44 protein-coding genes and 1 tRNA gene (1 of these 45 cut by a window edge) are annotated in these 46,302 nt (G+C 65.8%); 34 read left to right on the forward strand and 11 right to left on the reverse strand.

From position 1 onward, the window contains the following. Together A5779_RS27075 and ppnP are read left to right on the forward strand one after the other, a co-directional pair. A protein-coding gene (locus tag A5779_RS27075; RefSeq protein ID WP_064886794.1) for a CobW family GTP-binding protein crosses the window boundary here: on the forward strand, nt 1-905 show its 3' portion. The gene continues 40 nt to the left of window position 1, outside the view; only the last 905 of its 945 coding nucleotides appear in the window; its start codon lies beyond the left edge, outside the window; the stop codon is at nt 903-905. Nucleotides 906-966: 61 nt separating this feature from the next. Continuing rightward, nucleotides 967-1,248 (forward strand): pyrimidine/purine nucleoside phosphorylase, encoded by a 282-nt coding sequence (gene ppnP, locus A5779_RS27080; RefSeq protein WP_055110342.1) that lies wholly within the window; start codon nt 967-969, stop codon nt 1,246-1,248. A 19-nt stretch (nt 1,249-1,267) separates the two neighbouring features. Here the strand turns inward: ppnP and A5779_RS27085 are convergent, their stop codons facing one another. Continuing rightward, a complete protein-coding gene (locus A5779_RS27085) occupies nt 1,268-1,594 on the reverse strand; it encodes a hypothetical protein (protein ID WP_064886795.1) in 327 nt (108 codons plus the stop codon). Between the two features lie 368 nt (nt 1,595-1,962). Here A5779_RS27085 and A5779_RS27090 point away from each other — a divergent pair, with 368 nt between their 5' ends. Beyond that, nucleotides 1,963-2,445: a TspO/MBR family protein gene (locus A5779_RS27090; protein ID WP_064886840.1), complete on the forward strand. Its 483-nt coding sequence runs from the start codon at nt 1,963-1,965 to the stop codon at nt 2,443-2,445. Nucleotides 2,446-2,451: 6 nt separating this feature from the next. Here A5779_RS27090 and menJ read toward each other — a convergent pair whose 3' ends face one another. After that, nucleotides 2,452-3,708 carry a menaquinone reductase MenJ gene (gene menJ / locus A5779_RS27095; RefSeq protein ID WP_064886796.1) on the reverse strand — a complete coding sequence of 419 codons (1,257 nt, stop codon included), beginning with the start codon at nt 3,706-3,708 and terminating at the stop codon, nt 2,452-2,454. A gap of 21 nt (nt 3,709-3,729) precedes the next feature. Here menJ and grcC1 point away from each other — a divergent pair, with 21 nt between their 5' ends. Together grcC1 and htpX are read left to right on the forward strand one after the other, a co-directional pair. Beyond that, the gene (gene grcC1, locus A5779_RS27100; RefSeq protein WP_082941874.1) at nt 3,730-4,737 is read left to right on the forward strand and encodes a nonaprenyl/(2E,6E)-farnesyl/geranylgeranyl diphosphat synthase; all 1,008 of its coding nucleotides are present in this window, start codon (nt 3,730-3,732) and stop codon (nt 4,735-4,737) included. A gap of 74 nt (nt 4,738-4,811) precedes the next feature. After that, nucleotides 4,812-5,696, forward strand: a complete 885-nt coding sequence (htpX, locus tag A5779_RS27105; protein ID WP_064886798.1) for a zinc metalloprotease HtpX — start codon at nt 4,812-4,814, stop codon at nt 5,694-5,696. A 24-nt stretch (nt 5,697-5,720) separates the two neighbouring features. On the opposite strand, the gene A5779_RS27110 is transcribed toward htpX, so the two are convergent. Both A5779_RS27110 and A5779_RS27115 read right to left on the reverse strand, forming a co-directional pair. Further along, nucleotides 5,721-6,524: a HEAT repeat domain-containing protein gene (locus A5779_RS27110; protein ID WP_236734899.1), complete on the reverse strand. Its 804-nt coding sequence runs from the start codon at nt 6,522-6,524 to the stop codon at nt 5,721-5,723. 101 nt (nt 6,525-6,625) lie between these two features. Beyond that, nucleotides 6,626-8,791, reverse strand: a complete 2,166-nt coding sequence (locus A5779_RS27115) for a SulP family inorganic anion transporter (protein ID WP_064886843.1) — start codon at nt 8,789-8,791, stop codon at nt 6,626-6,628. Nucleotides 8,792-9,266: 475 nt separating this feature from the next. Here A5779_RS27115 and A5779_RS27120 point away from each other — a divergent pair, with 475 nt between their 5' ends. From A5779_RS27120 to A5779_RS27135, 4 genes are all read left to right on the forward strand, one after another. Then, nucleotides 9,267-10,040, forward strand: a complete 774-nt coding sequence (locus tag A5779_RS27120) for a response regulator transcription factor (RefSeq protein WP_003883610.1) — start codon at nt 9,267-9,269, stop codon at nt 10,038-10,040. A 7-nt stretch (nt 10,041-10,047) separates the two neighbouring features. Then, nucleotides 10,048-11,562: a sensor histidine kinase gene (locus A5779_RS27125; protein WP_064886799.1), complete on the forward strand. Its 1,515-nt coding sequence runs from the start codon at nt 10,048-10,050 to the stop codon at nt 11,560-11,562. A 122-nt stretch (nt 11,563-11,684) separates the two neighbouring features. After that, complete coding sequence (locus A5779_RS27130; RefSeq protein ID WP_064886800.1) at nt 11,685-11,999, forward strand: hypothetical protein; 315 nt, start codon at nt 11,685-11,687, stop codon at nt 11,997-11,999. A gap of 53 nt (nt 12,000-12,052) precedes the next feature. After that, entirely contained in the window at nt 12,053-12,568 is a 516-nt protein-coding gene (locus tag A5779_RS27135) for a hypothetical protein (protein WP_064886801.1), read from the forward strand. 3 nt (nt 12,569-12,571) lie between these two features. Here A5779_RS27135 and A5779_RS27140 read toward each other — a convergent pair whose 3' ends face one another. Continuing rightward, nucleotides 12,572-14,011: an APC family permease gene (locus A5779_RS27140; RefSeq protein ID WP_064886802.1), complete on the reverse strand. Its 1,440-nt coding sequence runs from the start codon at nt 14,009-14,011 to the stop codon at nt 12,572-12,574. An 18-nt stretch (nt 14,012-14,029) separates the two neighbouring features. Next, the gene (locus A5779_RS27145; protein WP_110777775.1) at nt 14,030-15,175 is read right to left on the reverse strand and encodes a zinc-binding dehydrogenase; all 1,146 of its coding nucleotides are present in this window, start codon (nt 15,173-15,175) and stop codon (nt 14,030-14,032) included. Nucleotides 15,176-15,291: 116 nt separating this feature from the next. Between A5779_RS27145 and A5779_RS27150 the strand changes: the two genes are divergently transcribed. Further along, nucleotides 15,292-15,921 carry a helix-turn-helix domain-containing protein gene (locus A5779_RS27150; RefSeq protein WP_236734900.1) on the forward strand — a complete coding sequence of 210 codons (630 nt, stop codon included), beginning with the start codon at nt 15,292-15,294 and terminating at the stop codon, nt 15,919-15,921. A 54-nt stretch (nt 15,922-15,975) separates the two neighbouring features. Here A5779_RS27150 and A5779_RS27155 read toward each other — a convergent pair whose 3' ends face one another. Both A5779_RS27155 and A5779_RS27160 read right to left on the reverse strand, forming a co-directional pair. Next, nucleotides 15,976-17,001 (reverse strand): NAD(P)H-dependent glycerol-3-phosphate dehydrogenase, encoded by a 1,026-nt coding sequence (locus tag A5779_RS27155; protein ID WP_064886803.1) that lies wholly within the window; start codon nt 16,999-17,001, stop codon nt 15,976-15,978. A 54-nt stretch (nt 17,002-17,055) separates the two neighbouring features. Beyond that, complete coding sequence (locus tag A5779_RS27160) at nt 17,056-18,276, reverse strand: MFS transporter (RefSeq protein ID WP_064886804.1); 1,221 nt, start codon at nt 18,274-18,276, stop codon at nt 17,056-17,058. 97 nt (nt 18,277-18,373) lie between these two features. Between A5779_RS27160 and A5779_RS27165 the strand changes: the two genes are divergently transcribed. The 16 genes from A5779_RS27165 (at nt 18,374) to A5779_RS27240 (ending at nt 35,156) form a co-directional block, all read left to right on the forward strand. Beyond that, on the forward strand, nt 18,374-18,742 hold the full coding sequence (locus A5779_RS27165) for an ArsR/SmtB family transcription factor (RefSeq protein ID WP_064886805.1): 369 nt from the start codon (nt 18,374-18,376) through the stop codon (nt 18,740-18,742). Between the two features lie 477 nt (nt 18,743-19,219). Beyond that, on the forward strand, nt 19,220-20,089 hold the full coding sequence (locus A5779_RS27170; protein WP_064886806.1) for an MlaE family ABC transporter permease: 870 nt from the start codon (nt 19,220-19,222) through the stop codon (nt 20,087-20,089). 1 nt (nt 20,090) lies between these two features. Further along, nucleotides 20,091-20,948 (forward strand): ABC transporter permease, encoded by an 858-nt coding sequence (locus tag A5779_RS27175; RefSeq protein ID WP_064886807.1) that lies wholly within the window; start codon nt 20,091-20,093, stop codon nt 20,946-20,948. Further along, on the forward strand, nt 20,949-22,466 hold the full coding sequence (locus tag A5779_RS27180; RefSeq protein ID WP_064886808.1) for an MlaD family protein: 1,518 nt from the start codon (nt 20,949-20,951) through the stop codon (nt 22,464-22,466). It abuts the gene before it with no gap. Then, the gene (locus tag A5779_RS27185) at nt 22,463-23,518 is read left to right on the forward strand and encodes an MlaD family protein (protein ID WP_064886809.1); all 1,056 of its coding nucleotides are present in this window, start codon (nt 22,463-22,465) and stop codon (nt 23,516-23,518) included. Before A5779_RS27180 ends, A5779_RS27185 begins: the two co-directional genes overlap by 4 nt. Beyond that, entirely contained in the window at nt 23,511-24,584 is a 1,074-nt protein-coding gene (locus tag A5779_RS27190; protein ID WP_064886810.1) for an MCE family protein, read from the forward strand. The genes A5779_RS27185 and A5779_RS27190 overlap by 8 nt, the downstream gene beginning before the upstream one ends. Then, complete coding sequence (locus tag A5779_RS27195) at nt 24,581-25,699, forward strand: MCE family protein (RefSeq protein WP_064886811.1); 1,119 nt, start codon at nt 24,581-24,583, stop codon at nt 25,697-25,699. The genes A5779_RS27190 and A5779_RS27195 overlap by 4 nt, the downstream gene beginning before the upstream one ends. Further along, complete coding sequence (locus tag A5779_RS27200; protein ID WP_064886812.1) at nt 25,696-26,961, forward strand: MCE family protein; 1,266 nt, start codon at nt 25,696-25,698, stop codon at nt 26,959-26,961. The genes A5779_RS27195 and A5779_RS27200 overlap by 4 nt, the downstream gene beginning before the upstream one ends. Further along, complete coding sequence (locus tag A5779_RS27205; RefSeq protein WP_064886813.1) at nt 26,958-28,208, forward strand: MlaD family protein; 1,251 nt, start codon at nt 26,958-26,960, stop codon at nt 28,206-28,208. Before A5779_RS27200 ends, A5779_RS27205 begins: the two co-directional genes overlap by 4 nt. A gap of 24 nt (nt 28,209-28,232) precedes the next feature. After that, nucleotides 28,233-28,913 carry an Rv1363c family protein gene (locus A5779_RS27210; protein WP_064886814.1) on the forward strand — a complete coding sequence of 227 codons (681 nt, stop codon included), beginning with the start codon at nt 28,233-28,235 and terminating at the stop codon, nt 28,911-28,913. Nucleotides 28,914-28,922: 9 nt separating this feature from the next. After that, nucleotides 28,923-29,735 carry a mannan-binding lectin gene (locus A5779_RS27215; protein ID WP_110777777.1) on the forward strand — a complete coding sequence of 271 codons (813 nt, stop codon included), beginning with the start codon at nt 28,923-28,925 and terminating at the stop codon, nt 29,733-29,735. 213 nt (nt 29,736-29,948) lie between these two features. Next, a complete protein-coding gene (locus A5779_RS27220; protein WP_413784943.1) occupies nt 29,949-30,980 on the forward strand; it encodes an ABC transporter substrate-binding protein in 1,032 nt (343 codons plus the stop codon). Next, a complete protein-coding gene (locus A5779_RS27225; RefSeq protein WP_064886816.1) occupies nt 30,977-31,780 on the forward strand; it encodes an ABC transporter ATP-binding protein in 804 nt (267 codons plus the stop codon). The genes A5779_RS27220 and A5779_RS27225 overlap by 4 nt, the downstream gene beginning before the upstream one ends. After that, the gene (locus A5779_RS27230; protein WP_064886817.1) at nt 31,773-32,630 is read left to right on the forward strand and encodes an ABC transporter permease; all 858 of its coding nucleotides are present in this window, start codon (nt 31,773-31,775) and stop codon (nt 32,628-32,630) included. Before A5779_RS27225 ends, A5779_RS27230 begins: the two co-directional genes overlap by 8 nt. 13 nt (nt 32,631-32,643) lie before the next feature. Beyond that, the gene (locus tag A5779_RS27235) at nt 32,644-33,981 is read left to right on the forward strand and encodes an LLM class flavin-dependent oxidoreductase (RefSeq protein WP_064886818.1); all 1,338 of its coding nucleotides are present in this window, start codon (nt 32,644-32,646) and stop codon (nt 33,979-33,981) included. Further along, the gene (locus A5779_RS27240; RefSeq protein WP_064886819.1) at nt 33,978-35,156 is read left to right on the forward strand and encodes an MFS transporter; all 1,179 of its coding nucleotides are present in this window, start codon (nt 33,978-33,980) and stop codon (nt 35,154-35,156) included. The genes A5779_RS27235 and A5779_RS27240 overlap by 4 nt, the downstream gene beginning before the upstream one ends. A gap of 73 nt (nt 35,157-35,229) precedes the next feature. On the opposite strand, the gene A5779_RS27245 is transcribed toward A5779_RS27240, so the two are convergent. Beyond that, complete coding sequence (locus A5779_RS27245) at nt 35,230-35,721, reverse strand: YajQ family cyclic di-GMP-binding protein (protein ID WP_064886820.1); 492 nt, start codon at nt 35,719-35,721, stop codon at nt 35,230-35,232. A gap of 271 nt (nt 35,722-35,992) precedes the next feature. On the opposite strand from A5779_RS27245, the gene A5779_RS27250 reads away from it, so the two are divergent. After that, nucleotides 35,993-36,075: transfer RNA gene (locus tag A5779_RS27250), tRNA-Tyr, on the forward strand. A gap of 66 nt (nt 36,076-36,141) precedes the next feature. Here A5779_RS27250 and A5779_RS34145 read toward each other — a convergent pair. Beyond that, complete coding sequence (locus A5779_RS34145; RefSeq protein WP_165609838.1) at nt 36,142-36,318, reverse strand: hypothetical protein; 177 nt, start codon at nt 36,316-36,318, stop codon at nt 36,142-36,144. A gap of 327 nt (nt 36,319-36,645) precedes the next feature. Here A5779_RS34145 and A5779_RS27260 point away from each other — a divergent pair, with 327 nt between their 5' ends. Then, the gene (locus A5779_RS27260; RefSeq protein ID WP_064886822.1) at nt 36,646-37,854 is read left to right on the forward strand and encodes an RtcB family protein; all 1,209 of its coding nucleotides are present in this window, start codon (nt 36,646-36,648) and stop codon (nt 37,852-37,854) included. A 13-nt stretch (nt 37,855-37,867) separates the two neighbouring features. On the opposite strand, the gene A5779_RS27265 is transcribed toward A5779_RS27260, so the two are convergent. After that, nucleotides 37,868-39,010: a PucR family transcriptional regulator gene (locus A5779_RS27265; protein ID WP_236734901.1), complete on the reverse strand. Its 1,143-nt coding sequence runs from the start codon at nt 39,008-39,010 to the stop codon at nt 37,868-37,870. Nucleotides 39,011-39,218: 208 nt separating this feature from the next. Here A5779_RS27265 and hydA point away from each other — a divergent pair, with 208 nt between their 5' ends. From hydA to A5779_RS27295, 6 genes are all read left to right on the forward strand, one after another. Next, complete coding sequence (gene hydA, locus A5779_RS27270; RefSeq protein WP_064886823.1) at nt 39,219-40,637, forward strand: dihydropyrimidinase; 1,419 nt, start codon at nt 39,219-39,221, stop codon at nt 40,635-40,637. A gap of 68 nt (nt 40,638-40,705) precedes the next feature. Then, nucleotides 40,706-42,028: a M20 family metallo-hydrolase gene (locus A5779_RS27275; RefSeq protein ID WP_064886824.1), complete on the forward strand. Its 1,323-nt coding sequence runs from the start codon at nt 40,706-40,708 to the stop codon at nt 42,026-42,028. A gap of 32 nt (nt 42,029-42,060) precedes the next feature. Further along, a complete protein-coding gene (locus A5779_RS27280) occupies nt 42,061-42,849 on the forward strand; it encodes an SDR family oxidoreductase (RefSeq protein ID WP_064886825.1) in 789 nt (262 codons plus the stop codon). Then, nucleotides 42,839-43,621, forward strand: a complete 783-nt coding sequence (locus tag A5779_RS27285) for a maleate cis-trans isomerase family protein (protein ID WP_236734902.1) — start codon at nt 42,839-42,841, stop codon at nt 43,619-43,621. The genes A5779_RS27280 and A5779_RS27285 overlap by 11 nt, the downstream gene beginning before the upstream one ends. After that, nucleotides 43,599-44,738, forward strand: a complete 1,140-nt coding sequence (locus A5779_RS27290; protein ID WP_082941876.1) for a PucR family transcriptional regulator — start codon at nt 43,599-43,601, stop codon at nt 44,736-44,738. Before A5779_RS27285 ends, A5779_RS27290 begins: the two co-directional genes overlap by 23 nt. A 130-nt stretch (nt 44,739-44,868) precedes the next feature. Next, nucleotides 44,869-46,254, forward strand: coding sequence for an MFS transporter (locus A5779_RS27295; protein ID WP_064886826.1), 1,386 nt, complete (start codon nt 44,869-44,871; stop codon nt 46,252-46,254). The last annotated feature ends 48 nt before the right edge of the window (nt 46,255-46,302 follow it).

Consider the following 46,302-nt stretch of genomic DNA (forward strand, 5'->3'; position numbering starts at 1 on the left):
CCGGGCATCTCGGCTCGGGCAAGACCACGCTGCTCAACCATCTGCTGCGCAACAGCCGCGGCGTCCGGATCGGTGCGCTGGTCAACGACTTCGGCGCGGTCAACATCGACGCCATGCTGGTGGCGGGGCAGGTCGATGCGATGGCGTCGCTGTCCAACGGTTGTATCTGCTGTGCGGTCGACGGCGAGGAAGTCGGCGAGATGCTGGGCAAGCTCGCGGCGGTCAAACCGCGGCTGGATCTCATCGTCGTGGAGGCCAGCGGGGTTGCCGAACCGGCTTCACTGGCCCGCACCATCGTCACCGTCGACGATCCCCGCTTCCATTACGCCGGCCTGGTTCTGGTCCTCGACGGCCTGCAACCCGACCTGAGTCACGGGCTGCCGGTCGCCGATCTGGTGGTGCTCAACAAGGCGTCCTCATGCACCGACGTCGACGGCCTGCTCGCACAGATCCGCCAGTTCAGTCCCCGGGTTCCGGTGCTGCCCACCGACTTCGCCCGCATCGACCCCGAGCTGCTGATCGACCCGCCGGAGCGGACGCCGCAGGCTCAGCTGTCCTTCGACGAGCTGTTGCACGACGAGCACGATCACTACCATCCTGAATATCAGAGCGTCGATTTCCGCACCGATGCCGCGGTCAACCCACGCCTGTTCATGGAGTTTCTGCGGGACCGCCCCGCTGGTCTCTACCGCGTCAAGGGCTTCGTCGACTTCGGCGTCCAGCGCTTCCTGCTGCAGCTGGTCGGCAGCTCGCTGCGTTTCGAGAAGCGGCGGGCGAGCGGCACCGAGTTGGTGCTGATCGGCACCGGGATGGACCCGTCGGCGCTGCGGGCCGGCCTCGAGCGGTGCACCAGCGAGCCGGCCGACGAGAACGCGATGCTCGGGGTGCTCAAGTACGTGGTGTAGCCGGCGGCGGCGGTTGTCCGTCCGGTTATCCTGGCCGCTCACCCGAATTCAAGGAGCCGCATTGTTCAAGGTCAACGAGTACTTCGGCGGCGACGTCGCATCGATCGCCTTCACCACGCCGGAGGGAAACGCGACCGTGGGCGTCATGGCCGTCGGCGAGTACGAGTTCGGCACTTCCCAGCTCGAGATCATGAAGGTGGTTTCTGGCGCGCTGACCGTCAAGTTGCCCGGCAGCGAGCAGTGGGAAACCTTCGCGGCCGGAACACAATTCACCGTGCCCGCCGACAGCAAGTTCCAGGTCCGCGTCGAGGCGGAGACCGCCTACCTGTGTGAGTACCGCTGACGCGGATTCACTCGGCCGCTCATCCGGTGCGGCCGCGGAATCTGCTGTGCAGCCTCTGCTTTGATACGCCGAGGACCCTGCCGATCTGTGCCCACGACAATCCGGCCCGGCGGCCGGCAAGGATCGCCCGTTCATAGCGAGCCTGGGCCCGGGCGAGATCGTCGCGGGCAAGTCCCAGTGCGTGCACGCGTGTCCCGATCGACAGGTCCCAGACAGCTTCGGCTGGGTTGTCGGGTGCAACGGGTTTGTGTGCGGCCATCTCCCGCTCAAGCTGCTCCTGCGAGCGTCGGAAGTACTCCTTCAGCTCAGGATCGTTCGCCCACCACGGCTCGCTCGTGTCTCCCATGGCCGGAGTATGCCGAGCAGTGGGGACATCTTTCCCGCCCGTGCGAACGTCAAGTTTTTTGACGATCGTGGTGGGCACTACGTGTGGAGGGGGAGGCCCGGCTGTGGTTGCTTCTCCGGCCGACACGTCTAGAGCAACTTCGTCAAATTTTTTGACGTTCTTGGTGGGCACCATGTGTGGAGGGGGAGGCCCGGCTGTGGTTGCTTCTCCGGCCGACACGTCTAGAGCAACTTCGTCAAACTTTTTGACGATCTTGGCGGGCACCATGTGGAGGGGGAGGCCCCGCTGTGGTTGCTTCTCCGGCCCACACGTCTAAAGCAACTTCGTCAAACTTTTTGACGGCGGGCAATCCGGGTATGTACTCGCCCATGCGACCGATCACTCTGGCCAAGACGGCCACCGCGGCATTGACCACTGCGCTCGTCGGCGGCCTGGCCAGTCGGCCCGCCCAGTCGAATTGGTACGAGCAGCTGCGCAAGCCGTCCTTTCAACCTCCGCGGCAAGCCTTTCCGATCGTCTGGCCGATCCTGTACACGGGAATCGCGGTGGTGTCGGCCCGCACGATCGACCGGTTGCGCACCGAGGGCCGCCAGGACGAGGCACGCGACTACACGGTGGCGCTGGCCGGCAATCTCGCCGTCAATGCCGCATGGTCGTGGGTGTTCTTCTCCCAGCGCAAGCTCGGCGCCGCGGCCGTCACCGCCGCGGCACTGACTGCCAGCAGCGCCGATCTGACCCGTCGTGCAGTGCAGGCCCAGGGTGCGCCCGGCGCCATCCTCACGCCCTATCCACTGTGGTGTGCCTTCGCCACCGCGTTGTCCACGAGGATCTGGATGCTCAACCGCAAGTGAGCGCGATCAGCTGAACGGCTTGCGCTGATCCAGGCGCCGCGACGCCAGGCCCGCACCCCGCCACACCCGCGCGACCCAGTCGTCGTCCTCTTCGGTGACCAGGTTGCCCATCACCCGAACGGCGATGTTCATCAGGAACGACGAGCGCACCGCGAGCGGTCCGGACGCCGGCAGGAACCGGGGCAACGTGAGCAGCAGGGCCAGCCGTCGGGCGATTGAGAAGCCTTGGGCGTAGTGGTCCTGCAACAGTGCGGGCCAGGCATGTGAATAGTCGCCGGAGCCCAGCAGTTCGGCCGCCAACCGGCCGGTTTCCAGCCCGTAGTCGATGCCCTCGCCGTTGAGCGGGTTGATGCACGCTGCCGCGTCGCCGACGAGCATCCAGTTGGGCCCGGCCACCCCGGACACCGCGCCGCCCATCGGCAGGAGCGCCGACAGCGCGGCCCGCGGCTCCCCGGAGAATCCCCATTCCTCGCGGCGCAGCTCGGTGTAATACGACAGCAGCGGTCGCAGGGCCGCGTGGGCGGGACGCTTGGCGGTCGCCAGGGCTCCCACACCGATGTTCACCTCACCGTTGCCCAGCGGGAAGATCCAGCCGTAACCCGGGAGCACCTGGCCTTCAGGGGAGCGCAGCTCCAGATGCGAGGTGATCCACGGCTCGTCGGCGCGCGGCGTGGCGATGTAGCCGCGGATAGCCGTGCCGTACACGGTTTCCTTGTGCCAGGTGCGGCCGAGCACGCGGCCCAGCGTCGAACGCGCGCCGTCGGCCACGATCAGATGGTTGCAGCCGATCGTAGCGCCGTCGTCGAGCTGGACGGATTCGACGTGCCCACGTGAGTCATGGCTCACACCAACGACTTTGGCGCCCAGACGCATCTTGGCGCCGTCGTCGGCGGCGACCGATCGGATCCGGTCGTCGAGTTCGGTGCGCGGGACCGCACTTCCGGTGGACGGGAACGACGGCCCGGGCCACCGCACTTCGACGTCGGCGCCGAATCCTGACATCCGCAGGCCGTGGTGCCGGATCCGGGTGTCGAGCCACGGCCCCATGCCGAGCCGTTCCAGTTCGGCAACCGCGCGCGGCGTCAGTCCGTCGCCGCAGGACTTGTCCCGCGGGAACTGCGCCGCGTCGATGACCAGCACGTCACGACCGGCTCGAGCCGCCCACGCGGCGGCCGCCGACCCGGCCGGTCCCGCGCCGACGACGACCACGTCTGCCTGTGTAAATCCCCGGGTCGCTGCGCTCCTGCCCGCCGGTGCATCCATGTCCCCCAGTATGTTGGACGAATGAGGACACCAGCGACTGTGGTGGCAGGCGTTGATTTCGGGGACGCGGCGTTCGCCGCCGACGTCCGGGACAGCGTCGCCAGGATCGAACAACTGATGTCTGACGAGCTGGGCAAAGCCGACGAGCTCATGGCAGAGGCGGTCCAGCATCTGTTCCAGGCCGGCGGCAAGCGGTTCCGTCCGCTGTTCACCGTGCTCTCGGCGTCGCTGGGCCCCCGGCCCGACGATCCGGACGTCGCAATCGCCGGTGCGGTGATCGAGCTGGTGCACCTGGCGACGCTGTATCACGACGACGTCATGGACGAGGCCCAGATGCGGCGCGGGGCACCGAGTGCCAACGCCCGGTGGGGCAACAACATCGCGATCCTGGCGGGTGACTATCTGTTCGCCACGGCCTCGCGGCTGGTTTCCCGGCTGGGACCGGACGCGGTGCGTGTGATTGCTGACACATTCGCCCAGTTGGTGACGGGCCAGATGCGTGAGACCCGCGGTGCGGCCGAGCATGCCGACTCCGTCGACCATTACCTCAAGGTGGTCTACGAGAAGACCGCCTGCCTGATCGCCGCCTCGGGGCGGTTCGGCGCGACGTTCTCGGGCGCCGATGCCGAGCAGGTCGAGCGGCTGCACCGGCTGGGCGGGATCGTGGGCACCGCGTTCCAGATCTCCGACGACATCATCGACATCGACAGCGATCCGGATGAATCGGGCAAGGTTCCGGGCACTGACCTGCGCGAAGGGGTGCACACCCTGCCGGTGCTGTACGCGCTGCGTGAGTCGGGTCCGGATTCCGACCGGCTGCGCGAATTGCTGGCCACACCCGTCGAGCGGGAAGAGGACGTGGCCGAGGCGCTGACCCTGCTGCGCCGGTCGACCGGGATGGCGCGCGCGAAGGAGACGGTGGCCGAGTACGCGGCGCAGGCCCGTGACGAGCTGGCCAGCCTTCCGGCCGGGCCCGGGCGTGACGCATTGGCCACCCTCGTGGACTACACGGTCAACCGTCACGGCTGATTCCGGAACCACGGACGGTAACTGAGCGTTTAATCAGCGATGGTTGCCGAGTAGTTGCCTAGGAGGAAACTGCGATGACGTGGAACCCGCACGCAAACCGAATCAAGACATTCCTGTTGCTGGTCGGTTTTTCGGCGCTGATCGTGTTCGTCGGTTCGTTGTTCGGCCGCAACGTGATGTACCTGGCGGTGCTGTTCGCCGTCGGCATGAACGTCTACGTGTACTTCAACAGCGACAAGATGGCGCTGCGCGCGATGCACGCGCAGCCGATCACCGAGGTGCAGGCGCCCGAGATCTACCGGATCGTCCGGGAGTTGGCCACCACGGCGCATCAGCCGATGCCGCGCCTGTACATCTCCGACACCGCCAACCCCAACGCATTCGCCACCGGCCGCAACCCGCGCAACGCCGCGGTGTGCTGTACCACCGGCATTCTGCAGCTCCTCAACGAGCGTGAGCTGCGCGCGGTTCTCGGCCATGAGCTCTCCCACGTCTACAACCGCGACATCCTGATCTCGTGCGTGGCAGGCGCGATGGCGTCGGTGATCACCGCCCTGGCCAATATGGCCATGTTCGCGGGGATGTTCGGCGGCAACCGTGAGGGTACGAATCCGCTGGCGATGCTGCTGGTTTCACTGCTGGGCCCGATCGCGGCCACCGTGGTGCGGATGGCGGTATCCCGCCAGCGCGAGTACCAGGCCGACCAGTCCGGTGCTGAATTGACCGGTGATCCACTGGCATTGGCGTCAGCGCTGCGCAAGATCTCCGGTGGCGTCGAAGCGGCACCGCTGCCTCCGCAGCCCCAACTGGCCGATCAGGCGCATCTGATGATCGCCAGCCCGTTCCGGGCCGGTGAGCGTATCGGCAAGCTGTTCTCGACCCACCCGCCGATCGACGACCGCATCCGTCGCCTGGAGGACATGGCCGGCTATGGCGGGTCAACTCCGGGCCGCTTCTAGTCCTTCGCCGTTGAGCGCCTGAAGCTAGGCGAGCCGCTCCATCGCTCGCCGTGCGTACTTGCGGACCTCTGCATGCTGGGAGCCGACATACGGTGCGACGAGGTCTCGGACTCCGGCGGCTTTCATCTGGATCAGGGCTTTGAGGGCGAATGCCGTGTACGGGCTGTCCAGATAACCGACCGCCAGAGCGCGAGCCTCATCGGTTTTCACCTTTCCCAGATAGCTCACCAGCCAGCTCCGGCCGGCCATGTCGATGGGTTCGGCCAGCAGTTCGACGATCTGGGCGAAATGCCTTGCCGTGGCGACGAATGACAACGTCGACAGCGCAGCATCCTGTGCCCCGCGGGTAAGCGGAGGTTGGTGGCGGATCTGGGTCAGCATCAAGTCGACGATGTGCTGCTTGCCCTGGGCGGCGCGGTCATGCAGGTTCCAGATCAGCCCGATCCGGATGATGTTGCGGTGATGGGTTTCCTCACCCGGGATCCGGGCTTCCAGATGGGTGAGCCAGTCAACGAAGACCGGAATGGCGGACGGCGCGGTGGTCGCCTTGAAGTGCCCGATTGTGTAGCAGCGGACGCCGACTGCGGCCAGGTCTTCCATCAGCCTGTGGTCAAATCCGTGCTGCCCGTCGACGTATCGGGCAGGCAGGTGGTCTCGCCAGTCGTCGCCGTCTGGAACATCCCACCCCTTGAGGACGGCGGGGGTCGCGCGTGGCGGTGTCGGCTGGGGGCGCGGTGGCAGCGTCGGTGGTCGACCTTCGCTCTTGGACTCGACCGCGCCGATGGCGTCGCGCAGCTGCGCGATGATGGCCTGCCGATCCGCCCCCATGAAGTCACGATAGCCAAGTCCGCAAACGCAACGAGCGTGCGCGAACTGCTGGTCGAACAGCAGACGCGCACGCTCGTTGCGCAAGCCGGAGAGAACGCCCCTTATGCGGCGTCGGCGAGGGTCTCGATGTGGGTGGGCGTCACCCGCAACACGCCGGCGCTGGCGATGTCGTAGAACAGGCCGATGACGTTGACGCGACGGGCCAGCGGGTGAGCTTGCAGCGTCTGCACCTGCACGGCGATGTTGACCATCGACAGCTGATCGACCATGCCGAAGCCTGCCTCTGCCGCTGACTGCGCCACCGGGTGGCGGCCGTCGTCAAACGCCTCGATCGACGGATTGCCATGGGCCAGCCACGATTCCAGATGCTTGTCGCCCGCGTCGGTCTTGCCGAGCATCGCGGTCATGGCACCGCAGCTGGAGTGTCCGCACACCACGATCGAGCTGACCTCGAGCTTGTCGACGGCGAAGGCGATGGCCGCCTCGATCGACGCGTCGGCTTGGCCGGCCGGGATCATGTTGCCGACGTTGCGCACGGTGAACAGATCACCCGGCCCGCTGCTGGTGATGACGTTGGGCACCACCCGCGAATCGGCGCAGGTGAGGAACAGCGTCTCGGGCCGCTGCGCGTGCACCAGCTCCTGCATGTGCGGGCGCAGCACCGGGGCGGTGCGACGGTGGTAGGCGGCCAGGCCGTGCAGGACTGAGGACACCTCCTCGCGCTGCCACGAGCTCCACGGCACCACGCCGGAACGCTTGTCGAACGGCGTGAAGCCGCGCATCGGCGGCCCGGCCACCGCGCTGGCCATCTCGACGGCGCCGACATCGTGGATGTCGACCGTGCCGCCAGTGGCCACGTGCTGGCGCTGCCACTCTTCGATCGTCTCGTGCGCGGCGTGGTCGATGAAGTCGACCGACAGTTCCACGGTCACCGACGAGCCGGTCGGCACCTTGCCCAGTGCGCTGGTGAGCGTCGGAAGGGACAGGAAGGTGCACGAGCCTTCGATGGCGACGCGCCAGGTGTTCTCGCCGGTGGATTCGGACACGATGTTGGTGCGCACCACCCGCCACACGGTCAGTGCGACCGCCAGCGCCAGGCCGATCAGCACACCTTCGAGCAGGTTGAGGAACACCACACCCGCTGCCGTGACGGCGTACACCGCGAGGTCGCCTGTGCGCCTGGCGGTTTCGATGTGAGCACGCTTGACCAGCTGGCAGCCGATGACGATCAGGAGGCCGGCGAGTGCGGCGGTCGGGATCATCTGGGCCAAACCGGCGAACGGCACCGCGAAGATCAGGATCCAGACGCCGTGCAGGATGGCCGAGGCGCGGGTGCGGGCGCCGGCGGCGACGTTGGTCGAGCTGCGCACGATCACGCCGGTGACGGGCAGGCCGCCGATGGCGCCCGAGACCATGTTGGCCGTGCCCTGGCCGATCATCTCGCGGTCGAAGTTGGTGCGCGGTCCGGTGTGCATGCGATCGACCGACACGGCCGACAGCAGGCTCTCGACGCTGGCGATCAACGCGATGGTGAGGACGCCTGCGGCGAACGCGCCCCAGTTGCCGTCGGGCAGGCTGGGCAGGGCCAGCGCATCCAGCAGGGAGCCGTTGATCTGGATGCGGGTGACGTCACCGAACGTCGGCAGCAACGACAGTGCGGTGACGCCGACGATGGCCACCAGCGGACCGGGAACCTTCTTGATCGGGGCGGGCACCCAGCGCCACCCCACCAGAATCGCGATCACCAGTGCGCCCAGGATGACGCCGTGGCCGTGGGCGTTCATCAGCTGACCTGGCAGTTCGGTGACATTGGCCCAGGCGGAGCTGTTGGAGCTGCCGCCGAGCAGCACGTGGATCTGCTGCAGGGCGATGGTGATGCCGATGCCGGCCAGCATCGCGTGCACCACGACGGGGGAGATGGCCAGTGCGGCGCGTGCCACCCGGCTCAGTCCGAAGAGGATCTGGAGCACGCCGGCGCACAGGGTGATGGCGCAGGTGACGGCCCAGCCGAACTGCGAGATGAGCCCGGCGACCACCACGGTGAGGCCGGCCGCGGGGCCGCTGACCTGCAGCGGGGACCCGCCGAGGGCGCCGGCGAGGATGCCGCCGACGATCGCGGCGATGATCCCGGCGAGTACCGGGGCGCCGGAGGCCACAGCGATGCCCAGGGACAACGGCAGGGCGACCAGGAACACCACCAGCGAGGCGGGTAGGTCGTATCGCAGAACGGCCCGGGCCCGTTCTGCGAAATCAGTCGTTTGCTGCATTGCACTCCTCCGTGTGGAGATGGTCATGCGCGGACCCGCCGCGTTGCAGGTCCGCGCAAAGTTATTGACGCCGTTGTCGGTGAACAACTTCGAAAGGTGTTGGAGCACAGCGCGACACAAGCCGGCTGAGTTCAGATGTAGCTCGGCAACACCCAATTGCTATGGGCGAGAGTATTTATCGCTGTAAGCAGGCGCAAGGAAGTTTGTGCCATGCATAGAGAACCCAAATGTTTCATAGGTGTGTCATTCGGTGAATATGACTGGTGTGCAGGGAAAACCGTTTGACGCATGAGGGGTGCGGCACCGATTGTTCACCAAATTGTTTCGAAAAGATATGTATTGCACCGAATCTCGGCTGGATCACGATTTCATATGAAGGTGATGTGAGTCATAGGGGTCGGTGGGTGAACGGCATTCCCTTAGAACTCCATATGAACTCCGTGACAACGGTCTGTGTACTCCGCACAATGGAAACATGACGACGATGTCCGTTTCCCCCCGTGCCCAGCAACCGCGCCAGGCCATCCTCGGACAGTTGCCGAAGATCCATCGCGCCGACGGATCTGCGATTCGCGTACTGCTGGTCGACGATGAGCCGGCGCTGACCAACCTGGTGAAGATGGCCCTGCACTACGAGGGCTGGGAGGTCGACGTGGCCCACAACGGCCATGATGCCGTAGCCAAGTTCGACGAGATCGAACCTGACGTCGTGGTCCTCGACATCATGCTGCCCGATATCGACGGGTTGCAGATTCTGCAGCGGGTCCGTGAGGCCGACGGCTACACGCCCACGTTGTTCCTGACCGCCAGGGATTCGGTGCTTGACCGGGTATCCGGCCTCACCGCGGGCGCCGACGACTACATGACCAAACCGTTCAGCCTCGAGGAGCTGGTGGCCCGGCTGCGCGGGTTGCTGCGCCGCTCCAGCCACACCACACCGCCTGCCGACGAGACCCTCAAGGTCGGCGACATGGTGCTCGACGGGGCCAGCCGAGAGGTCACCCGCGGCGGTGAGCCGATCAACCTCACCGTGACGGAGTTCGAGCTGCTGCGCTACCTGATGCGGAATCCGCGCCGTGCGCTGAGCCGTGCCGAGATCCTCGACCGGGTGTGGAACTACGGGTTCGGCGGAAAGTCCAGCATCGTCGACCTCTACATCTCCTACCTGCGCAAAAAGGTCGATACCGACCGCGAACCGATGATCCACACCGTGCGTGGCGTCGGCTACATGCTGCGCCCGGCCTCGTGACCCACTGATGCCGCCCAGGCGTTGGGGGCCGCGCTCACTGCGCCGGCAATTGGTACTGGGCGTCAGTGCGCTCGTCACCGTGGTGCTGTTCGCCGTCGGCGCGTTGTCCGTGTACAGCTTGCACACCTATGTGACGACGATGAGCGATACCGAGGTGTCGCGGTCGTTGGCGGCGTTCAGCCATTCCCTTGAGAAATGGCGGGAGAGCCGTACCGATCACGAGCTCGCGTCAGACACCGAGGCGCTCACGGCGTTCGTCGGACAGGCTCCGGGCAACCTGATCGCGGTGCTGCACGACGGCGAGGTGATCCAGTCGGCGGTGTTCTCCGACGGTGAGCCGCACCCCGCGCCGGCAGCGGTGACCGCCGCACTCGACCAGTACGACTGGACCGACGAGCAGCCGCGCACGGTGAAGCTTCCGGTGTTGGGCTCCTATCGATTGGCCAGTCAGCCTGCAGGGAACGGCGACATGCTGGTCTCCGGGGTGTCGCTGGACAGCGCCAACATGGTGATCGCCCGCAAGACGGTGACCGTCGGGGTGATGATCGTCATCGCCCTGATCGTCACCGCGTTGGGCACGGTCGCGGTGGTGCGCTATGCACTGCGGCCGTTGAGCCGGGTGGCGGCCACTGCGGCCAAGGTGGCGAAATTGCCGTTGGACGGTGGCGATCACCGCATCACGACACGGGTACGGGACAAGGACACCGATCCGGACACTGAGGTCGGCCTGGTGGGGGACACGCTCAACCAGCTGCTGGCCAATGTCGACAGCGCGCTGGCCGCGCTGGCCGAGTCCGACCGGCGCACCCGGCAGTTCCTCACCGATGCCAGCCACGAGCTGCGCACGCCACTGGCGGCGATCCAGGGCTATGCCGAGCTCACCCGGCAGGACAGCGCGAACCTACCGCCGACCACCGAATACGCCCTGGCCCGCATCGAGGCCGAGGCGCGACGGATGACCGGGCTGGTCAGCGACCTGCTGCTGTTGTCGCGGTTGAGTGAAGGACAGGAACTGGAGACCGACGACATCGACCTGAGCGATCTGGTGGTGGACGCCATCAACGACGTGGCGGTGGGCGCACCCGAGCATCACTGGGTGGCCGAGCTGCCCGACGATCCGCTCTGGGTGCGCGGGGACCTCGCCCGGCTGCACCAGGTGATCAGCAATCTGTTGACGAATGCCCGGATACACACGCCGCCTGGTGTGACGGTCGCCATTGCGTTGACCGAGGCCGGAGAATTCGCAGAATTGACGGTCACCGATGACGGCCCCGGAATTGATGCCGAATTGTTGCCGAATCTATTTGGCCGGTTTGTCAGGGCGGATAAATCGCGGTCGCGGGAATTGGGTAGCACCGGGTTGGGGCTGGCTATCGTGGCCTCGATCGTCGAGGCGCACCAGGGGACCGTTGCTGTCGCCTCAAAGCCTGGTCGCACGGTGTTTACTGTGCGGATCCCCCTCGCTACCGACGTCGCCCCGGAGACGGTCGCCGCCCATGCGAAAAATATGAATCGGGCCTGAATATTCTTTGACGGCCGAGCTGTATGCGGTAATTCGTATGTGTTCAATATGAGTTGATGGACCCTGGTGAAATGGCTCTTTAGGCTGGAACTACCTCAGCAAGAGAAAGGCCAGGTAATTCAATGGTGAACATCTGGAAAACTGTTGCCATCGCCTCCGTGGGAGCCGGTCTGGCATTGGGCGCGCTGGCAGCCCCGGCCGCCGCGGCGCCCGGCGGCACAGGGTCGGCGCAGCAGACGATCAAGCAACTGGAGGACGAGGGCTACCGCGTCATCCTGTCCCGCGTCGGCAGCGGGTCGATCAATGACTGCAACGTCAAGGCGGTCCGTCCCGGCCGCGACATCACCGAACTGAAGGCCGCGCCGCGGGGCAACACCGAGGAGCGTGTCCGCTACACCACGGTCTACGTCGACCTCGCCTGCGGTCAGGACAAGTAGCCCCCAGCCCCGGAGCGGTGGACCGTTCTATCGCCCCGGGTTAGGGTGGCGGCGTGCTGAGCAGAGTGGTGATTGGCCTGGTGAGCGCCGCGGGAGCGGCAGTGATGAGCGTGCCCGGTGCCGCACTCGCGGAGCCCGATCCCGCGCCTGCCGCCCCCAATGTCAACGCGTACGCACCGGTCAAGACCTCCGAATACGCGGTGATGGACAAGACCTGGTACGCGTTCAGCGTCCCTGAGGGCATCACCTGCGTGATTCAGCGCAACGGCAGCTACGGCTGCAGCGGACCGATCCCCGCCGCGCCCAACGGGGCCAACCTGGTCAGCGGCGGGCCGGGAGTACCCGGGTTCGCCAGTTCGCCGGCCCCCGTCTTCGCAGTCGTCGAGAACCCCAAGCCGTTGCCGCCCAATTCGCGGCTCAGCTATCAGACGGTGAGCTGCGGCACCGACGGGGTGACCACCTCATGCATCGACGGGCGCAATCAGGCGGGCTTCGTGATCAGCCCGGCGGGCAGCTTCGTCATCGGTGAGCAGGAGTCGGACTTCAAGCCCACCTTCCAGATCGGCTGAGGCTCAGCCGATTCCTTCGAGCGTTTCCATGTCGCTGGTGCCGATCTTCGCGATCACTTCCGGTGACCGTCGGCTCAGAATCCAGTACCAGGCCAGTGCGGCGGCAACGGTCGCCAGGAACAACCACGGGATCACGTTGAGCGGGTAGGCCGGCACCGGATACACGTTGGCGTAGAACACATATGCCATTGATCCGATGGCGAGCGCGGCGGCGGGCCACACCAGCGGAACACGGACCTTGATGCTGCGCAGGAACACCACGGCTGCGATCGCAGCTGCGGCGTAGGCCACCATGTAACCGTAGGTCCCGTAGGTGTCCACCCAGGTCACGACGTCCATCGCGTCGACGCCTGCCAGGTACAGGACCACCGGCACCGCGATCACCAGGGGGCTGACTGAGATCAGCGCACGGTGCGGGGTCAGGTGCGTCGGGTGGGTCCGGCCGATCGCCGACGGAACCACACCCTCCTTACCCATCACGTACAAGATGCGGCCGATGACGTTCATCGGAGCGACCACCACGGCGAAAAACGATGCGGCGATACCGAAGTTGAGGATCGGGTTGAACCAGCCCGGCATACCGACCAGGGTCGCGAGATCGTTGAGCGGTTGGGCGGATTCGCCGAGCTCGGGTCCCAGCGCGGCCACCTGGGTGTAGGCGGCGAAGACGTACAGCACACCCACGCCTGCGGCACTCCACATGATGGCCCGCGGCACCGCGCGGTAGGGATCCCTGGCTTCGCGGGCCAGGGCGTCAGCGCTGGAGAACCCGACGAATCCCAGGATCGCCAACACCATGCCCACCGCGATACCCGACGGTTTGGCGCCGGTCAGGTCGAACTGATCGGCATCGAAAGCGCTCGCCCCCAGGTGCACCAGGGTGAAGATCAGCAGCAGGATGATGATGGACACCGAAACCAGTTCCAGCACAAGCGAAACCCGCGCCGAGAGCCGGATGCCGCGGATGGTGAACAAGGTGGCCAGCGCACCCAGAACGGCGGCCAGCACGATCTGCGCGGCCACTCCGTGGATCGGAATGCCGAGTTGGTTGAGCAGGGTGGCGGTGTAAGCCACCGAGCCGCTCAGGGAACCCGCGGCGATGCCGAAGCATCCGATGATCAGGCTGACGCCGGTCAGGTAGGCGCCGAACGGTCCCAGTGCGGTCGCGGCGTAGCTGTACAGCGAACCCGCGCTCGAACGGCGCTTGGCGAACTGCGAGATGCAGTAGCCCACCGAGAGAATCACGACGGTGGCCAGGGCGAACGAGACCCAGGTGCCGTTACTGGCGGTGGTGTAGATGGCGGCGGCGGTGAATGCGATGACGGCGCTGGGCGCGATGTTGGCGATGGCCTGCGCGGCCAGTTCGCCACCGCCCATCACCCCGCGGCGCAGGCCCGCATCCCCGGTCGGGGTCTCGGCCCGGGTCTGAAGATCTTCAGTCACTTGGGATCTCGATTCTTCTCAGGCGTTCGGGACGAGGAGTTGGCGCAATGCGTGGCCGGCGGCCAGATCGTCGAGAGCGTCCGCGGCTTCGGCCAGGGGGCGCCGGGCGGAGATCATCGAGGCCAGGTCGAGGTTGCCCGCCATCACCTCGTCGACCAGCTGCGGGATGTCGCGCTCGGGAACCGCCGAGCCGTAGTTTGAGCCCAGGATCCGTTGATCGGCTTCGGCCAGTGCGAGCGGGTCGAAGCTGGCCCGCTCACCGGCAGGCGGGAGCCCGACGATGACGGCGGCCCCGCCGAGGCCCAGTGCCGCGATGGCCTGCTCGGTGGTGGCGATCTTGCCGATGGCGTCGAAGATGTAGTCGTATCCGTCGGGCAGCACCTCGCGCAGGGCTACCACGACGTCCTCGACCCCCGAGGCATCGACGGTATCGGTGGCGCCGAGTTTTCTTGCCAGGGAGAGCTTTTCGGCGACGACGTCGACCGCCACGATGCGTGACGCGCCGGCCAGTCGGGCGCCCTGGACGCAGGCCAGACCCACCCCGCCGCAGCCGATCACCGCGACGGTCGAATCGGGTTGCACGTCGGCGGTATTGCGCACCGCGCCCACTCCGGTGGCGATCGCACAACCCACGATCGCGATGTCTTCCAGTGGCGCATCCTTGCGGACCTTGATCGCGCCGCTGCGGGGGACCACGACCTGCTCGGCGTAGGAGGACACCCCGAGGTAGTGGTGGATCTGGCCGCGCTCGTTGGACAGCCGGGTGGTTCCGTCGTACAGGGTGCCGCCGGTGGACACGACCGACGCCACCAGCGCGCACTGGGCCGGCCGGCCGGCCTGGCAGGCGCGGCATTCACCGCAGCCCGGCACCCAGCTGAGCACCACATGATCGCCGGGTTCGAGGTCGTCGACGCCGGGGCCGACCGAGGTGACCACGCCGGATCCCTCGTGTCCCAGCACCACCGGCGCCGGGACATCCCAGGCGCCGGTGGTGACGTGCAGGTCGGAGTGGCAGACGCCGGCGGCCGCGATCCGGACCCGCACCTCGCCGGGGCCGGGGGCAGCGAGGTCGACGTGCTCGATGCTGATGGTTCCGTTGCCGTCAAGGACAGCGGCCTGAATCCGCGTCGACTCGCTGGTGGGTTCGGTTGCAGGTGCAGACACCGCGTGCCTTTCTGTGCTTTGGGGGCACCGCCCACGTGTAGGGTTCAATGCCATAAAACAATGGCTGTGTTTTACACCACTAAACGAACGGGCGTCAACAGGAAGGGGGAGCCTCAGTGGCGGACGGGGGCCAGACCGGCACGGAGACCGGTATGGGGCGGGCCGGGGCACGGCTGCGTGAGTTCCGCGGTCAGCGCGGATTGAGCCTGACCGAGGTGGCCGCCCGGGCCGAGGTGACCAAGGGCTTCTTGAGTCTGGCCGAGCGGGGGATGACCAACGTGTCGGTCCCGGTGCTGATGCGCATCTGCGATGCCTTGGAGATCGGCATCGGTGATCTGTTCGAGTACCCCTCGGCGCCCGTGGTGCGCAGCGGAGCCGGTGCGCCGCTGGAGATGGGCGGACACGGGGTCAGGGAAGAGTTGCTGACCCCGAAGACCGAACACCATGTGCAGGTGATGCACACCATCATGCGGCCGGGCGGTGGTTCGGGAGGGGCCTATCGGCTCGATGCCGCAACGATTTTCGTCTACGTGCTCAAGGGTGGACTCAGCATCACCGTCGAGGGCCAGACCACGTTGCTCGACATCGGCGACAGCATGACCTTCGGTGCGACCCAACTGCATGACTGGCACAACCCGACCGACGACGAGGCCGAGGTGCTCTGGACCATCGCCCCGCCGGTCGGGGCCGAGGACTTCCGCGCAGCGGTGCGCGGCGTCGAGCCGGGTTCCGCGAAAGTGACGTAGAGGTCGAAGGCAAGCGACCGAGAGCGACCACAGCGTCACTCTCGGTGAGGAAAATCAGAACCCCGACCCGTGCACCTCGTGGCCGGGCTTCTCGATCATCAAGCCGTAGTAGGCGTCCTCGACCTTCGCGCCGTGGTTGATCACCGCGTCGACCTCGCGGGCGATCGGCATGTTGAGCCCGTACTTGTCGGCGAACTCCATGATCACGCTGGCGGCCTTGACGCCCTCGGCGACCTGATTCATCGACGCGATGATCTCGTCGATGGACTTGCCCGATCCCAGTTGTTCGCCGACATGGCGGTTGCGACTGCGCTGGCTGGTGCAGGTGACGATGAGGTCTCCCATGCCGGCCAGACCGGCGAACGTGTCGCGCTGGCCGCCGACTGCCTCGCCCAGTTTGGCCATCTCCCGCACCGCGCGGGCCATCACCATCGCGCGGGTGTTCTCTCCGATGCCCAGTGAGTAGCCCATGCCGACGGCGATCGCGTAGACGTTCTTGAGCGCGCCGGCCATCTCCACGCCCACCACGTCGTCGGTGGTGTAGGTGCGAAAACGTTTGGTGCGGAACAACTGTGCCAGGTTCGCTGCCAGATGTTGGTCGGGCATGGCCAGCACTGCGGCCGCCGCATAGCCTTCGGCCACCTCGCGGGCGATGTTCGGCCCGGCCAGGATGCCGGCCGGATGCCCGGGCAGCACCTCGTCGACGATCTCGCTCATCCGCATGTTGGTGCCCTGTTCCAGGCCTTTGACCAGGGAGACCACCGGCACCCACGGGCGCAGTTCACGGGCCAGTTCGGTGAGAACTCCGCGGAAGCCGTGGGACGGCACACCCATCACGATCACGTCGGCGCAGTTGGCCGCCTCGTTGAAATCGTTGGTGGCCTTGAGGCTTTCGGGCAACACCACCTCGTTGCCCAGGTAGCGCGAGTTGCGGTGGTTGTCGTTGATGTCCTCGGCAGTCTCCGCCGAGCGCACCCACTGCAGCGTCGGCCCGCGCCGGGCACAGATGGAGGCGACGGTGGTGCCCCAGGATCCGCCGCCGAGGACGACGACGTTCGGTTCGCGTTGCGCTGGTGCCATGGCGATCAGCGTATTGCCGAGACGCGGTTGCTGAGCGCAACTTGTCGAACTGGGTCAGCCGGTGGCGGTTCTGCGTCGGCTCAGTGCGCCGATGACCGCGGCCGCCAGGCATGCCGTCGACACCGCGCCGGCGAACCACGGGAAGACGGTGGCCAGATCCCAACGGGTGGCGGCCCAGCCGGCCAGCAGGGTCGGGACGGCCATGGCGGTGTAGGCCAGCAGGTAGAACGCAGACATGGTCTCGCCGCGCTGGTCGGCCGGGACGACATGGGACAGGTGCCGCAGCGATCCGCCGAACCCGAGCCCGAACGTCGCACCGAGCATTGCTGCCGCGACGAACACCAGGGGCCAAGAGTGGGTGAGCAACACCGGAATGGTCAGTATCAGGGTGATCGCCATGCCGATGTCACCGACGATTGCGGAACGGTGTGCCGGGATGCGGGTGGCAGCCAGTTGGGCCATGGCCGCGGAGAACGCGGTGATGGCCACGACCCCGCCGCCGAACACCAGGTTCTCGATGTGGGTCTGGTGGGCAGCCAGTGACGGATACAGCGACAGCAGTACGCCCAGGACCGACCACGACGCCATGGCGCCGAGTGCGGCGAACCAGAAGTCTGATCGAATTTCCTTGGCCACAGCGGGTTTCGAGATACGGATCGGGCCGGGGGAGCGGGTGGTGTGGGTTTCGCGCAGCGCCAGTACGCCGACGCCGACAAGTACGCAGATCACCGCGACGACGGCGTAAGGGGTGCGCAGCGGGTGCGGGGCGTACTGCGCGAGGACGGCGGAGCCGATGATCGCCACCGTCATGCCGATGTTGAAGGCGACACCGCTGAGTTGTCCCGACCGCACACCGCGGTGCGGGCGCAGGTCCAGCAGTGCGGCGGCGGCGACCACCACGATCGATCCGATGGCCGCGCCGTGGATGGTGCGGGCCAGCAGGAGCAGGGCCATGTTGTCGGCGACCAGGAACACGCCGAGCCCGATGAGCATGGCGATCAGGGCGCCGACGAGTACGGGCTTGCGGCCGATCACGTCGGAGATGCGGCCGGAGATGAGGACGGCGGCCAGCGCGGCCAGCGCGTACACCGCGAAGATGACCGTGGTGGCCAGCGGCGTGAGATGCCAGGCTGTTTCGTAGATTCCGTACAGCGGCGCGGGCAGGCCCGAGACTCCCAGCGCCACCCCGCTGAAGATGAGCAGCAGCGGATAGGCCCAGCGTTGGCCGTGCTCGACTTCGCGCCCGAGGGCGGTCTCCGCCGAAATCTGCGCCATCGCCACTCCCTGTCCGGTAGGTTCGATGCTCATCGAACCTGGCCGAGCCTACGCTGGGTTTGACGTTCATCAAACTTGTTTCTGGCGGGGGACACGCATGGCAGATGCTCCGACGGTCGAGGTGCCGTGTCCGGTGGGCACGTTGCCTCAATTGCTGGCTGCTCTGCAGGACCCTGTGCGGCTCGAGATGGTGCGTCGTCTATACGACGCCGGTGAGCCGGTGAAATGTGCGGGGCTCTATGACGGCATCAACAAGTCGACGGCCACCCACCACTTCAACATCCTGCGCGACGCCGGCCTCACCGAGCGGGTGATCAGTGAGGGTCACGTTTATCAGCGGTTGCGCGCGCATGATGTGGACGCCGCCATGCCCGGTCTGCTGTCCGCGATCGTGGCGCAGGCGAACCGGGAATCCGGCACGGCCGAGATGTTGCGAAACCCGACTGACATCGCCCGTAGTCAGTAGACTTCGGCGCGGGCGGTGAACCCGGCGGCGGGACGCCCATCGTCGGCAAAAATCCGACAGCATTTCCACCGTTTCCACACGATCGGCAAAGTTAACGGCCATACCGGACACTGATTCCGCACCGAGTTCGTTTGTGCGGCGCGAATCCTCGGTCGGTCAGAGCGCGGCACTTGCGTCGGCGTCAATGCCGATGGCCCTCGCAATGGCCTGAATGCACTGTATTTACACGTGATACAGGAAGTGACAAGGCATCGTCCGCACGTTCGAGTGGTGGTGGCTGCGTGACGCCGACGGCGGGTGGTTTGCCGGAAATTGATGAGCCCATCTCGCTAAGTGAATGATAATTCGGCAAAACGTTGACGGGGATCGAGTCTCGACGTTACGGTGCCATCCAATGCGAGTTATTCGGCCGAGAGCGGCCGTACCTCGGTTTGGGGAGGGTTGATCTTTGCTGGTTCTGCTGCTTAATGAGAGAGGATGACGGCGCCGCCTGAGAGCGTGACCGATGGGGTCGAACCGGAGCGGGGAATCGACGCCATCGAGAATTGGGCCACCGGTTATGCCCGGCGTCATCCGCTGGCGTCGCTCGCCACGGTCGGGGACCAGTTCGTGCTCGGCGTCCGCACCGTCCAGATCCTGTTCCTCGACCTTGTGACGGGCCGCTTCCAGTGGCAGGAGTTCATCCGGCAGGGCGCGTTCATGGCCGGCACCGCCGTGCTGCCCACCGTGCTGGTGGCCCTGCCGATCGGCGTCACCCTCTCGATCCAGTTCGCGCTGTTGGCCGGACAGGTCGGCGCGACGTCACTGGCCGGCGCGGCCAGTGGCCTGGCGGTGATCCGGCAGGCCGCGTCACTCGTCGCTGCGGTCCTCATGGCGGCTGCGGTGGGTTCGGCGATCACCGCCGATCTGGGTTCGCGGACCATGCGTGAGGAAACCGACGCCATGGAGGTCATGGGTGTCTCGGTGATTCAGCGGTTGGTCGTGCCGCGCTTCGTCGCCGCCATCATGATCGGCGTGGCGCTGACCGGGGTGGTGTGCTTCGTCGGCTTCCTGGCCAGCTTCCTGTTCAACGTCTATTTCCAGAACGGCGCCCCCGGCAGCTTCGTGGCAACCTTCGCCTCGTTCGCCACCACCGGCGACATGATCGTGGCTCTGGTGAAGGCGGTGATCTTCGGCGCCATCGTCGCGGTGGTGTCGTGTCAGAAGGGATTGTCGACCAAAGGTGGGCCCACCGGTGTGGCGAACTCTGTGAATGCGGCGGTAGTGGAATCGATTCTGTTGCTGATGGTGGTCAACGTGGCGATAAGCCAGCTCTACATCATGCTGTTCCCCCGGGTCGGGCTGTGACGTGACGGCCTCGGCATTCGTTCCGCCGCTACTGGCGCCGTGGGTCCGGCTCTACCGGCGGGCCTCCAAGCCGGTCATGCGGCTGGGCCACATGATGGTGTTCTTCGTCCGGGCGCTGACAGCGGTACCGATCGTGCTGCGGCACTACCGCAGTGAATTCGTCCGGCTACTCTCCGACATCGCCTGGGGCAACGGCTCACTCGTGGTCGGCGGCGGCACCATCGGGGTCGCGGTCGTACTGGGCATCACGATGGGTGCACTCGTCGGTATCGAGGGCTACAACTTTCTCGATCTGCTCGGGCTCGGTCCGGCCACCGGCATCATCTCGTCGTTGGTGAACACCCGCGAGCTGGCACCGATCGCGGCGTCGCTGGCCTTCGCGACGCAAGCCGGTTGCCGGTTCACCGCGCAGCTGGGCTCGATGCGCATCGCCGAGGAGATCGACGCACTCGATTCCATCGCGATCCGTCCGATCCCGTATCTGGTCACCACGCGGCTGATGGCTGCGGTGATCGCCGTGATCCCGCTCTACGCGCTCTGTCTTGCGGTCAGCTATCTGACCACCCAGTTGGTGGTCTTCCTGATCAGCGGCGGTTCGACCGGTTCCTATCTGCATTACTTCAGCCTCATGCTGTCCGGGCAGGACATCCTCTACTCGGTGCTGAAGGCAGTCATCTTCGTGTGGATCGCCTCCACGGTGCAGTGCTACTACGGGTTCTACGCCTCGGGCGGACCGGTAGGGGTGGGTGTGGCCGCCGGTCACGCCATGCGCGCCAGCATCACCGTAGTGGTGATCGTCAACATGCTGCTCACCATGGCGCTGTGGACGGTCGATTCAGGAGCGAGGTTCGGCGGCTAGATGGGTAACTCGCTGGAAATGGATGGTCGGGGTCCGTCAGACCGTCAGTTGCTCGGCTGTGGAGCCGCGGTACTCGTTGTGGCAGCGCTGGTTTCGACATTCCTTCTGGTGAAGGCCACCGGGAAGCTGGACGACCGGGTGCCGGTGGTGGCGGCGCTGGTCAACGTCGGCGACGGTCTACCGCAGCGGTCCGACGTCAAGTACCACGGCGTGCTCGTCGGGATGGTCGACGACGTCGTCCCCGCCGCCAACGGCGACCCGAACTTCGTCCACATCGACCTCAAACCCGAGTACGCCGGGTCCATCCCGAACACGGTGACCGCACGCGTGGTGCCCAGCAACGTCTTCGCGGTGTCGTCGGTGCAACTCGTGGATGGCGCCGGCGGGCCGGCAGATGGTTCGAGTCCGGGCACCGCCATTTCCGCGGGCGCCCAGATCCCCGAGGACACCGAGCTTCCCACGGTGTTGTTCCAGACCACGATCAGCAAGCTGCGCGACGTACTCGCCGCCACCGGGCGTGGCCGTGAGGACAAGACAGTGGGGATCTTGGCGGCAGTGAATGCCGCGACCGAGAACCGCCGTAACGAATTGCTCACCAGCGGGGCGCAATTGAACCGGTTGATCGATCAGCTCGACGCGGTGGTCGCGACGGAGCCCGGCCCCACCACCGTCTCCGCTCTGATCGACGCCACCCAGGGCCTGCAGCAGACCGCGCCGGATCTGCTCGACGCCCTGCACAAGGCGGTGGAGCCGATGCGCACGCTGGTCGAGCAACGCTCGCAGCTGAACACGATGATCAACGGCGGGATCCACACCGTGGGGACCACTCACACCGCGCTGGACAACCACACCGATCAACTGGTCAAGACCACGTCGAACCTGACCCCGGTACTGGGCGTGCTGGCGGACACCTCGAACAACTGGGTGCCGGCCTTCGTCAAGCTCAACCAGCTGTCGGGCAAGTTCTTCGATCACGTGTGGATGCCCGAGAACGACTTCGGCAACATGCGGGTGAACCTCTCGCTGACACCGAGCTACGCCTACACCCGTGCCGACTGCCCGCAGTACTCCGGGCTCAAGGGTCCCAGCTGCTTCACCGCCCCACTGGTGCCGACCCGCCCGTCGCTGCCGGATGTGTTGCTTCCGGAGAACTACCAACCGCCGGCGGATCTGCTGCCGCCGCCCGGAACGGCGTTGGGTGCCAACGGGAATCTGGTCGCGGTCGGTCCGCCGTTGGTCAACCCGAACCCCGACCTTTCGGATCCGAATCCGCCGCTGCCACCGTGGATGCCGCCGGCCGGGCCGGTGCCGGGGACGGCGAACCCCGCACTCATGCCGACGCCGCCTCCGCCGGTGCCGCTGTCGCCGATCGCACCGGTGGCACCGCGGCCGCCCGGTTCACCGCCGGCGGCGTCGGTGCCCGGGTCGGCTCCCGCACCCGGTGCAGCGCCGGCACCTGACGGTCCACTGCTGCCCGCCGAGGCGCCGCAACCAGTTTCAGGAGAGGGAGGCCGATGAAGTACCGCGGGGCAATGATCGGCCTGTCGCTTTTCATGGTGGTCGCGCTCGGGTTGACGTGGCTGGTGTACGTCACGCTGCGCCGTGATGTGGCCGGCAAGACGGTGCCGTACGCCGCACTGTTTTCCGACGTGTTCGGCCTGCGTGAGGGCGACGACGTCCGGATGGCCGGCGTGCGGGTCGGGCGCGTCGAGAAGATCGAACTGCAGGGCGCGTTGGCCAAGGTGTCGTTCGTGGTGCAGGACAACCAGCCGATGTACGGCCGGACAGTCGCCTCGGTGACCTACCAGAACATCGTCGGGCAGCGGTATCTCGGCCTGTCGCTGGGCAATATCGGTGATCCGGGCCCACTTCCGGCCGGCAGCACGATCCCGGTCGATCAGACCGATCCGTCGTTCGACGTCGGGGCCCTGCTCAACGGCTACGAGCCGCTGTTCAGCGTGCTCAATCCCCGCGACGCCGACAATCTCACCAAAGGCGTCATCGCCTCGCTGCAAGGCGACAACGCCTCGATCGTCGCGCTCGTCGACCAGACCTCGCAGTTGACCGATTCCTTCGCCGGCCGGGATCAGGAACTCGGAGAGGTGATCAACAACTTGAACGCGGTGGCCAAGAACCTGGCGCAACACAACGACAGCCTGGACGAGGTGATCACCCAAACCCGCGGCATGGTAGCCACATTCGATGCTCGCCGGCCCGAGATGGTGGACTCCCTGGGTTCCATCTCCAAGGTGGTGCAGCAGCTGTCGTCCATCAGTGACCAGGTGTATCCGTCGCTGAACGAACTAGTGACCCGGCAGCCCGGGTTCGCCGCACACATGGTGGGGATCGAACCGCAGCTGGCTTTCACCGGCGCCAACTTGCCGTTGCTGCTCAAGGGATTCGCCCGGATGACCAACGAGGGTGCCTACGCCACCACCTATGCATGCGATCTGAACGCGACGGGATTCTTCCCTGGTCTCAACGACGTCACACCGATCATCGTCGACGCGGCCACCCCGGGGAACAAGGCGCAGTACACCCCGAAATGCAGGAACATGGCCAATGGTTGATCAGCTGACGAAGACCGAGAATCCGCCGGCGCCGAAGAAGCCGAAGAAGAAGCGGCGTCCCCTGGAGAGCTACAACCGGACGTGGCTCGGGATGATGGCGATCGCTGTGGTGACCGTGCTGATCGGGGCGATGCTGATCGTCAAGGTGGCTGATGTCGGTTACCGGCAGTACACCGCGCGCTTCCAGCAGGCTGCTGCGCTCAAGGCCGGCAACCCGATCACCGTCGCAGGCATGCCGGTGGGCGAGGTGAGGAGCATGAAGCTGGCCGGTGACCACGTCGAGGCCAAGCTCAAGGCGCGCGACGATGTTCCGCTCGGACAGGACTCCCGGGCAGTCATCAAGATCACCACGATCCTGGGATCTCGCTATCTGGCCCTGCAGCCGGCGGGCACGGGTTCCTTGCCCGACAACACCTTCGACCTCACCCATACCGAGGTGCCCTACGACCTGCAGGAGGCGTTGGGCGATGTCACGACCACCTTCGAACAGGTCGACTCCGACAAGTTCGCGCAGACACTGGGCATCCTCGGCAAGCAGATGGAGGGTCTGCCTGCGGTGGTGCCCAAGGCACTGGAGAACACGCACACGCTGGCGACCATCATCGCCGACCGACGCGACCAACTGGGCTCCCTGCTGGAGACCACGGATCTGGTCGGTAACACGCTGCGTCGCCAGCAGGCCACGATCGGCAACCTGGTCGACCAGGGCAACGACCTGGTCGGCGAGTTCGTCATGCGCCGGGCCTCATTTCAGGCCATGCTCGCGGCCCTGACCAATCTGGTCCAGACGCTGACCGGCATCGTGATCGACGACCGGCCGCAGCTCGAGCAGCTGCTCACCAACCTCCGCGACCTGTCCAACATGCTGGGGCAGCATGACGATCTGCTGCGCAGCACGCTGCAGTCCGGCCCGGTGGCCCTGCGCGGGCTCGCCAACGCCACCGGCAACGGCAACGCCGGGGAGATGCACGTCGGCAACGGGCTGCTGATCGACTCCTGGATGTGTGCGATCAGCGGCCGGGCCAAGCAGTTCAACATGATCCAGTACTACAAGGACTGCCAATGAGCGTGTTCAGGAGCAAGATCGCCGCGCTGTGCGTGGCCGGTGCCGTGCTGGTCGCGGCGGTGGTCGGCGCGGGTTGGTGGTTTCTGAAAAATCGGACCGACACCATCACCGTGACGGCTCAATTTGACAGTGCTGCAGGCCTTTACGAAGGAAACACGGTAGCGGTGCTCGGCATGCAGGTGGGTCAGGTCACCAAGATCACCCCCAAGGGCAATTACGTCGAGGTCGAGTTCACCGTCGACAAGGACGTTTCGGTCCCGGCTGATGCGCAGGCGGTCACCATCTCCAACTCGATTCTGACCGACCGCCAGATCGAGCTGACCCCGGCCTACCACGGTGGGGCCACGCTGCAGAATCACGACACGATCGGCCTGAACCGAACCAGGACGCCCGTCGAGTTCGCCCGGGTGCTGGATGTGTTGGACAAGTTGTCCTCGTCGCTGAAGGGCGACGGCAAGGGCAACGGACCGCTGGCCGATGTCGTCAACGCCAGTGCGGCGATCGCCGACGGCAACGGGCAGCAGATGAAGGACGCCCTCGGTGAACTGTCGGACGCGTTGCGGCTCAGTTCGGATCGCGGAGCGGTGACCCGCGACCAGCTCACCACGATCGTGCGGAACTTGAGCTCGTTGTTCGAAGCTGCCTCCCGCAACGACGCCACGTTGCGGGAATTCGGTTCGTCAGTGCGCCAACTCAGCCAGATCCTGGCCGACGAGAACTTCGGCAGCGGCACCACCGGCAAGAAGATCAACGAGGTGATCACCCAGGTGGGCGAGGTATTGCAGACCCACCGCGAAGAGGTGAAACAGATTGTCCTCAACGGCAATACCGCGCTGACCACGACGGTGGACCAGCGGCGTGATCTCGCAGAGTTCCTCGATCTGGCCCCGTTGACGCTGGACAACATCTACAACATCGTCGATCAGAACAACGGCTCGGCGCGGGCACACGTCCTGGTGGACAAGGTGCTGTTCGACTCGCAGACCGTCAAGGAGGTCTGCAACATGATGGGACTGCGGCAACTCGGCTGCAGCACCGGAACGGTGCAGGACTTCGGTCCCGACTTCGGGCTTTCCTACATGCTCGACGGCATGGCGGCGATGGGGCAGCGATGAAACGAACGTGGCGTAAATACGTTCTGCCGGTGGTGATGACGGCATGCCTGGCCGTGTCGGGATGCGCCTCCGAAGGCTTGGCCAGCCTGCCGTTGCCGGCTCCCGGCGTCGGTTCTGGCGGCTACCGGCTGACCGCGGTGTTCTCGAACGCCTTGAACCTGCCGGCCAATGCCAAGGTGAAGTTGGCCGGTGCCGACGTGGGTGAGCTCGAGTCGATGGTGGCCAAGGACTACACCGCCGTGACCACCCTGCGCATCATGGACGGGGTCCGTCTGCCCCACGGCACCACCGCCGAATTGCGTTCGGCGACACCGCTGGGCGACGTGTTCGTCTCGGTCAGGCCGCCGAGCCCGGTCGACGCGAACGCGCCGCTCCTCAAGGACGGCGACACCATCGGTCTGGACGACACCCGCGCCGCCGCGACCGTGGAATCACTGCTGGGCTCGGCGGCGATCCTGGTCAACGGTGGCGCCGTGCGCAACTTCACCAACATCATCAACGGGATGGGCAAGGCCACCGGTGATCAGGGTCAGGCGTTCGGCAATCTGATCGCCAAGACGAACCACACGCTGGGCACCCTGAACGCGCGCTCCGACCAGCTGTCGACCGCCATGACCGAGACCTCGCGGCTGTTGAAGCAGATCGACGAGAAGAACCAGACCGTCAGTGAGTTGATGGATGCCGCCGGGCCGGCCACCGACACACTGGCCGAGCACACCACCCAGATCGCCGACCTGATCACCCAGATCGGCGACACCTCTGCGCAATTGCGCAAGTTCCCGTCGATCGCGGGTACCGACACCAGCGGGCGCAGCGTGATCGCCGATGCCAACAAGGTGGCGGGCGCGTGGAACGATGTCGCGCTGTCCCCGGATGCCTCGCTGTACGCGCTCAACCGGCTGATGCCGCCCCTGGTGAAAGCGACGTCCGGCAGCGGCCTTTCGGTGCGCGCCAGCATCGACCGGCTGGTTCTGGGATCGATTCCCGATATCGGGTTCGGCGGTGATCCCGGATTGCACGGCCCCAAGCGTTACAACTGGCATCAGCTGGTCGGCTCGCTGCAGTACACGTTGTTGCGGCTGCAGGAGCGCGTCGTGGGTCGTGGCCCTTCGGTACCGCAGATGCCGGTGATTCCCAGCCCGACCGAGCCCGGTGAGATCGTCCCGGCACCCGCGGCTCCTCCGGAGCCACCCCCGGGTGCGCCGCCGGCTGTCCCCGCTGAGCCACCGGCGCCGGTGCCGGCGGCGGAGGTGCCGCGATGATCAACGCACTGGCCGACTTCGTCGTCGGCGTGGTCCGGGCCGGGTACCGGCGTCGCGCCTGGCTTTCGGCCGGCGCGCTGGTGATGACCCTGGTGGTGGCCGGCGCCTACCTGATGATCGGGGCGCTGCGGGTCAAGCCGTTCGACTCGAGTTACCGCATCACCATCGAGCTTCCGGAATCCGCCGGCCTGCTGCCCAACCAGGACGTCACGTTGCGCGGCGTGCGGGTGGGGCGGGTGGAGCGACTCAACATCACACCCGCCGGGGTCAGCGCGGTCGTCAACGTGAATTCGGCGGTCTCCATCCCGAAGTCCAGCGATGTCCGGGTGTCCGGATTGTCACCGGCCGGTGAGCAGTACATCGATTTCGCGGCCAACACGGCAGACGGCCCGTTCCTCACCGACGGCAGTGTGATCGGTCTGGGCAAGGCCACGGTGCCGGTCAGCCTGGCCCAGCTGCTCGCCGACGCCGACGGCGCACTGGCCCAGGTCGATACCGCCAAGCTGGAAGTGATCCGCCGGGAACTGAGCATGTCGCAGGCTGGGCCGGGCAAGCTCAAAGACGTCATCGACGGCGGCACATTCCTGCTGTCCACCCTGGATTCGGTGCTGCCCGAGACGGTGAGCATGCTGCGCAACAGCCGCGTGGTGTTCAACCTGATGTCGGAGAAGAACGCCGGGATCGCCGTCGCCTCGGACAACCTCGACTCGTCGTTCGACGGGATCAACAAGATGCGTGAGGGCTTCCGCCGGCTGACGAATCAGACCCCGGGAGCGTTGAACTCGGTCGACAACCTGTTCACCGACAACTCCGACACCATGGTGCAGTTGCTCGGGAGCCTCGCCAGCACTTCGCAATTGCTGTATCTGCGGGTGCCGGCCTTGAATGCACTGTTCCCGAACTACCGCACCTCGGTGCTCGACGCGCTGGGCAGCGTCATGCACGACAACGGGCTGTGGGCAACGGCTGACATCTATCCGCGCTATACGTGTGACTACGGGACACCGCGCCGGCCACCGGCGTCGGCCGACTACCCGGAGCCCTACATGTACACGTATTGTCGCGACGACCACCCCGGTGTCCTGGTTCGTGGCGCCAAGAATGCGCCGCGTCCGGCAGGTGACGACACCGCGGGCCCGCCGCCCGGAGCCGACCTCGGGCGCACGACCGATCCGACACCGAAGGGGCGCTACACCATTCCCACGCCCTACGGCGGCCCGACCCTGCCGATCGAACCGCCCCGCTAATCCACCCAACCTCACCCAAAGGAGATGACGGTGACTGTGACGACGGACAAGAAGACAGACGACGATCAGACCGAGACCGTCGACGACGCAATCGGTATCGAAGAGACGGCCGAGGAGGTCGCTGATACTGAGACGGAGTCTGACTCCGAGTCGGAGGCCGACGACGAAGCCGATGCCGACGAGGCGGCAGAGCCCGAGCCCGAATCTTCGGACGCAACCTCACGGGGCCGGCGCCGCTGGGCGCTCGTCGGTGTCGTAGCTGTCGTGGTTGCTGCCTCCCTGGCACTTTCGGGCTTCCTCGGGTGGCAGCTGTGGCAGACCAAGCAGGTCGCACAGGCCGGCCAGCAGGCGCAGGATGCCGCGGTCAACTATGCCCAGGTGTTGACGAGTATCGATTCCAACAAGGTCGACGAGAACTTCAACCAGGTCCTGGCCGGTGCCACCGGTGAGTTCAAGGACATGTACTCACAGTCGAGCATGCAGCTGCGCCAACTGCTCATCGACAACAAGGCCACGGCACACGGCGTGGTGGTGCAGTCGGCGGTGCAGTCGGCGAGCAAGGACAAGGTCGTCGTATTGTTGTTCGTCGACCAGTCGGTGGCCAACAGCACGGTGCCCGATCCGCGGATCGACCGCAGCCGCATCAAGATGACGATGGAGAAGGTCGACGGGCAGTGGCGTGCAAGCAAAGTGGAACTTCCCTGAGGTATTGACATGTTGCGCATCGGCAAGCTGATCGGCGCGGTGGCCCTGGTGGCGGGCTCAGCGGTGGCCATCACTGTCGCCCCGCCCGCTGCGGCCTCGGCGGCAACGTTCTGTGACGAACTTGCCGGACAGTGGGATGGCCAGACCTGTCACACGTCGGTGACCTCGGACCGGAAGGCGGTTCGGGACATCAAGCTGGCGCTGCCCGGCGACCTGGTGGAAAACCCCGTCATCCGGCAGTACCTGACCAACCTGATGAACAACTGGCGCAACGCCGCGCAGAAGATGGCCGCCGACAGCTTCGGCGAGGAGCAGTTCGAGATCTTCCAGCACGGCGACGCCACGACGGCCGTTTTCCACGAGATGTACTCGGGCACCGTAGGTACCGACGCGCTCTCACATCCGAACGCGCCCATCGTCAGCGACGCCTACCGCACCTTCACGTTCGCCGGTGGGCGGCAGGTGCAGCTGGCCGATCTGTTCAAACCGGGCGTCGACCACCGGGTCGAGATCCCGCGCCTGGGCGAACCGTTCATCGTCGCCGCGCTCGATGCCGCACCGCCGCCGCACCAGCCCGGCACCTACCCGTTTACCCCGGACCGCTGGACCCCGAACAACGTGTACTCGGGCGGCTACAAGGCCTGGGCGCTGACCCAGGACGAGCTGATCCTCTACATGCCGGACTATCCGGTCGGCCGTGACTCGCCGGTCGATTTCACCCCGGGCCGGATGCAGTGGTCGATGGACGGCGGCACGGTGCAGGCGCACATCCCGCTCTCGGCGCTCGCCCCGGTACTGCAGCCGCAGTACGGCGGCGCCTGACCGCGGTCGGCTATCGCCCAATGTGAAGAAGATCGCGAGATTCCTCGAAAATCTCGCGATCTTCTTCACATTGGTCCCGCGGGTGTCGGGCTTTCGATTCTTCGCGAGGCTAAAGGGTTACCCGACCCCGATTTGTTGCCAGCATGAGTCGCACCAATCAGTGCGATTTCATGGGGGGCAACGGCCATGCGCCTAATCAGTTCGGTACTCGCGATGCTCAGTGCACTCGTGCTGGTACTGACCGCGTGTGGCTCGTCCGGTGAGTCCGCGCGCACCGAAGACGGCAAGACCGTGGTGCGCTATCAGGGTTGGGCCGGAGAGGTCCGATTCCAGGAACTCGCCGAGGACCTCGGCTACTACGACAAGATCAAGCTCGATTGGGTGGGGAACACCACCAGCGGGCCGCAGGACATCCAGTCGGTGGCCACCGGCGATATCGACGTGGGTGAGGCGTTCAACGGCGCGGTGGTCAAGCTCAACGCCGCCGGCGCCCCGATCACCTCGGTGCTCAGCTCCTATGGCGCCGACGAGGGCGAATACACCGGATACTTCGTGTTGGAGAACAGCCCGATCCACTCGGCACGCGACCTGATCGGCAAGAAGGTCGGGATGAATACCCTTGGTGCCCATCATGAATTCCTCACCCGGGAATGGCTGGCCAAGGAGGGGCTGACCAACGACGAGATCAAGACCGTGACTCTCACCGTGGTGCCGCCGGTCAACACCGAGCAGGCACTGCGCGAGAAGCAGATCGATGTCGCGGCGCTCAACGGGATCTGGCGGGAGACCGCGCAGCAACGCGGCGGGATCCGGCCGCTGTTCACGGACAAGTCACTGTTCGGGGCGTTCAGCTACGGCACCTTTGTGGTCCGTGATGATTTCCTGGCCAAGAACCGGGACGCGGTGGCCGACTACGTCCAGGGCACCGCACGGGCCATCCGGTGGACCCAGGTGACCCCGCGTGACGAGGTGGTCGCCAAGTTCCGCGAGATCATCGACAAGCGCAAACGCAACGAGGACACCCAGTCCATCGAATACTGGCGCAGCTCAGGCATTCCGGTGCCCGGCGCAGTGATCGCCGAACGTGAGCTGCAAACCTGGATCGACTGGCTCGTGCGCAATGGCGAGCTCAAGGAGGGACAGCTGAAGGCCAAGGACCTCTACACCAACGAGTTCAACCCGTACGCCAACGGAACCTATCCCGACGGCAGCGGTCCCGATGGGAAAGCGCTGGCGCACAAGTGAGTACACAACCCAAGCTGCGGCTGCGCAATGTGACCAAGCAGTTCCCGATCCGTGGCGAGAAGACCAGCTTCACCGCGATCCAGGACATCAGCATCGACGTCAGGGCAGGGGAGTTCCTGGTGCTGGTCGGCCCGAGCGGCTGCGGCAAGTCGACGCTGCTGGACCTGTTGGGCGGATTGACCCAGCCGACGTCCGGGGAGATCCTGCTCGATGGCACACCGGTCACCGGTCCCGGCCTTGATCGCGGCATCGTGTTCCAGCAGTACGCGCTGCTGCCGTGGCGCACGGCCCGGAAGAACATCGAATTCGGTCTGGAGGCAAAAGGATTACCGAAAGGCGAGCGTCGGCGGCGGGCCGAGGAGTATCTCGAGCTGGTTGGGTTGCTGGGCTTCGCCGATCGCTACCCGCACGAACTGTCCGGGGGGATGAAGCAGCGCGTCGCGATCGCCCGCAGCCTGGCGTTCGACCCCGAGGTGCTGCTGATGGACGAGCCGTTCGCCGCACTGGATGCCCAGACCCGCGAATCCCTGCAGGACGAGCTGCTGCGCATCTGGCGGGCCACCGGCAAGACCATCCTGTTCATCACTCACGGCATCGACGAGGCGCTCTATCTCGGCCAGCGGGTCGCGGTGCTGACGTCGCGGCCGGGCCGGATCAAGAAGATCGTCGGCGTCGAAATCGACCGTAGCACCGACGACATCCGCTCCAGCGAGGGTTTCCGGGCGCAACGCCATCACATCTGGTCGCTACTGCACGACGAGGTGGAACGCGCCCGGTCCGAGGAGGTTCAACATGTCTAGTGCCATCGCGGTAGCCCCCGTCGAGTCGCACGTCGAAACTCCAGCTCTGGCACCGACGGCACCGGAGCCTGAGCGACGCGGTCGCCGGCTGCAGACCCTCGCGTGGCGGCTGTTGCGTCCCACCGTGGTCGTCGCCGCGTTCCTGGTCCTGTGGGAGGTGGCACCACGGATCGGGCTGGTGGACAAGGTTTTCCTGCCGCCGTTCTCCGAGGTCGTCAGCGCCTGGTTCACCCTCCTGGGCAACGGCCAACTGGCCGAGCATGTTTCGGCCAGCCTGTCGCGTGCGCTTGTCGGACTAGCCATCGCGATAGTGGTCAGCATTCCGCTCGGCGTGGCGATCGCCTGGTACCGGCCGGTCGCGGAGTTCCTCAATCCGATCCTTGAGTTGTTCCGCAACACCGCCGCACTGGCGCTGTTGCCGGTGTTCATCCTCATCCTGGGCATCGGGGAAACCTCCAAGGTGGCGTTGGTGATCTACGCGGCGTCTTTCCCGATCCTGCTCAACACCATCTCCGGGGTACGCACCGTGGACCCGCTGCTGATCAAATCAGCGCGCTCCCTGGGGCTTTCCCCGGTCCGGCTGTTCCAGAAGGTGATCCTGCCCGCGGCAGTGCCGACCATCTTCACCGGGCTGCGCATGGCGGCGGCCTCATCGATCCTGGTCCTCATCGCCGCCGAGATGGTCGGCGCCAAGGCCGGATTGGGCTACCTGATCACCGCATCGCAGCTGAACTTCCAGATTCCCAACATGTACGCAGGCATCGTCACCATCGCACTGGTGGGCGTCATCTTCAACGGCATCGTCGTGGCCATCGAAGGGCGGCTGTCGGGCTGGCGGGCCACCAATTGATCAAAGGATCTTCATGACGCGACAATTTCATCTCAACGCCTTCCTCATGGGTGTCGGCCACCATGAGGCAGCGTGGCGGCACGACCGCACCGATGTGCGGAACCTGACCGATGTCAAGCACTTCCAGCGTCTGGCCCAACTCGCCGAGCGCGGCAAGTTGGATTCGGTCTTCTTCGCCGACGGGCTCGCGGTGGGGCCGCGGGTGAAGCACAACACGCAGGCAATCTTCGAACCCATCACCCTGCTCACCGCGATGGCGACGGTCACCGAGCACATCGGACTGATCGCGACCGCCACCACCGGCTACATCGAGCCTTACACCCTGGCCCGTAGCTTTGCGTCGCTGGACCACATCAGCGGCGGGCGGGCCGGGTGGAACATCGTTACCTCTGCGGGCGAGGACGAGGCGGCCAACTTCGGTCTCCAGGGCATTCCCGACCATGCCGGGCGTTATCGACGTGCGGCTGAATTCGTCGACGTGGCAACGGCATTGTGGGACAGCTGGGAAGACGATGCCCTGGTCCTCGACGAGTCCACCGGAATCTTCGCCGACCCGGACCGGGTACACCGGATCGACCACGACGGCGAGCACTTCACGGTGCGTGGACCGCTGAACTCGCCGCGGTCGGCGCAGGGACGTCCACTGCTGGTGCAGGCCGGGTCCTCGGAGTCCGGCAAGGATTTCGCCGGCCGGTACGCCGAGGCGATCTTCACTGCGCAGCGCTCGGTGGAGGACGGCAAGGCGTTCTACCGCGACGTGAAGTCCCGGGCGGTGAAGTTCGGTCGCAGCGCCGACGAGGTGAAGATCCTGCCCGGCATCGTGCCGTTCATCGGCCCCACCGAGGATGCCGCCCTCGAACTGGAACAGCAGTTCACCGACCTGATCTCGCCCGAGTATTCGTTGCGTCAGCTGTCGCAGATGCTCGGAGTGGACCTGACCGCGCATGCGCTCGACGCGCCGTTGCCCGCGCTGCCGCCCATCGAGCAGATCCAGGGCAACAAGAGTCGCTATCAACTGGTGAAGGACCTGGCCGGCAGCGAGTCGCTGACGGTGCGGCAACTGATCGCCAAACTCGGTGGCGGCCGCGGACACCGGACCTTCGCCGGCACCGCCGAGCAGGTGGCCGACAACCTGGAGCTGTGGTTCACCGAGGGTGCCGCCGACGGATTCAACATCATGCCGCCGTATCTGCCCGGCGGACTGGAGGATTTCGTCGAGCAGGTGGTGCCGATCCTGCAGCGGCGCGGTCTGTTCCGCACTGACTACACCGCAACGACGCTTCGCGGACATTACGGGCTGGCGCACCGGCCCAGCCGTTACACGGCGACGGCGGCCGAAACCAGCGCGTGAGCGAGGGCGTCCCGCTCCGCTCTCTGGCCACCACGGTATTCCTGCCGTCCGCGATCTTCGGGATCGGGCAGGGCGCCGGCGCACCCGTGATCGCACTTGTCGCACGGGATCTGGGCGCGTCAGTGGGAGTAGCCGGGTTCATCGTCGCGCTCGTCGGCCTCGGTGCGGTGTGCGGCGACCTGCCGGCCGGACGGATGGTCGCTCGGTTCGGTGAGCGCCGGTCCATCATCGTCGGGTCCTCGCTCGGTACCGCGGGAGTGCTGCTGTGCCTGATCGCCTGGAATCCACTGGTTCTCGGCATCGGCGTGTTGCTGACCGGGTTCTCCAGTGCGGTATGGGGTTTGGCGCGGCAGAGCTATCTGGCCGAGGCCGTGGGCATCGAGAGGCGGGCCCGCGCGATGGCCATGTTCGCCATGACGTGGCGGCTCGGCTATTTCATCGGGCCGCTCATCGGGGCCGCGGTGATCCTGGCCGTCGGGACCCACGGCGGCTTCCTCGTGCAGCTGGTCGGCATCGTGGTGTCGGGGTATCTGATGGCCCGACTGGCGGATCCGCCGCGCGCCGAGGGAGCGGTGCCCGGCGGGGCCCGACTCGCCGAGATCGTGCGCACACACCGCGCGCTGCTGGGGACCCTGGGCCTGGGCGCGCTGATGATGGGCGCGGCACGGTCGTCTCGGGATGCGGTGCTGCCGTTGTGGGCCGATCACATCGGGCTGAGTGCCGCGACCGCCTCGGTGGTGTTCGGCATCGGGGCACTGGCCGACCTGTTGTGCTCGTATCCGTCCGGGGTGGTGATGGACCGCTACGGGCGGCGGGCGATGGCGGTGCCTTCGCTCCTGGTGATCGGTGCGTCGCTGTTTGCACTGTCCTTCGCCGCCGGGGTGATCGGCATGACGGCCGTGGCGGTACTGATGGGTGTGGGCAACGGGCTCGGCAACGGCGTGATCATGACGCTGGGCGCGGATGTGGCGCCCACGACAACCCGGGCCGAGTTTCTGGCCGCCTGGCGGCTCATGCACGACAGCGGGATGTTCCTCGGGCCGTTGGCGGTCGGTGGGGTGGCCGCGGTGGCGCCGCTGGGCGTGGCGGCCGCCGCCCTGGGCGCGGTGTCGTGCGCCGGGGCGGCGACCATGCACCGGTTCATCCCGAGGTTCTCGCCGCGGCCTATCCGTTGAAAATGCGCCGAGTGTGCGCTCAGATCGCGATTTCGTCGTCGAACGCGATCTGAGTGCACCGTCGACGGCCTCGCTAGCGGTAGTTGACGAACTGCAATGCCACGTCGAGGTCGGAGCCCTTGAGCAGGGCGATGACGGCCTGCAGGTCGTCGCGCTTCTTCGAGCTGACCCGGATCTCGTCGCCCTGGATCTGCGCCTTGACGCCCTTGGGCCCCTCGTCGCGGATGATCTTGGTGATCTTCTTGGCCTGCTCGCTGGTGATGCCCTGTTTGATGTCGCCGGACACCCGGTAGGTCTTGCCGCTGGGTTGCGGGTCGCCGGCGTCGAAGGCCTTCATCGAGATGTCGCGGCGGACCAATTTCTCCTTGAACACGTCGACCGCCGCCTTGACGCGTTCCTCGGTGGAGCTGACCAGCTCGATGGACTCCTCGCCCTTCCAGGCGATGGTGGTGTCGGTGCCGCGGAAGTCGAAGCGGGTGGACAGTTCCTTGGCGGCCTGGTTGAGCGCGTTGTCGACCTCCTGCCGGTCGACCTTGCTGACGACGTCGAAGCTGGAATCCGCCATTGGACGCCTCTCCTCTTCCCTCGGTGAATGCTGCCGCTTTGTAGCTTAGGTACATCCTCGTCGTACCTTGCTGTCCGCACCACACGCGGGCTGTCGTAGCTACGCGGAATCGATGGCGATCGCGATGCATTTTGCGGCGGTCGAAGGCGATAGCCCGGGCGCCGACCGGTTGTGGCCCTCGTCGCACCTGGCCTGCCGGTTTGTAACTTGGGTAGGTCCTCGTTGTACCCTGCTATTCGCACCAAACCGGAAACGGGGCGGGGCGAAACCAGGCAGATTGCCCGAGCGGCCAATGGGAGCGGACTGTAAATCCGTCGGCTTACGCCTACGCAGGTTCGAATCCTGCATCTGCCACCCTGATCAGGCCCCCTTTCGAGGGGGCCTGTTTGGTTTCTGTGACCCGGACGCGCAGGTCGGCACCTATCGGTGCTCGTCGGACCCCTGGCACCCGCTCGCGGGGTCCGCTGCTTTCCGCTGACCGGCAACGTCGGCGGACCACCAGCCGAACCGATGGACTTCAAGGTGGTGGTCGGGTTCGCCATGCTCCTCGATCCACCGCAGCGCGGTGCGCTTGAGCCAGAATCCAGCAATCGGCATCACACCACCGTCAGGGCGGTGCAGGAACACATACCATCCAATTTTCATCGGACCCCCGGGTGCCGACGACTAGTAAGCGAGCCGAACTATATTTTCGCGCGCCAGTACCGCTTCTCGTCAAATCGTGACGCAAGTACTGCGCCGCGCAACACTGTCGAACACCGGTGAATCGGTCGTTACGCAGGAAAGATCTGGAAAACCCGCAAGCCTGTGATTCCCGGCAGTCCGCGGATGTAAACGGGCCGTATTGCTGCACGCGGCCTACCAACCGATCGCGGTGTAGTCAGGACAAATAAAGCACTCGACAGCATGGGCAGAATCGACGTCATGACTACGCATCGCGTCGTCGACCACAAGCTGTTGAACTTCGCCAGCCACATCGACGACAACACCATCGAGCAGGCGAAGCAGACCGCGTCGATGCCGTTCGTGCATCCTCATGTCGCCTTGATGCCGGATGCCCACAGCGGCAAGGGGTCGGCTGTCGGCACGGTCATCCCGACCATCGACGCCGTGATCCCTGCGGCCGTCGGTGTCGACATCGGCTGCGGAATGATCGCGGCCCGCACCGAATTCACCGCTGCCGACATCCGGGGCCGTGATCTGGCGGCGCTGCGCACGGCGATCGAGACGGCGATACCGCTGTCACCGGGCAACTACAACGACACGCTCGCGCGGTTCCCGTTCACCGCGGGCCGCATCACCGACCTCGAACACCTGGCCAAGGACGGCGGGATCGATTTGTCGCATTCGCCCAAGTGGCGCGAGCAGCTCGGCTCTCTCGGCGGCGGCAATCACTTCATCGAACTGTGCCTGGACCAGGCCGACCGGGTGTGGCTGTTCCTGCATTCGGGCTCCCGTGGCGTCGGGAACAAGATCGCGCAGAAGCACATCAGGATTGCGCAGAAGCTCATGAAGCGCTGGTGGATCGACCTGCCCAATCCCGATCTGGCCTACCTTCCCCAGGGCACCCCGGAGTTCGGCGATTATCTGCGGGATCTCAACTGGGCGCAGCGGTTCGCGCTCGAGAACCGCGCTGAGATGATGGACCGCTACATGTGGGTGTTCGCCGCGTGGATGGGCTATGCCCATCTGGATCGGCCGAAGACGGCAGGGGATTTCGAGGTCGAGCGGATCAACACCCATCACAACTACACCCGCAAGGAGCACCACGGTGGCCGCGAGGTGTGGTTGACCCGCAAGGGTGCGATCGATGCGCACAGCGGGGTCATGGGCCTGATCCCGGGCAGCATGGGGACCCGGTCGTATGTGGTGCGCGGCAAGGGAAATGCCGCCGGGTTGTGCTCAGCTCCGCACGGCGCGGGCCGGCGGTTCTCCCGGAACGAGGCACGTCGCCGTTTCACGGCGGACGATCTCGCGCAGCGGATGCAGGGCATCGAGTACCGGCACGGCGAGCAGTGGGTCGATGAGATCCCCGACGCGTACAAGGACATCGACGTGGTGATGGCTGACGCCGCGAGCCTGATCGAGATCGAACACGAGCTCCGTCAGGTGCTCAACGTGAAGGGCACGTAGGTCGTGTCAGGTCCTAGGCCGGCAGCAGGCACAACTGGACCATGGCCAGCGAGCGTGGGCTGCGCAAGCTGATACCGGTGGCCTCCTCGAACCGGCGGATCCGGTTCATCACGGTGTTGCGGTGGCAGTAGAGCGCCGAGGCGGTGTCGGAAACGGAACCGCTCCCGGCGAACACCTGGATCGTCTCGACGATCAGCTCGCAGTCGTGAACCTCGTCGAGCGGGCCGAGAACGTAGCCACGTAGGTCCTCGATGACCTGTGACAGCTGGGTTATCGACAGCTGGGCCCATGATCCGCGCAAGGTGGTCGCCGTACGGTCCAGGTCGACCAGCATCCGGACGATCGCGGCGGCTCGGTGTACCTCGGAGAGCCGTACCGACCTGGGTGCGACGGCTCCTTCGAGGTCTGCAAGCAGGTCGGCAACCACCGACTCGTCGTCGGCCCAGCGGCCGTCGGCGGCCACCAGGATGAGCGTCACCCCGTGATCGACGTAGTCCAGCGCCGTCAGGTGTCGGGTGAGCAGGCGCCGGGTGACGGTACGTCCGGCGTCCTCCCCGGGAGTCCCGATCACCCAATAGGTGGCCGATTCGTCCAGACCCAGGATCTGAGCGGCGCGTCGGACGGTCGCCGGTGCGGGCTCGCCGGAGAAAAGTTCGGACAGACTGTGCTGTTGCTCGAGGGTGCTGGTTCTTGCCATCGCCAGCCGTTGGTCCAGATAGCCGCTCTGCACCCTGATCGCGAAGTCGTCGACGGCCTGCCAGAGTACGTCGACGTGCAGCGCCAATACGGCCATGTCTTCGTCACCGGCAAGTTTGAGCAGCGCTGACCAGGCGACGAGGAAATCGGTACGCACTGCCGCGGTGAGATTCTCCAGGGCGATGCCCTGGGTGGCTCGCAATGCCCCGACCGCGGTGGGGAACTCGGCCAGCTCGGCGCTCATCGGTCGTTCCAGCAGGACCGACAGCAGGTAGCGAAAGGCCAGGCGCGCAGCGCCGAGCAGGTCGTCTTCTTCAGGCACGCTGTCGTAGAACCGCGCACCCCGGTCGATCTGCATCAGGTATTCGGCCGCGAGATCGTCGTCCAGATTGTCGAGCTGCTGGAGCAGCCAGCGCCAGCGAAGCCGGGTGTCTTCGCGGCGGTCGGACAGATTGCGCATCATCGGGCAGGCTACTGCAGACCAGACGGGTTTGTAGGGTGAGCGATCTGATCTGTTCCCGGACGAGATTGCGCCCCGGTGCCCAATTCGGGGCCCGAAACCCGGGTGGATACGGCGCTCGGGTGTGCGTGTGCACAATTTGTGCGGGCCAATACGTTGCACGGCGGCTATGGGCCGGATCACGTTGGCAGCCATACGATCTCTTGCCATGACCACGACGTACATCCGCGGCGGCACCGTCGTTTCCCCCACCGGCTGTCAGGCGCTCGACGTGCTCATCGACGGCGAGCGCATCGCCGCCCTGGTCGATCCGGCGCTGGCTCTGTTCGGCGATCCCGATCAGACCTTCGACCGGGTCCTGGATGCCTCGGGCCGCTACGTCATTCCTGGCGGCGTCGACGCCCACACCCACATGGAGATGCCTTTCGGCGGCACTGTCGCCTCCGACACCTTCGAGACCGGCACCCGCGCGGCCGCCCACGGCGGCACCACCACGATCATCGACTTCGCGATCCAGCGACACGGTGAGCGGGTTCAGGACACCTTGGCTGCCTGGCACAACAAGGCCGCGGGCAACTGCGCGATCGACTACGGCTTCCACCAGATCCTGGGCGGGGTGGACGCCGATGCCCTCAAGGCGATGGACGAGCTGGTTGCCGAGGGCGTGACGAGCTTCAAGTTGTTCATGGCCTACCCGGGGGTCTACTACTCCGACGACGGTCAGATCCTGCGGGCCATGCAGCAGTGTGCGAGCAACGGTGCGCTGACGATGATGCATGCCGAGAACGGCATCGCCATCGATCAGCTGGTGGCCCAGCACATCGAACGCGGCGAAACCTCGCCCTACTACCACGGGGTATCGCGGCCGTGGGAGCTGGAAGAGGAGGCCACCCACCGCGCCATCATGCTGGCGAAGGTCACCGGCGCACCGCTGTATGTGGTCCACGTTTCGGCCAAGCAGGCGATGGAGCAGATCGCCACCGCTCGCGGCCGCGGCGCCAACGTGTTCGCCGAGACCTGCCCGCAGTACCTGTACCTGTCGCTGGAGGAGCAGCTGGGTGCCGCCGGGTTCGAGGGCGCCAAGTGGGTGTGTTCGACGCCGTTGCGTTCCCGCGAGGAGCGTCATCAGGACGAGCTGTGGCGCTACATCCGTACCGGCGACGTGGCGACGGTGTCCACCGACCATTGTCCGTTCTGTTTCAAGGGGCAGAAGGAGATGGGCATTGACGACTTCTCCAAGATCCCCAACGGCATGGCCGGTGTGGAACATCGCATCGACCTGATGTACCAGGGCGTGGTCAACGGCAACCTGAGCTTGGAGCGCTGGGTCGACGTGTGTGCGACCACCCCGGCGCGGATGTTCGGGCTGTATCCGCGTAAGGGAATCATCTCGCCCGGCGCAGATGCGGACATCGTGATCTATGACCCCGAGGCGCACACCTCGATCGGCTTCGACAAGACCCACCACTCGAACCTCGACCACTCCACCTGGGAGGGCTTCGAGATCGACGGCGGCGTCAAGACCGTGCTCTCGCGTGGCACCGTCGTCGTCGACCGTGACCAGTACCTGGGGCGGAAAGGCCACGGCAGCTACCTCAAACGCGGGCTGTCGCAATACCTGATCTGACCTGAAACGGCCCACCGTCAAGCGTCGCCGGAGGCTGCGACGTTCATTCAACGTGCCTGGAGGAAACCTTGACCGCACAACACAGCAACACCGAATTGCGCATTCGTCTCGACGCCGGCCGCGACCGCGAGTTCCTCGACTCCTGGGCAGAATTGGCCGTCATCGGTGAGACCCCGGCCGGCGGTGTGGAACGTCAGGCCGCCACCGCCGAGGACGGGCAGATGCGGGACTGGTTCTCGCAGTGGCTGCGTCAGCGCGGATTCACCGTGGAAGTGGATCGGGTCGGAAACCTGTTCGGCCTGCTGGAGTTTCAGCCAGGGGCGCCCTACGTCCTGGTCGGATCACACCTCGACAGCCAGCCCCGCGGCGGCAAGTTCGATGGCGCCTACGGAGTTTTCGCCGGGGCGACCGCCGCCGACCGGATCCGCCGCCAAGCTGCCGAATCCGGTGTGACGCCGATCTACAACGTCGCCGTGGTGGACTGGTTCAACGAAGAAGGCTCGCGGTTCAAGCCGTCCCTGATGGGCAGTGCCGTGTTCACCGGCGCAGCGGATCTCGAAGACACGCTCAACATCACCGATCAGGACGGCGTCACCGTCCGCGACGCCCTCACCGCCATCGACAGCATCGGGAAAACGGATGTGTTCCCGGACGGTGACGTCACCCGGCGGCTGGCTGCCTACGCCGAGATTCATATCGAGCAGGGCCGCGAACTGGAGAAGCACAACGTGTCCATCGGGTTGGTGGACCGCACCTGGGCCGCCAACAAGTACGAATTGAATGTCGTTGGCGCTCAAGGGCACACCGGAGCGACGGCGATAGACGACCGTCAGGATGCGCTGCTCGGCGCGGCGCTGATCGTGGTGGCGCTACGCGACATCGCCGACGAGTTCGGCGAGGAGCTGCATACCAGCTGCGGGCAGTTGACCGTGCTGCCCAACTCTCCGGTGGTCGTACCGCGCGAGGTCCACATGCACCTGGACCTGCGTTCTGACAACGACGAGTTGCTCGCCGCCGCCGACGCCGCGCTGCGAAAGCGCATCGCCGAGGCCGAGATCCGCGCCAAGGTCAAGGTGGAGCACCGCAAGGCCCACGTCTGGCCCGGCCACCACTACCAGCCGGAAGGGGTGGAGTTGGCCCGCACCGTCGCCGATGACCTCGGCATGTCGAGCATGCTCGTGCAGACCCGCGCCGGCCACGACTCGACCAACATGAAGGAGATCGTTCCTTCGGTGATGCTGTTCGTTCCCAGCGTGGAAGGCATCTCGCACGCTGAGGCCGAATTCACCTCGGACGAAGACCTTTGCACGGGTGTGGATCTGCTCACCGAGACGCTGGCCCGCATGCTCGACGGCGCCTTGGACTCAGCCACTGCCAACCGCGTCCGCTGACGCGCAACCACAACCACGAATAGGAGACCAACATGGACCTGGGACTGCACGGCATGCGGGCACTGATCTCCGGTGCCAGCGACGGCATCGGACTGGCCACCGCGGAGTTGCTGGCCGAAGAAGGTGCCGACGTGGCACTGGTGGCCCGTCGCGCGGACGCGCTGAACGAGGCCTGCACCTCGATCTCGGCCAGGACCGGCGTCAAGGCCGTGTCCGTGGCGGCCGATCTCAGCGACAAGACGGTGTTCGACTCGGTCGTCACCAACGTCGTCGACGAACTCGGCGGCCTGGACATCCTGATCAACAACGCCGGCGCATCGTCCTTCGGTGGGTTCGGTGACCTCACCGACGAACAGTGGGTCGCCGACATCAACCTCAAATTGTTCGGATTCATCCGCATGACCCGGGCCGCGTTGCCGCACCTGCTCAAGAACGGCAACGGGCGCATCGTCAACGTCGCAGGGAACTCCGGCAAGCAGGCGCTGGAGTATCACATGCCAGGGGCGGCGGCCAACGCCGCGATCCTGAACTTCAGCAAGTCGTTGTCGCTTCAGGTTGGTGCCCAAGGCGTCATGATCAACACGGTCTGCCCGGGCCCGGTCCGGACCGCGCGTCTGGTCAAACAGTTCGCTGCCAACGCCAAGGACTGGGGCTGCACGCCCGAAGAAGCCGAGGAGCGCTACCTGGAGAACCTGCCGCTGACCTACATCCCCAGCGCGCGGGACATCGCCTATTCGATCGTGTTCCTGGCCTCGCCGCGGGCCGCATACCTGAACGGAACCACGATCACGAATGACGGCGGAATCACCCGTGCCGTCTGAGTTTCCGCGGCCGACGGCGTGGCGGGTGGCACGGATCGGGATGATCGTGCCGTCGTCGAACACATGCCTGGAACCCACGACGTACCGGATGTTGGGGGAGCGGACTGACGTCAGCGTCCACTTCACCCGCATTCCGGTCGGCCGGGTCGGGCTCGACGGCACCTCCGACGCCCAGTTCGACACGGCCGCAATGGAAGCAGCGGCGGTCCTACTGGCCGCGGCGAACGTCGATGTGATCGCCTTCAACGGCACGGCGGGCTCTTGGCTGGGAACCGCCCATGATCGGGCGATCACCGACGCCATCACCACCAAGACCGGCGTGCGGGCGCTCACCAGCACGCAAGCCACCCTGGCGGCATTCACGGCACTGGGCGTGCGCAGCATCGGCCTGGTCACGCCCTACCCCGACGACATGAATGCCAGGATCGGCGAGTGTTACCGCGACGAGGGCGTCACCGTGACGGCGGCGCATGGTTTCGGTCTCACCGAGACCGCCGATATCGGCCGGATACGAGCCGACGAGCTGCTGGCGCCCACCCGTCTGGTCGCACAAAGTGGACCTGACGCGGTCGCCTACGTCTGCACCAATCTGCACGGCGCCGATGCCGTCGAGGATGCTCGAGCCGAAATCGGCATCCCGGTGGTCGATTCGGTGGCGATCACGCTCGCAGCGTGCCTGGCCATGGTGGGTGCCGGTCCGCTGAACCCCCGCTGGGGGCTGGACCTGGCCGGGACCCTGGGGTTGACCAGTGGGACCGTTGCCCGATCGTGAGGAGGCCGACGGCCGGTGGCAGGTGCTCCTGGAGAGACTCGCCGGCATTGACGATGAACTCGCGGCCGAGTATCTCGAGCGGATCGACGGTGGCGCCCGCTACTACGACGGTGTCCCGGACGCGCACGATCTGAAAGACAGCGCCCGCAACGCATTCCGCTACCTTCTCGGGTGCCTGTTGGCCAGGCCGCTGTCTGCCGAGCTGATGGCATTCCCGGCGCAGGTCGGGGCGTTGCGCGCCCGCCAGGGCATCGCGTTGGAGAACCTGAGCGCGGCCGTCCGAAACGACTTCCTCGTTGCGTGGTCGGCGTTGTTGCGTCTGGCCGACGACAGCGACATGGCTGTGCTCGCCATGCACGTCGGTCAACTGTGGACTGTGGTCGACGATTTCGCCGGTGCCATTCAGCGGGGCTACCTCGACGAGCGCCTGCAGATGGCGCGTACCGATGCCATCGAACAACAGCGAAGTCTCTCCGACTTGTTCTCGGACGGACCGAGTCCGACCGTGGTACGCCGCGCAGCCGAGGTACTCGGCCTCGACGAGACGGCGTCCTACTGGGTCATGGGCGTCACCGACGAGGACGCGATCTCGACGGTGACCAGGCGGCTCGCAGGATTGGGAGTGGTGGCGTTGGATCACACCAGCAAGGGCGTCACGCTGTTCCTCCTGTCCGCCCACACCCGCTGGCCCGATGACGAGGCCCTGGCAGTCGATGTCCTGGGCGGTGTGGCAGGGGCGGTGGCACCCCGAGCCGTTCTGTTACAGAACAGTTTCCAGTCCGCCGCGACGGTCCGGATGCTTGCGCAGCTGGGAGTCGAGGGGACCACGCTCCGGCGTTCCTGGTCGCAGTTGTCGATTGCTCAGCTGTGCACCGTGTTCGACGATCTGCGCAGCTACGTGGAAGCTCCCCTTGCGGCGATGAACGACCGCGACCTCCTGGTCGAGACCATGCTGGTGTTCGCCGACAGCGGATCGGTGTCTGCCACGGCCGCCAAACTCTATTGCCACCGCAACACGGTGCTCAATCGGATCCGGAAGTTCGAGGATGCCACCGGGATCAGTCTCCGCACACCTCGGGCGCAAGCCATGGTGCAACTGTGCCTGCTGCGGTCATGAGCCTGCGTACACGTCCGCAATTGTGCAGACGCACACTGTGTGAGCTGGATCGCGTTGCACCGCGACTATGGGTGCAGCCATATTGCCGCCCTAGCATTTTCGCTATGACCAGCACCTACCAGAGGACCATATGAACCCTTCAGTTCCTGCTGCCGCCACCGACACCGCGGCCGCGAAATCGCGCCGCCGGCGCACCATCGTCGCGAGCATGGTCGGCACCACGATCGAGTGGTACGACTTCAACATCTACGGATCCGTCGCCGCGTTGGTGTTCGGCAAGATCTTCTTTCCCGATGTGGATCCGGCGGCGGGAACATTGTTGGCGCTGGCCACATTCGGGGTCGGGTTCGCTGCGCGCCCGATCGGTGGAATCATCTTCGGCCACATCGGTGACCGGGTCGGGCGCAAGGCAGCCCTGATCGCGACCATCTTGATGATGGGTGCCGCTACCGTGGCCATCGGACTGCTGCCGACCTACAGCTCCATCGGCATTCTGGCGCCCGTCCTGCTGGTGCTGTGTCGCCTGATTCAAGGCATCGGTCTCGGTGGTGAATGGGGCGGTGCCGTGCTGATGGTGGTGGAGCAGGACGAGTCCGTGGACAGCCGGGGACGGGCCGGCAGCTGGATGCAGTCCGCCTCCCCGTTGGGCTTCCTGTTGTCCACGGCCACGCTCGCAGCGGTGAGCGCGCTGATGACCGAGGAACAGTTCATGGCATGGGGTTGGCGTATCCCGTTCCTGCTCAGTGCGCCACTGGTGTTGGTGGGCCTGCTGATTCGCGTCAAGATCGTCGAATCCTCGGTCTTCACCCGAAACCAGAAGCAGCTCAAGGACAACGAGGCGAAGGCCCCGATCCTGCAGGTGCTCCGCCACGCCCCGAAGATGATCCTCTTGGTAGTGCTGCTCGGGCTCGGCCAGCAGGTCGCCTACTTCGTGATCAACGTGTTCTCGTTGTCCTACGTCACTCATCACACCGACATCTCGAAGGGAACAGTCCTCAACGCTGTGGCCATCGGCGCCGTCGCTCAGCTCTTGTCGATTCTGTACTTCGGACGACTCAGTGATCGGGTGGGCCGTCGCGTTCCCTTCCTCATCGGCGGTGTCGGGATGGCGGTGTGGGCCTTCGCGGTGTACCCGCTGATGGGTACCGGCAACTTCGGGCTGATGGTGCTCTCGGTGTCCGTTGCGATGGTGTTCCAGGGCGCGATGTACGGCGTGCTCGCGGCATTCATCGCGGAACTCTTCGACACCAGCTACCGCTACACCGGCGTCTCACTCGGGTACATGCTGATCGGCATCGTCGGAGGCGGGTTCGCACCGTTGATCGCGTCGACGCTTCTGGACACCACCGGTTCGGTGACTTCGGTCGCGATCTATATCTCGGCGTCATCTCTGCTGACGTTGATCGCCGCTTACTTCGCGCCGGAAACCTCGAAGCGCAACCTCGACAATCTCCTCGACGGCGGCAGCACCGATCGCCTACCTCAGCCCGGCCAGACCGTGGCCCGCACCGGGTAGGCGCAACGGAGGGAAGTCACATCTGCCGTTGCCTGGTCATATGCGGCC

Source organism: Mycolicibacterium peregrinum, from assembly GCF_001665625.1.
Taxonomy (GTDB): domain Bacteria; phylum Actinomycetota; class Actinomycetes; order Mycobacteriales; family Mycobacteriaceae; genus Mycobacterium; species Mycobacterium peregrinum_B.

Bases quoted from the DNA above. Each gene is read 5' to 3' on its own strand.
- A5779_RS27085 (WP_064886795.1), bottom strand. From the start codon at position 1,594: ATGGGAGACACGAGCGAGCCGTGGTGGGCGAACGATCCTGAGCTGAAG.
- A5779_RS27090 (WP_064886840.1), top strand. From the start codon at position 1,963: ATGCGACCGATCACTCTGGCCAAGACGGCCACCGCGGCATTGACCACT.
- menJ (WP_064886796.1), bottom strand. From the start codon at position 3,708: ATGGATGCACCGGCGGGCAGGAGCGCAGCGACCCGGGGATTTACACAG.
- grcC1 (WP_082941874.1), top strand. From the start codon at position 3,730: ATGAGGACACCAGCGACTGTGGTGGCAGGCGTTGATTTCGGGGACGCG.
- htpX (WP_064886798.1), top strand. From the start codon at position 4,812: ATGACGTGGAACCCGCACGCAAACCGAATCAAGACATTCCTGTTGCTG.
- A5779_RS27110 (WP_236734899.1), bottom strand. From the start codon at position 6,524: ATGGGGGCGGATCGGCAGGCCATCATCGCGCAGCTGCGCGACGCCATC.
- A5779_RS27115 (WP_064886843.1), bottom strand. From the start codon at position 8,791: ATGCAGCAAACGACTGATTTCGCAGAACGGGCCCGGGCCGTTCTGCGA.
- A5779_RS27120 (WP_003883610.1), top strand. From the start codon at position 9,267: ATGACGACGATGTCCGTTTCCCCCCGTGCCCAGCAACCGCGCCAGGCC.
- A5779_RS27125 (WP_064886799.1), top strand. From the start codon at position 10,048: ATGCCGCCCAGGCGTTGGGGGCCGCGCTCACTGCGCCGGCAATTGGTA.
- A5779_RS27130 (WP_064886800.1), top strand. From the start codon at position 11,685: ATGGTGAACATCTGGAAAACTGTTGCCATCGCCTCCGTGGGAGCCGGT.
- A5779_RS27155 (WP_064886803.1), bottom strand. From the start codon at position 17,001: ATGGCACCAGCGCAACGCGAACCGAACGTCGTCGTCCTCGGCGGCGGA.
- A5779_RS27160 (WP_064886804.1), bottom strand. From the start codon at position 18,276: ATGGCGCAGATTTCGGCGGAGACCGCCCTCGGGCGCGAAGTCGAGCAC.
- A5779_RS27165 (WP_064886805.1), top strand. From the start codon at position 18,374: ATGGCAGATGCTCCGACGGTCGAGGTGCCGTGTCCGGTGGGCACGTTG.
- A5779_RS27170 (WP_064886806.1), top strand. From the start codon at position 19,220: ATGACGGCGCCGCCTGAGAGCGTGACCGATGGGGTCGAACCGGAGCGG.
- A5779_RS27180 (WP_064886808.1), top strand. From the start codon at position 20,949: ATGGGTAACTCGCTGGAAATGGATGGTCGGGGTCCGTCAGACCGTCAG.
- A5779_RS27185 (WP_064886809.1), top strand. From the start codon at position 22,463: ATGAAGTACCGCGGGGCAATGATCGGCCTGTCGCTTTTCATGGTGGTC.
- A5779_RS27190 (WP_064886810.1), top strand. From the start codon at position 23,511: ATGGTTGATCAGCTGACGAAGACCGAGAATCCGCCGGCGCCGAAGAAG.
- A5779_RS27195 (WP_064886811.1), top strand. From the start codon at position 24,581: ATGAGCGTGTTCAGGAGCAAGATCGCCGCGCTGTGCGTGGCCGGTGCC.
- A5779_RS27200 (WP_064886812.1), top strand. From the start codon at position 25,696: ATGAAACGAACGTGGCGTAAATACGTTCTGCCGGTGGTGATGACGGCA.
- A5779_RS27205 (WP_064886813.1), top strand. From the start codon at position 26,958: ATGATCAACGCACTGGCCGACTTCGTCGTCGGCGTGGTCCGGGCCGGG.
- A5779_RS27210 (WP_064886814.1), top strand. From the start codon at position 28,233: ATGACGGTGACTGTGACGACGGACAAGAAGACAGACGACGATCAGACC.
- A5779_RS27215 (WP_110777777.1), top strand. From the start codon at position 28,923: ATGTTGCGCATCGGCAAGCTGATCGGCGCGGTGGCCCTGGTGGCGGGC.
- A5779_RS27220 (WP_413784943.1), top strand. From the start codon at position 29,949: ATGCTCAGTGCACTCGTGCTGGTACTGACCGCGTGTGGCTCGTCCGGT.
- A5779_RS27230 (WP_064886817.1), top strand. From the start codon at position 31,773: ATGTCTAGTGCCATCGCGGTAGCCCCCGTCGAGTCGCACGTCGAAACT.
- A5779_RS27235 (WP_064886818.1), top strand. From the start codon at position 32,644: ATGACGCGACAATTTCATCTCAACGCCTTCCTCATGGGTGTCGGCCAC.
- A5779_RS27245 (WP_064886820.1), bottom strand. From the start codon at position 35,721: ATGGCGGATTCCAGCTTCGACGTCGTCAGCAAGGTCGACCGGCAGGAG.
- A5779_RS34145 (WP_165609838.1), bottom strand. From the start codon at position 36,318: ATGCCGATTGCTGGATTCTGGCTCAAGCGCACCGCGCTGCGGTGGATC.
- A5779_RS27260 (WP_064886822.1), top strand. From the start codon at position 36,646: ATGACTACGCATCGCGTCGTCGACCACAAGCTGTTGAACTTCGCCAGC.
- A5779_RS27265 (WP_236734901.1), bottom strand. From the start codon at position 39,010: ATGCGCAATCTGTCCGACCGCCGCGAAGACACCCGGCTTCGCTGGCGC.
- hydA (WP_064886823.1), top strand. From the start codon at position 39,219: ATGACCACGACGTACATCCGCGGCGGCACCGTCGTTTCCCCCACCGGC.
- A5779_RS27280 (WP_064886825.1), top strand. From the start codon at position 42,061: ATGGACCTGGGACTGCACGGCATGCGGGCACTGATCTCCGGTGCCAGC.
- A5779_RS27295 (WP_064886826.1), top strand. From the start codon at position 44,869: ATGAACCCTTCAGTTCCTGCTGCCGCCACCGACACCGCGGCCGCGAAA.